The organism is Candidatus Pelagadaptatus aseana (assembly GCF_040362265.1).
Lineage (GTDB): Bacteria > Pseudomonadota > Gammaproteobacteria > Pseudomonadales > Cellvibrionaceae > Pelagadaptatus > Pelagadaptatus aseana.
Map to the genome: position 1 here is coordinate 57,672 of NZ_BAABNJ010000010.1, position 57,671 is coordinate 115,342.

Genomic DNA, 57,671 nt, shown 5'->3' on the forward strand with positions numbered 1-57,671 from the left:
CCTGCTGGCGACAACCACAAAGTTGATGGTTTGTCCGGTGCTACTCTGACTGCTCGTGGTGTTGATAACCTGGTCAAATTCTGGATGGGTGACAACGGCTACGCAGGCTTCCTGAGCAACCTTAAGAGTGGAGAGGCTTAATCATGAAAGCTAAAGAGTTACTGTTTAAGCCAATTCTGGATAACAATCCAATTGGCCTGCAAATTCTGGGTATCTGTTCTGCTCTGGCTGTAACCAGCTCCCTGAATGTGACCTTGGTAATGTGTATCGCTCTGACTTCGGTTGTAGCGTTCTCTAACCTGTTTGTATCTCTGGTTAGAAATCATATCCCCAATAACATCCGTATCATTGTGCAGATGACCATTATTGCCTCTCTGGTGATTGTGGTGGATCAGATCCTGAAAGCCGTAGCCTACGACATCAGTAAGCAGTTGTCGGTTTTTGTTGGCCTGATCATCACCAACTGCATCGTGATGGGTCGCGCTGAAGCCTTTGCCATGAAAAATGCGCCGGGGCCAAGCTTCCTGGATGGTATTGGTAATGGTCTGGGTTACAGCTTCTTCCTGATCATCATTGCCACATTCCGTGAGCTGTTTGGTGCCGGCAAGTTGTTTGGTATCGAGATTTTGCCTCTGGCCACCGAAGGCGGCTGGTATGTACCAAATGGCATCATGCTGTTGCCACCGAGTGCGTTCTTCATTATTGGTCTGATTATCTGGGCCATCCGTTCAGCCAAGCCTGAGCAAAAAGAAGAGCCAGAATTCAAAATTTGTCCGAATACGGTTAAGGAGGCTTAATCATGGAACATTATTTAAGTCTCTTTGTTCGTTCGATTTTCATCGAGAACATGGCGCTGAGCTTTTTCCTGGGAATGTGTACCTTTATCGCCATCTCCAAAAAGGTAGAAGCCGCTATTGGTCTGGGTGTCGCCGTAGTTGTGGTGTTGGCCATTGTTACTCCTGTTAACAATATCCTCTACAACTATGTACTGGCTCCAGACGCGCTGGTTGAAGGTGTTGATCTCAGCTTTCTGGGTCTGATTACCTACATCGGCGTTATCGCTGCGATGGTGCAGATTCTGGAAATGGTTCTGGATAAGTTTATGCCGGCGCTTTACAACGCTCTGGGTGTGTTTTTGCCTCTGATTACTGTGAACTGCGCCATCATGGGTGCCGTATTGTTTATGGTAGAGCGCGATTACAATCTGGCCGAGTCTGCCGTGTTCGGTATCGGTTCTGGTGTGGGTTGGGCTCTGGCCATCACTGCGTTGGCTGGTATCAACGAAAAACTGAAATACAGTGACGTCCCTGGAGGCCTTCAGGGTCTGGGTATGATCTTTATCACCGTTGGACTGATGTCTCTGGGCTTCATGTCTTTCGGTGGCATCGACCTGTAACCAGCGAGGTATAAAAACATGGATATGACAATTGTTTTAGGTGTGGGCATGTTCACCGCCATCGTACTAGCGTTGGTGTTTGTGATCCTGGGTGCTCGTGCCAAGTTGGTTAATTCCGGCGATGTTAATATTGAAATCAATGGTGAGAAGACTCTGACCGTTCCAGCCGGTGGTAAGCTGCTGCAAACTCTGGCTGCCAACGGTCTGTTCCTGCCTTCTGCTTGTGGTGGTGGCGGTAGCTGCGCCCAGTGTAAGTGTATTGTTGAATCGGGCGGTGGCTCCATGCTGCCAACCGAGGAAAGTGCGTTTACCAAGCGTGAAGCCAATGAGGGCTGGCGTCTGTCTTGTCAGGTTCCTGTTAAGCAGGACATGCAAATTGAAGTTGAAGACGATGTCTTTGGTGTGAAGCAGTGGGAATGTACCGTTGAGTCCAATCCTAATGTGGCCACCTTCATTAAAGAGCTGACTCTGAAGCTGCCTGAAGGTGAAAACGTAGACTTCCGCGCCGGTGGTTACGTTCAGCTGGAAGCGCCTGCCCACCATGTCAAATTCTCTGATTTTGATGTCGAGGATCAGTACCGTGGCGACTGGGAGCACTTCGGTTTCTTCAATCTGGAATCCAAGGTGGATGAGCCGATCATTCGCGCTTACTCCATGGCTAACTACCCGGAAGAGAAGGGTGTGGTTAAGTTCAATATCCGTATTGCAACGCCACCTCCGGGCTCTCAGGGTATCCCCCCCGGTCAGATGTCCTCTTTCGTATTCAGCCTTAAGCCAGGTGACAAGATCACTGTATTCGGACCGTTTGGTGAATTCTTCGCCAAGGATACCGATAACGAGATGGTCTTCGTTGGTGGTGGTGCGGGTATGGCGCCTATGCGCTCCCATATCTTTGATCAGCTGAAGCGTCTGAAGTCTGATCGCACCATGTCTTTCTGGTACGGTGCGCGCTCTCTGAAAGAGCTGTTCTATCAGGACGAATACGACATGCTGGCCAATGAGAACCCGAACTTTACATGGCATGTAGCCATGTCGGATCCTCAGCCTGAAGACAACTGGGAAGGCCTGACCGGCTTTATCCACAACGTTCTCTATGATGAGTATCTGAAGGACCACCCGGCGCCGGAAGATTGTGAGTACTACATGTGTGGGCCTCCAATGATGAACGCCGCCGTGATCAAGATGTTGAAAGATCTTGGCGTAGAAGACGAAAACATTCTGTTGGATGATTTCGGTGGTTAATCGTTATTCGAACGATGCAAAGAAGGGGTCAGCTAAGCTGGCCTCTTTTTTGTTGGGCGCATTATTCTTTTTGCTGTTGGGTTGCAGTGAGCAAGCTCGTGAGTTTTCCAGTTTGTCTGGCGCTACCATGGGAACCACCTACCACATTACGGTGGTGGCAAAATTGTCGACTCAAGAGCAAAGCGAGTTACAGGTCCAGATTGATGATCGCCTGAAGGGGATTAATCAATCCATGTCTACCTATATTGAGGATTCAGAACTTTCCATATTGAATCGATCAGCGATTCAGCAATGGCAACCCGTATCCGGGGAGTTGTTTGACGTACTGGAGATGAGTCAGCAACTGCATCAGTTATCTTCCGGAGCTTTTGATATTACGGTTGGCCCCTTGGTTAATCGCTGGGGCTTTGGGCCCGGATTTACCATTGCCAAGGTACCGGATCAGGCTGAGATAGAGCACATTTTGTCCATGATCGGTGCGCAATACCTGCAGTTGGATAGCAATGGCAGTCAGGCTTTGCGAGATATTCCCATTGAGCTTGATCTCAGTGCCATTGCGAAGGGCTATGGGGTCGACAAAGTGGCTGAGTTGCTTGTGGCAAAAGGGTACAATGACTTTTTGGTCGAGATCGGTGGGGAAATCCGGGTCTCCGGCCTAAATAAATTTGGCAATGCGTGGCGAATCGGGATAGAGCGACCCGTGGCCAGTATGGAAAAGCTGGTGCAAAAATCCATTGCCGTTTCGGATTATGCCATTGCCACTTCCGGTGACTACCGAAATTTTTATGAAGTTGCTGACAAGCGTTACAGTCATACCATTGATCCGAGAACCGGTTTTCCGGTTGAGCACAATCTGGTTTCCGTAACCGTTCTGGACCCGCTCTGTGCCAGAGCGGACGGCTTGGCAACCGCCTTCAATGTCATGGGACATGAGAAGGCTCTACTATTGGCTAATAGCGAGGGAATCGCTGCCTTTTTTATAATTCAGACAGAGTCGGGTTTTCAGGAATTCAGCTCGGATGCGTTTAAACGTATTGCCGATGCCGGATAACCACTCTGAGTGTTCGAGGTTGTTATGCAGACACTACTTTTTGCTTTTTTTGGTTTGTTGTTGATTATCGTGGCTATGTCCGTTGGCGTACTGATGGGGCGTAAGCCGATATCGGGTTCCTGCGGCGGTGTTGGTGCGGCTCTTGGGGAGAAAGATTACACCTGTGACATCTGTGGTGGTGATCCGAAGAAGTGTGATGAGCAGCAGGAACTGGAAAAGCAAGCCAACGATTTATCTTACGACGCCAGTAAAAAAGACTGAGGGCGTTATTCAAAAAGGGGGAATAGATGGGTAAGGCGGAGTATTCTTACGATCTGCTGGTTTTAGGTACCGGACCATCCGGTAACGGCGCTGCCATGGCAGCGGTAAAAAGTGGCCTCAATGTTGGTATGGTCGAGCGTCACGATATGTTGGGCGGCAACTGCGCTCACAAGGGCACTGTCCCATCCAAATCCCTTCGTCATGCGGTTAAACAGTTGATTCGCTACAACAGTCAGAAGCTGTTTCGCAGTATCAGTGAACCGCGCTGGTTATCCTACCCGGATATTCTCGAGGCCGCCTCTCAGGTGATCCCTAAACAAGTCGATATGTACACCCGGGTATATTCACGCAACCGAGTGACTGTCCACACCGGTGAGGCCTCGTTCGTTGACAATAACACGGTACGAGTGGAGCTTGATGACGGTGCCTTTGAATACATCAAGGCCAAGAATATTATTGTCGCCACGGGTTCCCGGCCTTACAGACCCGATGACGTGGACTTTAATCACCCCCGGGTTTACGACAGCGACACCATCTTGCAGATGAATCACACACCCAGAACCATGATTATTTATGGTGCGGGTGTGATCGGCAGTGAATATGCGTCTATCTTTTCAAGCCTTGATATCAAAGTGGATCTCATCAATGGCCGCGATCGTTTGTTGTCTTTCCTGGATGATGAGATATCCGATGCCCTGAGTTATCACTTGCGCAATAACGGCGTAACCGTCAGGCACTGTGAAGAATATGAATATGTGAACGTCAATGATGATGGTGTTCAGATGCACTTCAAATCCGGCAAGCACATTCGTGCCGATGTTTTACTGTGGTGTAATGGGCGGACGGGTAATACTGAAGCCTTGAACCTTGAATCCATCGGGTTGGAGGCAGATCACCGGGGTCAGCTGAGCGTCTCGGAACGCTATCAAACCAGCGCTGAAAACGTTTACGCGGTAGGTGATGTAATTGGCTGGCCCAGTCTTGCCAGTGCTTCGTCAGATCAGGGCAGGGCCTGTGCCCGAGGCATCTGTGGCCAGACGGTTCGCTTTGTCAGTGATGCGCCGACCGGCATCTATACCCTGCCTGAAATCAGCTCTATCGGAAAAACCGAGCGCGAGTTAACCGATGCCAAAGTCCCCTACGAAGTGGGCAGGGCGTTCTTTAAAAATACCGCTAGGGCACAGATCAGTGGTGAAGACGTCGGGATGCTGAAATTGTTGTTTCATGTCGACACGCTCGAAATTCTGGGTATCCATTGCTTTGGTGCCGAGGCTTCGGAAATTATTCACATTGGCCAGGCCATTATGAGTCAGGAAGGTGAAGCCAACAGCATCAAATTTTTTGTGAAAAATACATTCAATTACCCGACCATGGCAGAGGCCTATCGGATTGCGGCACTGGAGGGACTTAACCGCGCCAACCGTTTTTAATTTTTCCCTATACGACACCCCAAAAGCCAGAGACTTGTCTCTGGCTTTTTTATTTCAGTCCTGCGTTGCAAACGCCGCATCGGCTGCAGCCAGTGCGCTCAGATTCACGGTGCCACGGCTGCTGGCTGTGCGCGACAGGATATGCACCGGCTTGGCCATACCCAGCAGAATCGGACCCACGCTGACACCTCGGCCACTGACTTTAATGCCTTTAAACAGAATGTTGGCTGCATCCAGATTGGGTGCGATCAACAGGTTGGCTTCACCGTTGAGTTTGGAGTAGGGGAACATCTTGTCCCTGATGCTTTCCGATAGAGCGGCGTCAACGCGCATTTCCCCCTCTACTTCAAGTTGCGGGGCGCGCTGCTCCAATATGTCACGGGCTTGGCGCATCATAATGGCCGAAGGGTGATTGGAGCCGCCAAAATTCGAGTGAGACAACAGTGCGACTTTGGGTGTCAGACCGAAGCGACGAACTTGCTCCGATGCCATCATGGTGATTTCAACGATCTCATCAGCGGTTGGTTGGTAGTTGATGTAGGTATCCGCCACAAAATAGGTGCCGCTTTCCATAATGACCAGATTCATGGAAGCCGGGCATTTCACCCCTTGCTGCAACCCCACAATGGAGCGGATTTGTTTGAAATGCTCCTGAAAGTTACCGCGAGGGCCGGCAATCATGGCATCCGCATCGCCCCGCCGCAGTAGCATGGCAGCAAGGGCTGTGGCATTGTTGCGCAGTATGCCTTCGGCGTCGGCTGGCCAAACTCCGCTGCGGCCAAGCAGTTGGTGGTAGTCTTTGGCCAAATCCCCATAGCCTTCAAAGTTGGAGGGATCGATCAACTCAAAATCTCGGCCAACTCGCAGATCCAGTCCAACTTCACGTATGGTGTGTTCGACACTGGTTTTGTGACCGATTACCAGTGGGTAGGTGCAGTTGTCCTGCTGCAGGGTTTGCACGCTGCGTAACACCCGCTCGTCGGCGCCACCGGCAAAAATCAGACGCCTGGGGTTTTTGCGAATAACATTGAAAACCCCTTTCATGACTGAGCCAGAGCGAAACACGAAGCGGTTCAACTTGTCCCGATAGGCGTCCATATCTTCTATGCGGCGCATGGCCACACCACTGTCCATGGCCGCTTGCGCAACGGCGGGCGGAATGGCGGTCACCAATCTGGGATCAAAGGGCTTGGGTATGATGTAATCCGGTCCGAATTTCAGGGTTTCTCCCTGATAGGCATTGGCAACTACCTCGGAAACTTCGGCGTGAGCCAGCTCGGCGATGGCTTTAACGCAGGCTATTTTCATGGCCTCGTTGATGGTGGTGGCACCACAGTCCAGTGCGCCTCGGAAGATAAAAGGAAAACACAGGACATTGTTCAATTGATTCGGAAAGTCCGAGCGACCCGTGGCAATAATGGCATCAGGTCGGGCCGCCTTGGCTTCTTCCGGCATGATCTCGGGGGTAGGATTGGCCATGGCAAAAATCAGCGGCTTGTCTGCCATGCGTTTGACCATGTCGCCGGTCAGAACCCCCGGTGCGGAAAGGCCCAGAAAAATATCGGCACCATCGATGACATCGTCCAGTGTTCGAGCCTCGGTGTCGATGGCATAACGGCTGTTGTAGGGATTAATGTGCTCTTTACGGCCGCGATAAACCACGCCGGCAATATCGGTAACGGTGATATTTTCTTTGCGGACTCCCATGGTTACCAGTAAATCCATGCAGGCCAATGCCGCAGCTCCCGCGCCTGAGGTGACTACTTTGACAGTACTGATGTCTTTCTCGACCAGCTTCAGGCCGTTTAGAACACCGGCTGCTGCGGTAATCGCCGTGCCGTGTTGATCGTCGTGAAAGACCGGAATGTTCATGCGCTCGCGCAGCTTTTCTTCAACGATAAAGCATTCAGGCGCCTTGATGTCTTCAAGGTTGATGGCGCCAAAGGTGGGCTCAAGACCGGCAATGATCTCAACCAGCTTGTCCGGGTCGGCCTGATCAATTTCTATGTCAAACACATCGAGTCCGGCAAATTGCTTAAACAGTACGCCTTTACCTTCCATGACCGGTTTGGAGGCCAGAGCGCCAATATTGCCAAGGCCGAGGACGGCACTGCCATTGCTGATAACGCCGACGAGATTGGCTCGTGAGGTGTAGTTTGCGGCGGTGTTCGGATCGCTGACAATTTCTTCACAGGCAAAAGCAACGCCAGGGGAATAGGCCAGCGCCAGATCCCGTTGGTTGGCTAAGGGTTTGGTGGCGTAAGTGCCGAGTTTCCCCGGTGTCGGGTATTGATGATAGTGAAGTGCGCTTTCTCGTAAATCATCGCTCATGCGAAGTTGGTCCCCTGTATTGTGGCCTGTTTCTCTGGAATGACATCGTGTGTCATAAATTGCGGCAGGTATAATACAGGAAAATAACGAAAATAGATATTATGAATAGTGGTCTGCCCCGGTTGACAGTATTGGCAACCAGGGGCGGGTCATTAGATTGAATTTAGTAGGGCGTTATTCCATTTCTGCCCGAACAATCCCGGGGGTTTTGGCGCCACCTTTGACGCGATCGGGGTGATCCCGCTCGTTGAATCGTCTCAGGCCTTCATGCAGTTCAGCCCTGGAATCCGGGTTGCTGAACAGGCGGTTAAAGCACTCCGCTTCGATGCGTAAGCCTTCGCGTAAATCCTGACCAAAACCGCGTATGGTCGCTTCCTTGTCTGCTCGAATGGCCGGTTGGGGCAGGCTGGAGATAAATTCAGCCAGTTCAATGGCCCGCTTCAGAGAGGACCCCTGGGGCACCACTTCGTTGGCCAGGCCAATGCGATAGGCTTCTTCGGCATCGATGACCTTGCCGGTAATAATCAGCTCCAGAGCTCGACCCATCCCAACGATACGCGGCAGGCGTTGGGAGCCGCCATCGGCCAGACCAATATTCCAGCGGCGGCAGGTGATGCCAAAACTGGCGTGCTCTTCAACCACACGCATATCGGCGTAGCAGGCCCATTCAAAACCGCCGGCGTAGGCTATGCCGTTAACGGCTGCGATGATGGGTTTGTAGATGTCGGTCCACCGTGAAGGGCCCAGGATGCCCGGAGCCTCACCTCGGTCATGGCGGGCAATATCAGCGGGTTGGTTCGGGCATAAAACAGCTTGATCGGGATCTGGGTGGTCTGAAGGTTCAGTGGCGTTGAAATTACTCTTTAAGTCGCCTCCAGCGCAAAAAGCCGAATCACCGGCCCCGGTGATGACCGCCACCTTGGCTGCGTCATCGGTACGGAATCGATTGAAAGCATCGATCAATTCACGATGGGTGCGGGTGCCAATGCAGTTTTTAACTTCCGGGCGATTGAACGTAATAACGGTTACCGGCCCTTTCTGTTCATAGATGATGTGTTGATAGTCCATGGTCTCTCCTGAGGTTTATTGGATTGCAGTGGGCTCAGGATAGGAGAGCCGCAACCCCTTAAGAAGGTTATAAACTTGTTTTAAGGGTGTCCCTAGATTACATTTATGAAGATTTTTGGCTGTGATCGAAAGAGATGAAACAGGTACAACCCTTTGCGGATAAATTATTATTACCCACCATACCCGTGGGCTTTCTGGATGATGTGATTCAGGCGCCGAGGTATCGGGGCATTGATATAACCACCATTCTTTCTGAGCAGGGCCTCACCGAAGCGCTACTGAAAACGTCCGGTATGCGGGTTTCGGTTGAAAAATATTCTCATGTCCTGCGTGCCTTGAGAGATGCCACCGATGACGCTTTTTTGGGCTTTTTATCACGTCCCATACCCGCCGATGCCTTCCGGGTATTTTGCTATTCGTTACCGGGTTGTCGAACGGTAGAGGAGTTGATTGCCCAGTGTAATGACTTCTATGGGCTCTTCATCGACGAATTTCGTTGGACTCTGACCGATACAGAATCGGCTTTGACTATCCAGATAGACCTACAGGAAACCTATCCGATCGATTACCGCTTTATCATTACCAGCCTGATGCTAATGACCATTCGATTGTTTGGCTGGTTGCTGGGGGAAGATGTAGAGCCTGAGCTGGTAAAGTTTACGTTTACTGAAAACACCACGGACAAAAACCTTACTTACCTGTTTGGCCGAGGTATTGCCTATGGTGCGGAGCGAAATCTGATTGTGTTCAAGCGCCGTTACAGCAAAGCAAAGCTGTCCTGTACCAGAGACCAAATACGGGAAATGCTCAAGTCGACCCGTAACCTGTTTTTGATCAGTCGGCGCAAATATCCGCTGTCACAGGAAGTTCGCCGATTGCTTCTCAGCAGTAAGCACGATGAGTGGCTCGAGGTGGATGAAGTGGCTCAGTCGCTCGGCATCAATCCGCATCAGCTGTGGCGAAAGTTGAAGGCTGAGGGCAGCAGTTTTTTGGAAATACGTGATCAAATCAAACGGGATTGGGCTCTCGTCTTGCTGGAGGACCCATCCACTAGCGTTGAAATGGTCGCGAATCAATTGCGGTATTCCGAGGCAAGCGCCTTTCGCAAAGCGTTTAAAAAGTGGACTGGGTTGCAACCGTTACAATATCGAGAGCTCCTGAGTTAGTGTTGTTCCTGTTTTCGAATCACTGTGCCACACACTCCTTCCTGATTGGCCACACTGAGAAAAGCGTTTGAGTCCTGCGGGGAAATAATGGCGATCGACGCCACGCCCTGATCCAACAGAGCAACCGCTTCTTCAACTTTGGGAATCATTCCCCCCTGAATCACCCCGGCCTCAATCAATTGTTTGGCAGAGTCTGGTGTGATCTCACCTATGCGTGATTGTGGATTGTTAATGTCTTCAAACACGCCGCCAATCTGTGTGGTCAGGAGTAGCAACCGGGCTTTCATTTTGCTGGCTATCTGGGTAACCGTGGTGTCGGCATTAATATTGAAAATGCGACCATCTTCGGCCACTCCTAGGGTAGCGATTACCGGAACAACAGCCAAATCCAGTATGCCTTGTAACAGGTTTTGATTGATCCCGGTAACATCACCCACTTCGCCGAAATCGATGGGGTCCGATCCTGAACCTGAAACGATTCTGGGAGGCCGTTTAGTCGCCTGTATCAAGCGACCCGATGCGCCATGGCAACCAAAGGCAGGCACCCCGGATGCCAACAGTGCACTGGTCAATCGGACATTCACTTCTCCGGCAATGGCCTGTTTGACCACCCTCAGATCCTGTTTGCCGGTAATGCGACGCCCACCAATTTTATTAGGTGTTATGCCGATTTGCTGTTGCAACAGATTGGTCTGTGGCCCCCCACCATGGAGAACGATTACCTGCCAGCCGGTATTTAAAAGTGATTTGATGTTTTCTCCCAGTCCCTCCAGTTCAGATGGGTTCTGCAGGATATCCCCCCCCGACTTTAATAACCGCAAGAGGCGAGGGTGAATCGGTATTGCTATGCTTCATAACAGTATCCCTGTAGCTTGCCAATCAGGGCCACATGCCCGGTTGATCAAGACCATGATGCATGGGTTTGCCGGTCATCAGATTAAAACTCTGAATCGCTTGTCCTGCGCCTCCTTTGATCAGGTTGTCGATGGCGGAGGTGCAGCAGAGGGTTTTGGTTCCAGTAGCTTCGTCTTCCCGCACCGCGATACCGATTTCCACACGGGCTGAGCCGGCCACCGCAACCACTTCTGGAGAGGCGCCAATTGGCATTACGCGCACCAGCTTGTGGTCGGCGAAGTAGTTTTGGTAAATCCGTTGAATGCTCTCGGCCGAGTGTCCCTCAGGCAGGTCTAATTGAGAGACGGCCAGAATGCCTCGCACGAGAGGAGCCGATACCGGGACAAAATCCAGAGCAATATTGCCACCGCCAGCCTGAGTCAGGGTTTGAATAATTTCCGCTCGGTGCTGATGGTTCAGGGTTTTATAGGTTTTCAGATTGTTGACACGAATGGCATGGTGGGTGCCTGGCTGGGGTTTAACCCCAGAGCCGGATGATCCTGTCATGGAGACGTTGCGGACATTGACCGACTGCAACAAACCGGCATCCGCCAGCGGCAGTAAGCCCATGGCAATACCTGTGGCGAAACAACCGGGGCTGGCTACATGTCGGGCATTGCGGATCTGTGCTTCATTGAGCTCCGGCATACCATAGGTAAAAGTGCCCAGACGTTCGGGGCAGGGGTGTTCTGGTGCGTAGTCACGAATGTAGTCTTCGAGGTTGTTGAGTCTGAAGTCACCGGATAAATCGATAATCCGAACATTTTGATCGAACAATTCCATGGCCACCCGCGCCGTGATGATGTGTGGCATGGCAAGGAAAACTATATCAGCACCATGGGCGCATTCTTTTGGCGATATATCCTCAAGAATCAAGTCATCAAAACCGGTCAGTGCTCTATGTACCTGACTCACCGGCTGACCGACATAATCCTTACTGGAAATTCTGAGAATCTCGACATCATCGCGAATCATCAAATGCCGAAGAATTTCTGCGGCACCGTATCCGGCTCCGCCAATAATTGATACTTTGGTCTTGTTCATAAATGCCTCGTTGTGAATAACGGTTAGATGGTTGTTCTGGATACAATCAGCCCGGCGCGTTGGCCAACAGGAATGTTGTCATTGGGGAATACGATGGCATCGCCATCATTTTCTATGATGTGGCCTTGCGGGTGATCTTCGGTAATTTGGAAACCTTTCGGATAAGGAGTGAAATTCTTTTCTTGTTTTGAGATGTTTAACCTGAAACTTTCCGATTGTTTGATCAGCTCTCGGGTGACTTCAAAGATGCTGACTTTATTCAACAGGCTCTGTTGTTTATCTGCCGGCTGATCCAATGCTGGTACAGCTTGGTTACTGATCAATCGGATCAGATTGTTTTCCATGGCTGCGAAATCTTCGCACTTGTTTTCACCAAATGGCCTGACTTTCCCCAGTTCAACCGTGAATGCCTGTGCAGTTAATTTTGCACTGGAGAAATAACTGAATGTTGAGGAGGGCTGATGGCTCAATAAAATGGCGTCAATCCCGCTGTCGGCCATAAACGCGATCTGATTTTTATTCCAGTAGCGGCCATCCGGGTAGGGGTAAATGGCAAATTTGGGATGTAACGAACCACGGATCGCCGTATGCAAATCATAGTGAATTCGTTCGGCCTGACGCTTGGCATAAAAACTGGCAACGCATTTTTCCAGTTTCTTCGCACGCAGGGCCTCATGATGGGTTTTACCTCGATGCTTGCCATTAAATAATCGATTCATATTCTCTTCATCAAAACGCTTGCCAAGGTTCATTGCCACCGGGTTGCCGATGATCAACAAGGTACGATTTCTGACAGTAATAGCACCGGCAATAATTTTCGCTGCAATACGGTCGACGATTTCAATCGGAGCGGTTTCGTTACCGTGTATACCCGACGAGATAACGATATCCCGCATACCTGTAGATTGGTGTGGATGTGGTTCAACCAACAAGATTCCGGTGTCTATTAATTGCAGACTGCAATTATCGAGCTGGATTCGGTTTTGCAAACTGATTCCGCCGGGATGCTCGCGGGTAATGGCCAAAAAACCCTGCTCCAACAGTTGCTGATTCAGTGCTTGCGCTGTAATACGCCTATCTGTGTTGTTCATGGGTTAGCCGTTTGTGCGGTGATGGTTTTTTGCAACAGGTCATCAATGATGTCTGCGGGTAATATGTTTTGCTCCATCAACAGGCTTTTGATGGAACGTCCTTCGGTTATGGCTTGTTGCGCCAGAGCGGAAGTGGTTTCATAACCGAGAATCGGATTCAGAGCCGTAACAATGCCTACCGAGGATTGCAGCAGTTCATTGCACTTTTTGGGGTTGGCTGTGATGCCATCAATACAGCGGTTGCGCAAGATATCGGAGCCGCGTGTCAGCATGGCCAGAGACAGAAACAGGCAGTTGGCTATGACCGGTTCGAATGCATTCAGTTGCAGTTGACCACTCTCGGAGGCCATGGCAACTGTCACGTCTTTACCAATCACATCGTAAGCAATCTGGTTCATGACCTCGGGAATCACCGGATTGACTTTGCCCGGCATAATGGAAGAGCCGGGCTGCATCTTGGGAAGATTAATCTCACCCAAACCACACAGCGGGCCAGAAGATAACAGTCTCAGGTCATTGCAGATCTTGGAAATCTTGGTGGCAAAGCGCTTCAGTGTTCCAGATAACTGCACAAAATCTCCCGTGTCCCAAGTGGCTTCAACCAGATTTTCAGCCAGGCGCACGGGCAGTTGAGAGACTTCTGATAAGTGATGGATTGCTCTGTTGCAATAACCCGCTGGCGTATTGATTCCGGTACCAATGGCGGTTGCGCCCAGATTGATATCCAGAAGCAAATTGGCGGTATGATCCAGTTGATGTGCATCTTCAGCAATCGCTGTTGCAAAGGCGCCAAACTCCATTCCCAACGTCATGGGGACGGCATCCTGAAGCTGTGTGCGGCCGATCTTGTAGATGTCTTTGAATTCGTCTGATTTACGACTGAATGACTGTTTTAATTGGTTTATGGCAGCGATCAAAACCTTGGCTTTTTGGAATAACGCCAGTCTCAATGCCGTAGGGTATACGTCGTTGGTTGACTGCGAGCAATTGACGTCATTGTTGGGGTGCAAATAAACATATTCACCTTTTTTATGCCCCATGATTTCAAGTGCCCGGTTGGCAATTACCTCGTTGGCGTTCATATTCGCTGAAGTGCCTGCGCCGCCCTGAATAACATCAACGGCGAAATGTTCATGGTGTTTGCCGGCAATAATTTCATCACAGGCCTGGCCGATTGCTTCGGCTTTGGCTTCACTTAAACAATTCAAATCGCGATTGGTCAGAGCACAGGCTTTTTTCACCATGGCCAGTGAAATGACCATTTCGGGGTCGATGCTCAGCGGTATGTCTGTGATCGAAAAATTTTCTATGGCACGTTGGGTCTGAATACCGTAATACATGGATGCCGGTATTTTTTTTGAGCCCAGAGAGTCTTTTTCTGTACGAAAGCTTGTCATTACGTTTATATCCATTTCGGCTAGCGATGAATAGAATGATGAATGGATCAACGTTGAAAATCGTAAAAGTTGCCGATTCCCAATATTCCGGTGAGATCGTCCAGTGCGGTCCGACATTCCTCCATAAAATCAGGATCTTTCAGATCGTCCGGACTGAGTTCATCGCGGTAATGTTTGGAGACCCAGCTGTGTAATCGATCAATTGCGGCATGATTTAGAATGAAGGCGGGGTGTACGGCATCCAATTCCTGTTCCGTCAAAGTGACACGTAATCTCAGACAGGCCGGACCACCGCCATTGCTCATGCTTTGACGCACATCGACGAATTCAACATGGCGTATGGGTTGACTGACATCATTCACCAAAGCTTGTAAGAAATGGTTTACCGCAGGATTGTCACGGCATTCTGTTGGTGCAATCAGGCGCATGTTTGTCATGTCGCCATCCTTATTTGCCAGCAACTGGCTGTTAAACAGATAACTGCTGATGGCGTCCTTCAGACTGACTTTGTCGTTTGTGACGCATATTGGTTGAAACGCCAGCACCTGATTCAATTTTGCAAATGCATTATTTCTGGAAGATTCTTCGAAGGCTGCTTCGTGATAGAAAAGGACCGGTCCATTGCCTACCGCCACCACATCATTATGAAAAGCACCGGCATTGATGGCTTCGGAACTTTGTTGCAAAAAAATGGTGCTTGTATCATCAAGTTCGTGTTGCCGTGCTAAAGCGACACAGGACTGTAATGTTTGTCTGGCTGGAAATTTAAGTTCAGTGTTAGGTGATAAGTCATCACGGCCATAAACAAACAGCCCCACACCCGGTCGGTTGTAATCAGGGGTTAATCGGGTGTGATTCGCCGCACCTTCGTCGGCAAATTTCATTAATGAGGGTAGAGCATTATGGACTTTGAAAAAGCGCTCATCATTGAAGATGAGGCTCAGGGTTTTCTGGGTGCCATGATGTTCAATAGCTCTGTGATTGGTGGTTATCAAATTGGCCGGCGTAAAGTGGCAGCGGCCATCAGAACTGTCCATGGATGGCGTGACAGTAGCAGCATTAGCCGCCCACATGCTCGACGCCGAGTAAATCATGGGCAATAACTCCGGGCTTTTATTTGCAGCGCTGGTGATGACATCGCGGTCGCTGCCAGTGAAACCCAAGCGTCTCAGCAAACCGATGTCCGGTCGTTCCTGTGGCAGGATAAAGCCTTGTTTATAGCCCAGATTGAGTAAGGTACGCATTTTTTCAAGCCCCTGCAGCGCTGCTTGCTTGGGCTTCGATACGTTTTTGGCGTTGCGGAAAGAGGCGAGATTACCAAAGGCTAAACCGCTGTAATTGTGGTTGGGGCCGATTAAACCGTCAAAATTGACTTCAAACGCTTGCATGATGATGTCCTGAAATTGGCAGTTGCCGATAAATTAATGTTGGGTGAACCTGAGCAATGATCCGACGTTACAGTTCAGTGCTTCCAGAGCCTGTGAAGACAACTTGATGTCGCCATTCCCGTTTCGGGCTATAGGTGTATGCACCACCCGGAAATTTTTTAATTGGCTGGTGGCAACCAGTGTTGCTCTTGAGGCAATTTTGTCAGTGGCAATTTGGGCCAGACCCTGATCTATTCGTCGGACACTGCGTAGTTGATCTACGCGTCCCTTGAGCAGAGGCCCACCGTCAAAAATATCGATGACTTTTTCGTACTCAAAACCTTCATCAATCAATAGATCAAACGCGCGAACACCGGCTTGATTGGGTTTGCCCATAGCTTGTCTGGCAGACTCAGGCAGCAGTGAGGTATAAATTGGGTGTTTGGGCATCAGCTCGGTAATAAACTGATTGGAACCGATACCGCATAAGTGATCGGCCTGGTCAAAATCCATTTCAAAAAACTGTCGGCCTATGGCCTCCCAGAATGGGCTTTTACCATTTTTATCGACCCAGCCGCGCAATTCGGCAATGACGTAGGGAGCAAAACGCTCCTTAAATTGACCCATTAGCAGGTAGCGTGATTTGCCAAGCCAGTGGCCATTACCTCGATAATCAGGGTCTAGGAAAAAAGTCCCTACTTCAGAGCAGTCAGTGTAATCGTTGGTGAGGTGCAGCAGTTCGCTGCGCACTTCCTTACTGATGGAGTGAGAGTAGTGGGTCAAACTCATCAAACGATAGGCATAAAAAGCCTGACGATTACCTGTTTTGGCGTAAACACCAGCGGCACCAACGACTTTTTCGATGGTGGTGTCTTCCATAACCAGCAGGAAATAATCCGATCCATCCAGAATTTCGCCATTAAAGCTATTCATGGACAGTTCAATTTTTTTGCTCATGGATTCAGGGCAATCTGGAAGCGAAGTCATCCCATCGCCGGCTTTTCTCGACAAAACCAATAAATCTTCCAGATCCTTTTTCGCTACAGGTCTGATCACAAGCATTTTTCTGCTCCCTCTCAATATGAATCTTGCCGTGTTGTAATTCGGCTAACCAAAGTTGAGAGAAAGTTTGCCCGTTTTAATTCCGGAGTTGATTTTGAAGTTGAGTGTATTTGGCGAATATTATTCGTCGGCTGCGTTGGCCTACTAAAGATGTTGATTTTTAAATGATCTTCCGAGTAGCTCGCTGAACAATGTGGAAAACAATCTGCGGTTAGTGATGCTACATTCAGGATTTCATTTTGTGGTGCATGACTACAATGCCAATGAAACGGCAGGGCATTTCTACAGCGAGTTGCCCGAAGCAACTTTCAGGAGACACAATCATGCAACCCCACAACAGTTTTGACACCGATATAGAGTCTTTAATTCAGAGAGACGCAGAAGTGATTTTACATCCTGCTTCGTCAATCACTGCCTTATTGGAAAATGGTCCACAAATGATCGTCGATGCCAAAGGTAGTTATATTATTGATGCCAATGGCAATCGGTTACTCGACGCAGTAGGTGGACTCTGGTGTGTCAATGTGGGGTACGGGCGGGCTGAATTGGCAGAGGTGATGCAACAAACGGCAAAACAATTGGGCTATTACCACACGTTTGCTAACGCCTCGAATCCGTGGCAAGTACAACTGGCTGACAAATTATTAAAATATGCGCCCGACAATCTGGGTAAGGTGTTCTTTGGTAATGGCGGTAGTGATGCCAACGATACCTTGGTTAAAATTGCCTGGCATTACCATGCATTGCGCGGTCATCACAGCAAGACAAAAGTGATTGCCCGGCAGCAGGCTTATCACGGGACCTCAATCAGTACCGCCAGTTTGACTGGGTTGGGAGGCTTTCATAGGGAATTCCCTTTACCTCTCGACTTCGTGTTGCGAGTTGAATGTCCGCATTATTATACCCGTGGCCTAGCTGGCGAAACTGAATCCGAATTCTGTGACCGCTTGATTCAGGAAGTTGCAGATTTGATTGAGAGTGAAGGGGCGGACAATATCGCAGCATTCTTCGCAGAACCCATCCACGCAGCCGGAGGTATTATCGAACCGCCACAGGATTATTACCCCAAATTGAAAGCGCTTTTGTCGAGCCATGATATTTTACTTGTGGCCGATGAGGTCGTTTGTGGTTTCGGTAGAACCGGCAGTTGGTTTGGCTCTGAGCAGTTGGGTTTTGAACCCGATATGATGAGTACCGCCAAAGGGCTCACCAGTGGTTATTTCCCTATGTCCGCAGCCCTTATCAGTGATCAGATCTGGTCAGTTTTGAAGGAGGGGTCGGCCAAACTGGGTGCTTTCTCTCACGGTTATACTTACAGCGGGCATCCAATTGGTTGCGCGGTAGCTTTGGTTAACTTGCAGATTATGGAAAATGAAAAGTTGGTTGATCAGGCTCGCGATAACGGCGCCTATATGCATCGCCGTTTGACAGAAACCCTGGGCGATCACGCCCACGTTGGCGAAATTCGCGGCCGGGGCTTACTGGCCGGTGTGCAGTTGGTCCAGGATCGCGCGACAGGGCAGCTACCGGACATTACCTGGAAATGGCCATTGCAGGTAACCAATTATTGTCGCGATAAGGGGGTTATTGTGCGGCCCTTACCCAGCGTCGGTACCATCGCCATATCACCGCCGCTGACGATTTCACGCTCTGAAATTGACCAGTTGGTCGAGGCTTTAAGCGATGCGGTGAACACACTCAATATGTGAAAAACAGGCGAGAATGATAAAAACGACAGTTGACATTACTTAACCTTGGTTACATTATTGTGACCGATTCAAGCAAAACTTTCGCTTTTGTTTTGAATGGGGAAGCATAAACCGCAACCTTTTCGCTGCGGCTGTGTAGCAAAATCAATACATAAGATACCGAAAAACATGTATTACAACGCGCCACAACATTGCTCCGTCAATTATCTCCTGAGTGAGTGGTTCGACGAATAAGTTTCCAGTCCGGTGAGGATGCCGGATTGGTGAACTGTGTCTGACTGCCAGTTTTATCCCTTCATTCCCAGATTCACTGCCACAGGTGTAAGCCTGTTCTATGCTTTATTGCACCTGTGTCTCCCGTTAGCGGGATAGTTACGTCTGTTGTTTCGCTGATGGAAGCTTCGGTTCCTTATCTCAATCGATCTAAGGCGTCGACTCGTTGATGCCGTCTATAAAAAAAATCCTTTGAGGAGAACAAAACCATGAAAACACTGAAGCATCCGCTTTCGATGGCTGTTAAATCAGTTATTGTTGCCGCTTGTATGAGTCCAGTTGTGGCCAGTGCCAATGAGCCTGCCCCGCAACTGCCTGTTGAAGAAGTTATTGTAACCGGCACCCACATTAAAGGGCTGGATTTGGAGGGCGCTTTACAAGCCGTTACTTTGAACCGTGATGATATCGCCTCATCCGGTGCCGCTACGGTGTCAGATTTGCTGTCACAATTGAGTCAGACGGAAGGGGGTAATGCCTCATTCTCTGCAATCACCGGTGGTCCCGGATCGGACAATACGCCAACAGGTTCAGCCGCTATTGCCCTGCGTGGGTTGGGGGCCTCGTCGACACTGACACTGATTAATGGTCGTCGCATTGCCAGCAATGCTTTTGCCAATGGCGCCAAAGGTTCCTTTATCGATGTTAATTCCATTCCACTGTCAGCCATTGAGCGGGTTGAGATTATTCCAACCGGTTCGTCTGCGGCTTATGGTGCGGATGCGGTAGGTGGTGTTATCAACTATGTGCTGCGCGATGACTTTGAAGGTACCGAAGTTTCTATCAGTTACGGTAACTCTGCGGAAGATTCCGATGACAGTAAGTCCAGCATCAATGTGATCTGGGGTGGCAAGTTTGGTGATAGCGTTCGCGCCACACTGTTTGCCGATGTTTATGATCGCAATGCGTTGATGGATAAAGACCGTTCCTTGACCGAAAATCCCTTGCTTCCCGATTTGAGTAACTCCGGTACTTATCCGGCGCACAATGATTTGTTTTTGATGTTTGATGATCAGGTTCAGGATGACGCGAATGGCTGTAACAATGTTATTGCCGGTGACTTTGGTGATGTCTGTAGCTATAACGGTAATGCGTTTACTACCACCTACGATGAGCGTGAGGCTCTGAGTCTTGGCGGTCTGTTTGAGGTTGAACTGAGCGATACCATGTCTTGGTTTACCGAGGTAATGTATTCAAAAAACAAATCTCAGGGTACCAATACACCGTCTTCTTTCAGTCGTAACCCCATCGATCCGGAAAACCCCAATATTCCATTGGATCTGCAAACCGATATGATCAATGAGGCTATTGCCAATGGCAATGCCGGTACAGTCTTCCCAGATTTCTATGGCTTTCCAGTCTATATCTGGGGCCGTTTTTCCGAGCCGCGTCAGGTAGAAGTGGAGTCTGAATCTGCACGTTTACTGACCGGGCTTGAAGGTGAATTCGACAACGGCTGGTCTTGGGAAACCGCTGTCAGCTTCAGTGAGAATGAAAACACCCAGAAAGGTGTTTCGGGCTATTTTGTTACCGAAACACTCTATAACGCCATGGCCGGTAACTACTGTACTGATGGCAGTCTGGTTGACCGCTGGGATATCGATATCTCCAGACGTGATGCCAGCTTTAATGGCGATACCTGTGAAGGCATTGGCAAGACCACCTGGTGGCCAAACATCTGGGACGGTGACCCACTGGATGATCCTCTGATTGCCAGCGCATCTACTTCAGCAGAGCGTACCGCCAAATCTGAGCAATTCAGCTGGGATGCCAAAACTTCAGGCGCCCTGTTTGAATTACCTGCCGGCGACCTGATGGCTGCCTTCGGAGTAGAATACCGTGAAGAAAAAGTTGTGGATGAGCCTTCGGCGATTGCCACTTCAACACCAAGTAATCCTGACCCGGTACGTGGCTTTTCATCGACTGACGTAGATTATCAGCGTGATTCCTATGCCGCCTATGCCGAACTGTTTATTCCAGTAACCGATGAGTTTGAGGTTCAGTTACAGGGGCGCTACGACCACTTTGATGACTTTGGTGATACCTTCAATCCCAAAGTTGGCTTGCGCTATCAGCCAGCGGAAGAGTTGATCCTGCGTGGTTCCTGGTCAACTTCATTCCGTGCACCTTCTTTGTCACAAAGTGGTTTGGGCACGATTCTGTCTGATGGTTCCATTAATTGTGATGAAGCGGATCTGACCGGAACTGAACTGTGTCGCACCAATGATCCACGCCTGAATCTGACCGAAGATGTTGGTAATCCGAATCTGCAACCGGAAGAGGCGGAAACCTGGTCGGTTGGTTTTATCTTCAAGCCGTTTGAAAATACTGAAATCCAGATGGATTATTTTCACATTTTCCAGGAAGACGTAGTTGATATTGATAACGATGCTTTCTATCGCGATGTGCTGGCGGGTCTGCATCCTGTAATCGATATCGATACCGGAGAGTTGATCGATCCTAATACCGGTGCGGTTCTGGCGACAGCGGGTGATGCGGCCTTTGATTCAGTCACTTCTGTGGATCCTGCGACCGGTGATTATTATCTGACTCCTGGTGTTGCAGGTGTTGAAGTAGACGCCGATGGTATTTCTGATGCCCATTATCAGTTGACCAATCTGGGACATATTAAAGTCAGAGGCTTTGATTTTATGGCAACCCAGTGGCTGGATACGGATACCGCGGGTTCCTTCCGCTTTCGTTTAGAGGGTACCTACCTGCAAAGTTATGATGTGAAAACATCAGATTTTAATGAAGTGGAAACACTGGCTGGTGAGTTCTCTTATCCGAGATTGGTGGCTACGGCGAGTGTCCGCTGGCGTTATGAAAACTTCAGTACCGAACTGCGTGGCAAGTACAAATCCGGTTATGACGAAGACATCGATCGGGTTGATGATTCCGGTTATATCGCTGATTTGAATGCTGAAGGTTACGACACAACCAGCCTGAAGGTTGATTCAGAAACCATCTGGGATTTGAATATCTCCTATGATTTCTACAACAACAGCTACATCTCGTTCAGTGTTAAAAACCTGTTCGATGAAGAGCCACCGTTGTCCCTGAGTGATGATGACATTCCGTTTGATTCCGCTAATTACGACTCCATGGGTCGCTATTACACTCTGAACTACGTTCACAGTTTTTAATAGGGAAGCAACGGTAATGTGTGACCAGCTTCGGCTGGTTACACAAGTTTTCTAAAGGTGAGTAAATGGTAAACCAAGCAACTGACGCTAAATTGACCGCTACAGATCGAATGCCCGATACCTATCTGATATTGATAGCCGTAGCATTGCTGGCTTTTGCGTTAACTTATCTGGTGACGCCCGGTTCTTTCTCGACCATTGAGCAGGTTCAACCCGATGGCGAAGTAAAGGCGGTTCTTGATCCTGACAGTTATCGGGCGTTTGCTGATGGCCCACAAGGCGCAGCGGTATTTGCCTCCGGTGGCAATATGGGCCTTCTGAATCTGCCTTTTGAAGGTATGGTTTCTGGCAGCAAATGGGGTGCCTCCATTGGTGTCTTTGCGTTTATTCTGATTACCGGGGGTGCTTTTGGCATCATTATGGCAACCGGTGCGATTCACCGCGGCTTAATGCGTCTTATTGCCAGAAGTCGATCGCTGGAGTTGTTGGCGGTACCGATTCTGTTTCTTGCTTTTTCATTGGGTGGCGCTGTGTTTGGTATGGGGGAGGAGGTTATTCCTTTTGTGCTGATCGTGGCGCCCATCTTTGTGGCTATGGGTTTTGATTCCATCGTAGTGTTGTTGGTGACCTATGTGGCTACGCAGATCGGATTTGCCTGTTCCTGGATGAATCCATTTTCACTCAGTATTGCTCAGGGAATCGCCGGAGTACCGTTACTTTCCGGAGCCGACTTTCGTATCGCGGTTTGGGCCTTCTTTACATTATTTGGTATTGGCCTGACGCTCTGGTATGCGATCTGGGTGCGAGACAATCCCAAATTGTCGTTGGCATATGAAAGTGATCAATGGTTTCGCGATCAGCAGTCACAAATCGATGACGACAGTTGCGATGCCTTATCTCTGGGGGATGTACTGATCTTTTTGGTGTTGTCCGGTGGCATTGTCTGGATGATTTGGGGTGTCACCAGCCAAGGGTATTATCTACCGGAAATCGCTACTCAATTCTTTACCATGGGTGTGCTGGCGGCCGTTGTAGGGGTTGTATTCAGACTCGATGGCATGACCGCTAATGACTCGGTGGAAGCCTTCAGACAGGGGGCCATGCAACTCTTGCCTGCGGCATTGGTTGTGGCATTCGCCAAAGGTATCGTACTGCTTCTGGGGGGCGATGGCCCCGAGCAAGTCAGTGTTCTGAATACGGTATTGCATCATGCGGGTAATTTGTTATCGGGGTTGCCGGAAATGGTGGCAGCCGCCTGCATGTTTTTGTTTCAGAGCGTATTTAATTTTTTTGTCACATCCGGATCGGGTCAAGCCGCTTTGACCATGCCGATCATGGCACCATTATCGGATCTGGTTGGAGTCAGCCGTCAGGTAGCCGTATTGGCTTTTCAACTGGGTGATGGACTCACCAATATTCTGGTTCCGACATCTGCCGCTTTGATGGGTTGCCTGGGCGCCGCCAGGGTGTCCTGGGGTCAATGGATACGTTTTATTTACAAGCCCGCCTTACTGCTGTTCGCGCTGGCTGTAATCACGATGATGGTTGCCGTGCTCACTGATTTCAGTTGAGTCGGAATCATCTGCTATTGGATTCTTAAATGATCAGACTAATAAAAAATGCCCAGGTGTTTGCACCAAGAAATCTGGGTAAGACAGATGTATTAATTTCAGGAAGTCGAATCCTTAAAATTGATTCGAATATTTCTCTGGAAACCATCGGTGCGCAGGAGTGTGTCGAAGTGGTTGATGCCTCTGGGAAAATTATGGTGCCGGGTTATGTCGATACTCTTGTTCATATAACCGGTGGCGGCGGCGAGGGTGGTTTCCAGACGAGAACACCCGAAATAGAATTCGACAATATTGTTCGCGCCGGTGTTACCTCTTTGATTGGAGCCTTAGGCACAGATGCGACCACTCGTGGATTGGCTGACGTTTATGGTAAAGCCATGTCCCTCAGTCAAAGTGGTCTTAACTGTTTTATGTACACAGGTTCCTATGAAGTCCCTGTTAAAACCATTACCGGCTCGATCAAGAGCGATATGATTTTTATTGAACCGGTTATAGGTGTAGGTGAAATTGCCATATCAGATAAGCGCAGCTCGCAACCCACGCCCCATGAATTAGCTCGGATTGCATCCGATGCCAAAGTGGCCGGCATGATTGCCGGTAAAACCGGTATTGTCATGATTCATCTGGGCGACGAAGAGACCTGTCTGGAATCGCTGCATCAGGCTGCTGATCAATTTGCTGTCGCGCTCTCCCAGTTTTATCCAACCCATATCAATCGCAACAGAACATTATTTGAAGCGGGTATTGAATTTGCGAAGCAGGGTGGAACCATCGACTTCACCACCTCTACCAATGATTCCATTCTCAAGAGCGGAGAAATAAGGGCAAGTCAGGCTTTGGCTAAGGCTCTTCAGGCAGGGGTGCCATCAGATCGATTAACCATGTCGTCTGATGCTCAGGGGTCCCTGCCTAATTTTGATGAAGATGGCATTTTGGAAAGCCTGGATGTTGGAGCCATTGACTCATTGCACAATGAAATGCTCCGTGCAGTGAAATCCGAGGGTGTGGAGTTCTCTCTGGCTTTGTCAGCCATCACCAGTAACCCGGCTCGAGTAACAGGTCTACACCGCAAGGGGCAGCTCAAACAAGGCTCTGATGCCGATCTGAATTTGCTCGATTCAGAGTCTCTGGCAATCAGCTCGGTAATGAGTCGTGGTCATTGGCTGTTACAGAATGATGAGATGGTTGCGCAGACGCCTTTTGCTTCTGCTGCAACGTAAATAATTTAAACGCCAGAGTTTTAATTAGGCAGGATTCGATTATGAAGATACAAATCAATCGCACATTGCTTGTTTGGCTTCTCACATCATGGGTTCTCATGGTGGGCTTAATGAGCAATGCTCAAGCGGAAAATAATGGCAAACTCCTGATTGTGGGTGGGGCTTTGCGCAGTGAAAATCAGGAAATTTACAAGGCTTTTATTGATGCTATCCCGCAGGGTAAGCATATTGCTGTTGTGCCTTTGGCCTCTGGCAGCCCCAGTAAAAGTGCCGCGGCTTTTAAAAATGATCTGATTAGCTATGGTTTCGATGCAGATAAGATTCATATCGTTCCATTGGCTGTTAAGGACGATCGCAGCACCGATGATATTGATGAAAGTCAGTGGGTGGCGAATGCCAATAAAGCCGAATTGGTTATGGCCTTAGAATCACAGGTTGGCGGTTACTGGTTTACCGGTGGTGATCAGATGCGGATTCTGGATGCGTTATTGCCACAGCCGGATAAGCCGACGGTATTTCTGCAGCATTTGAGATCTGCACTGCAGCAAGGTGTTGTGATAGGCGGGACCAGCGCCGGTGCTGCAATGATGAGTAATCCGATGATTGCTGCAGGTGACAGTTTCAATGCGGTCACAAAGAAATCAACCGGTCAGTATTATGGTACCGAGACTCAGGAAATTGGCCAGTTATATATACATCATGGTTTGGGTTTCTTTCCCTATGGTTTGGTAGATCAACACTTCGACCGCAAAGCCCGTCTTGGGCGTCTGGTTCGGGCAATGGCTGCCACTGGTGTTAATCAGGGGTATGCGGTTGATGAAGACACGGGTATGTTGATTGACCTTGCAGCGCACACGCTGAAAGCTGTGGGTGTGGGCTCCGTAACCGTTCTAAATTCTCAAAAAGCCGAGTTTACGCCTTTCCCGTTCAGTGCCAAAGATGTTCTGTTGTCTTCTCTGATTAGCGGCGATGTGATGGACCTTTCCACTGGCATGGTGGTGGATCCAATCGGCGCTCCGACTCGTGGCAAGGAATACTTTGATCATCAGGCCTTGCAAGGGGCTGGTATGGCGTTGGGCAATAACCGGGTTAATCGTCTGTTGGGCTATGAGTTATTGGATAACCGTGGTGCCAGTGAAGTCAAACGCTACAACTTTCTCGACAGTGGTGAAGGTTTTATTTATCGCTTTACGCAAACCAGAAAGAGCAAAGGTTACTGGCGCGTGGCCAGTGGTTCGGTAGATGGTTACACCGTCGAAAACGTCATGCTGGATATCGAACCAATTGAAGTCACCATTACACCAAGAAAAGCGTCTGACTGATTGTTGAGGTTATTATGTCCAGTTCGCTTGATCGGATTGATTTGAAAATACTGCAGACTCTGCAGGATCAGGGGCGTATCACCAACAAGGAGTTGGCGGAAAAAGTGAATTTGTCGCCCAGTGCGTGCCACCAGCGTTTGCAAAAGTTGATTGACGACGAATGGCTCACCAGCTTTCATGGAGTGATCAATATCGATCGCCTTTGTGCACCCGTGCAATGCATTGCCACCATTGCACTGGGTAACCATTCGCCAGATGCTTTTCGGTTTCTGGAAAAAAGGGTTGAGTCCATGCCCGAAGCCTTAGAGGCTTACACCGTCAGTGGCAGTTGTGACTTTATCGTCCGGTTTGCCTGCGCGCATATGACCCGGTATATGACGTTGACCAATTCACTGATTCAGGAGTGTCCGGAAATTGACACTATCAGCACTCACGTGATCATGAAACAGAGCAAACGGTTTTCGCGATATCCGCTGGACGATTTAATGGACTTTAACGCTTATCGATAGCGGGAAGCGTTAAAGGATCAGATTTCAAATCGTAGAGCCTCGCTGGGTTCGGTACGTGACGCCAACCAAGCGGGGTAGATGGTTGCGGTAAGACCCAGTAACAGTGACGCGATACCAACGGTAATAAAATCACTCAGCCAAATTTCTGATGGAATGTAATTAATGGGGTAAATTGCTGAATCGAGAAAGGTAATTCCCAATGCGCTTTCAAGAAACTGCACGAGCGACTGGGCCGACAGCGAACCCAAAAAACCCAATACCAAACCGATTACCGTTCCGATCACGCCAATCATGCTGCCCTGGACCATAAACACCGCCAGGATGTCACTGCGGCTGGCGCCCAGCGTTTTCAGGATGGCAATATCTGCGCGCTTATCGACAACCACCATAACCAGCGTGGACACCACATTGAACGCGGCAATGGCTACAATCAAAAACAGCAGTAAACCCACCAGGTTTTTGGACATTTGAATGGCGTGATACAGATTGCCGTGGGTTCTTGTCCAGTCTGAAAAATAGTAGCCGTAGGGCAGCTCTCTGGATAGTTGATAGAGCGTCTCTGGGGCGCTGAATAAATCCATGGATTTTACCCGCAGTCCGCTGACTCTGCCCGGAAAAGCGGAGAGAGCCGATGCCGCTTCAAGATGCAATAGCGCAAGAGAATGATCCAGCTCGGTATTGCTCTGTATCAGACCAGCCAGTGTCACCGCTTTGAATTTTGGCGCGGCACGATGATCGGATTGGGATGGTATGATCAGTTGGATCCTGTCACCCACTTCAAGGCTCAATGAATTGGCGATTCCCCGACCCAGCAAAATGCTTTCCGGGTTTTCAGCAAACTGTTTTTGCTGGGTGGATGAAATGTATTGGGAAAGATCAGAAACCTGGCTTTCCTGCTGCACATCAATGCCAAATATGGCTGTGGGTACGACTTTTTTACCTTTGCTCAGCATCCCTTGCAGCTCGACAAAAGGGGCGCTGGCGATCAGATTCGGGTGCCGATTGATATCGGTTTGCAGAGAGTGCCAGTCTTCGATGCCGTAGCGATGATAGAGGGCGCCATGAGGTAAAACCCCCAGGATTTTTTGTTCCAGCTCGCGCTCAAAGCCATTCATAACCGACAAAACTGTCAGCAGCAGTCCTACACCCAGACCGAGTCCGGCAATGGATATAGCAGAAATAAACGATACCAGTTGGCTGCTGCTTTTAGAGCCCGTATACCGGAGCCCGATAAAGCGGGTGAAGGCCTTCATGATTTCAGTAAACCATTTTCCAGTGTCAGTACCCGATCCATGGCGTTGGCAATTTGCTCATCGTGGGTCACGACAATAAAAGCGATGTTGGCATCACGGCTGAGAGTCAGTAACAGTTCCTGAATGGTGTTGGCGGTGTCCCTGTCCAAATTGCCGGTTGGTTCATCCATCAACACACAGGCGGGATTGTTGGCCAGCGCTCTGGCAATGGCAACACGCTGGCGTTCACCACCTGATAGTTCAGACGGTTTGTGTTGTTGGCGATGTTCCAAGCCAACCTGTTGCAAAAAGTGACTGGCTTCAAGCAGAGCTTGTTTTTTCGAATGGCCGGCAATCATTTTGGGGATGGCAATGTTTTCCTGGGCGCTGAATTCTCCCAGCAGATGGTGGAATTGATACACAAACCCCAGGCTTTGATTGCGCAATTTGGCTCGCTCGTTATCACTCCCAGTGGAGAAGGCCTGGCCATTAAGGAGAACGTCACCCGCGGACGGCTGATCAAGACCGCCTAACATATTGAGCAGGGTGCTCTTGCCTGAACCAGAGGCCCCAACAATAGCCAGCCGCTCACCCGGGTGCAGTTCAAAATCGATACCTTTTAACACCTCGACGGTGTTTGGTCCCTGACGGTAATGTTTGACGATGTTGCGACACTGTAATACGGCTTGAGACACGGATTGTTCCTGATAGGTTTGGCGCTTATTCATAGCGGAGCGCTTCAGCGGGTTCAATTTTGGCAGCCTGATAAGCTGGGTACAAGGTGGCCAGCAGGCTCAACAGACAGCCACAGCTGACCACCAGAATCAGGTCGTCAATTTTCAATTCGGATGGCAAGCGGCTGATGAAATACACGTTCGGGTCGAATATTTGAAAGCCAAACAGGGTTTCAATGGCTTGTACAATGCTGTCGATATGGCTCGCTATCAGTGATCCCAGTGCGGTACCGAACAGCACACCGAAAATGCCCAGGGCACCGCCCTGAACAACAAAGACACCCATCACCTGGGCGCGGGTTAATCCCAGGGTTCTCAAGACCGCAATATCGGAACGCTTGTCCGCTACCATCAGAACCAAGCTGGAAATAATATTGAATGCCGCAATGGCAATCACCACCAGAAGTAAAACGCTCACCACGGTCTTCTCCATTTTTACAGCAGAGAACAGACTGCCCTGAGATTGGCTCCAGTCCTGAAAAACAATCCCGGCATCAGCTGGGTAGCTTGCTGCGATTCGTTGAATCACCGCAGGAGCTTGATAAATATCCTCGGTTAATAATTCCAGACCTGAGACTCTCTGACTCAGGCGCATCAACTTTTGGGCATCTGCCAAATTGGTGATGATCAGGTTTTGATCAATTTTGGCTCCGACTTCAAATACGCCAACCACAGTAAATCGTTTGACTCGGGGAAAGGCGCCGAGCGGCGTTATGGTCAGTTGGGGCAGGGTGACGGTAAGCTTGTCGCCAATATTAATGCCCAGATAGCGCGCCAGCAGGCGGCCTATGATAACGCCATATGGCTGCTGCTTAAGTCTGTCCAATTGGCCGGCAATCATCCGATCTTCAATGTTGGTCAACTGCTTCAGGTCAGCGGTTGCCAGCCCTCTCATCTGAACGCCATATAACCCTCTTTCATAACTGACCATGGCATTGGCGCCGATAAAGGGGGCGGCATGAATCACGCCGGGCTGATGTTGCAGTTCTGCCTGCAGGTCGGACCATGAAATATCAGGTGAATCGAATGTCACGGTGCCATGAGGAATGACTTGCAGTAGCCGTTCTTTTATCTCTCTGTCAAAGCCGTTCATAACCGATAAAACGGTCACCAGAGCGAGACTCCCCAAGAGCATGCCAAGAAAAGAGAAACTGCTGACAAAAGAGATAAAGCGATTGCGTCGCTTGGAGCGGATGTAGCGCAGGCCTATTATTATGGGAAGCATAAGATTCATGGGCACATTAAACCCAATGGCTTGCTGCATCACAAGAAATAAAAGCCTCTGGCTTTATGTCCGGATTTTCTGGTGAAAGTACGGGTCATGGTGCGGGCGACAGTCCGGCTTTGTGCTGTTATTCTTTAAACAGTAACAGTGGGAGTGAAAGAGACGATGTCTGATGCTGAAAGGCGAAGCTTTTTTAGAATAAATAACGAACTGACCCTGAGCTACAAACCGGTAGATGTCCATACGGTAGAGCACAACAAAGCCGAAGATCATTTTCAGGAAGATGGTCAGTCAGTGCATGTGTTCGATGAAATGGAGCGGTTGAATCATGAGGCCTCGGGGTTGCTGGCAGGGCTGGGTGAAAGCAATCGCCAGCTGGCCGATTACCTCACCATTCAAAGCAAGAAAATTGATTTGCTGGCAAACCTGCTGTCAACCCAGAATCAAAGTGGTGATGTCAAACCCACCCATGTCAATTTAAGCGAAGGCGGGCTGGCCTTTAAAACCACCAAACCCTTATATAAAGGCAGTTATCTGGCAATACGGATGATGTTCATGGGGAGCTTTTCCGTGGTGATTTGCTATGCGAGGGTGATCCGCTGTGACGAGAAAAGCCCGGATGAATATCAGGTTGCTGTCAAATTTCTCAAATTGACTGAAATACAGCAACAGGCGTTGAGCAAGAACATTCTCAAAGCGCAAATGCGTGAACGCAAGCGAAAGATTCAAAACTGAGTTGGATGGAGTTAAGGACGTACTATGAAGTTGAGGTTATTGACGTTATTGGGCGTGACCGCCATGGGCGGCGTGGCGATGCCGTTACACGCAGAGGTGATCAAGATCCCGGTTGGTCAGCAGACAACGGATCAAACGATCAGCAAGCCGGTGCTGGGCATGAGCATGGATTCTGTACTGGCCGATTATGGTGAACCATTGCAGCGTTTTGATGCGGTTGGTGAGCCGCCGATCAGTCGCTGGTTGTATGAGCAATTTACCGTCTATTTTGAGCACGATACGGTGATGCACAGTGTGATTAAGCACACGCCCAAAACTGAGTTGCAGGGGGATATAACAGATTCTACCGGGCAGTAATCCGGATCTTACGAATATGGTCAGGCCTGAGGGTCGGAATCCTGCTCAAGGGCCTGACGCAGTCTTTTCTGTTTGCGCTTTTCCCAATTGCGTACGACATGCCAGCGCCAGAATAACTGGATGCTGAAATACCCCATCAAAGAAAATACACAGGCGCAGATCAAGGAGCCAACCAACAGCGGTTTCCAAAGGCCGAGAAAGGTGCCAGTGAACCATTCCCAGGATAACTCGATGGAAAATTCACTGGGTGGCGTATCGAGTACCCAGCTGCCGAATTCATAGGTTGCGTAGAAGATGGGCGGGATGGTTACCGGGTTGCTGATCCAGACCAGGGCTACCGCGATGGGCAGGTTGGCCCTGAGGCAAAAGGCTATTAAGGCGGCGGTGGGCATTTGTCCGAGTATGGGCAGAAAGGCCACAAACAAGCCTATGGCAAAAGCCACCGATACCGAGTGCCGGTTCATATGGAACAGGTTGGGGTCGTGTAGCAGGCTGCCCAGAAACTGCAGTCCAGGGCGACTTTTTATGTCCGCCGGATCTGGAAACCAGTTCTTGAATAGTTTTTTTGCCATTGACGCCTGCCAGCCGTTACAAAACGCGCGCTATTATGCCTTCTCTGTGAACTCAAAACTATAGTCCAAAGGTAACGCTAAGGGTTATTTCCGAAAGGGGTGAATCTACCCCGACTGAGTACGCCCGGAGCGACGAGTTAAGACTGATTTAATGGTGATCAGTTCCCCTGAAAATTGACCAGTTTGGGGCCTATAACAGATCAACTATCTGCCTGGCTGCGCTGTAGGGGGTCACCTTGTTGCGAATCACCTGATCAAACAGGCTGGGCATCTTCTGTTGAACGTCCGGATTCTGATGCAGCCGCATTTCCAGCAGTTCATGAATCAGCTTTTGTAGCCATTGACTGTTCTGTTGGGAGCGCTTTTCATCAAAGGCCTGATTTTTAATGGCCAGTTCCCGGTATTCGGAAATCATATTCCAGACATCGTCGATACCACTTTTTTCCATAGCCGAGCAGGTCAGTACTCGCGGATTCCAGAAGCCACCGCCCTTGATCAGGTGGAAAGCGTTCTGATAGTGCTGGCGGGTGCGCTGGGCCAGATTGATGCTTTCACCATCGGCCTTATTGATGACCAGTGAATCGGCCAGTTCCATAATGCCCCGTTTGATGCCCTGCAGTTCGTCACCGGCGTTGGGAATCATCAACACCAAAAAGAAGTCAACCATGGCCGCCACTTCGTATTCGGACTGACCAACACCCACGGTTTCGACAATGATGACATCGTAGCCGGCGGCTTCGCACAACAGCATGGTTTCGCGAGTCTTCTGGGCGACACCGCCCATGGTGCCTTCCGAGGGAGAGGGACGGATAAAGGCGTTTTCCTGCCGGGACAATTCCTCCATACGGGTTTTATCGCCCAGAATACTGCCGCCGCGAATGGGGGAACTGGGGTCCACTGCCAGTACCGCTACTTTTTTACCCTGTTCGATCAGGTGCAAACCGAAGGATTCAATAAACGTGGATTTCCCAACCCCGGGAATACCGGTTATACCGATACGGATGCTGTTACCGGTGTGGGGCAGAATACTCTCCAGTACCTGCTGGGCTTCCATACGGTGTGAGTCCAGCTTGCTTTCCACCAGCGTGATGGCTTTGGCCAGAGCGCGGCGATTGCCTTGTTTTAGTCTATCTAAGTCAATGGATGGCATGTGTCTGAATATTTTATGAGTGTAAATGTAATAAGAGCCCCGGCGGGGCTCTTATTTGGACAGGTCAATATTAACTGTTGGCTTTATTGATCTCATCCACCACTTTACGGGCTGATACCGGAATCTTGGTGCCGGGACCAAAGATGCCCACCACACCGGCCTCATACAGGTGATCGTAATCCTGTTTTGGAATCACGCCGCCGGCAACCACCAGAATGTCATCGGCACCTTGTTTCTTCAACTCGTCAATCAGGGCTGGAACCAGAGTCTTGTGGCCGGCGGCCTGAGAGGAGACGCCTACCACGTGCACGTCGTTCTCAATGGCTTGGCGCGCCACTTCTTCCGGCGTGGAGAACATGGGCGACAGATCGATATCGAAACCGACATCGGCAAAGGCGGTAGCAATCACCTTGGCGCCACGGTCGTGACCATCCTGACCCATCTTGCACACCAGCATGCGCGGGCGTCGGCCGTGCTTGGCTTCGAAGTCGTTGATGTCGGATTGAATGGCTTGCCAGTCGGCGTCGTCCTGATAGGGGGCGCCGTAAACACCGGAAATGGTGCGAGCCTGAGCGTTAAAACGGCCGTAGATGGCTTCCAGAGCGTCGGAGATCTCACCAACGGTGGCGCGTAGACGAGCGGCTTTAACAGACAGATCAAGCAGGTTGCCGTTGCCGGTTTCGGCGGCATCGGTCAGAGCTTTCAGAGCGGCTTCAACCGCGGCGCTGTCGCGAGAACCTTTGATCTCGTCAAGACGCTTGATCTGGGATTCGCGCACGGCCAGGTTATCAACTTCGAGGATTTCCAGATCGTCTTCTTTTTCCAGGGTGTACTTGTTCACACCAACAATGACGTCTTCGCCTCGGTCAATGCGCGCTTGCTTTTTAGCGGCGGATTCTTCAATACGCAGCTTCGGCAGGCCGGCTTCGATGGCCTTGGCCATGCCGCCGTTTTCTTCGATCTCTTCAATCAATTCCCAGGCTTTGTCAGCGATGTCCTGAGTCAGAGATTCCATCATGTAGGAACCACCCCAGGGATCAACCACTTTGGTGATGCCGGTTTCTTCCTGAATGATGATCTGGGTATTACGGGCAATACGGGCAGAGAATTCAGTCGGCAGGGCAACGGCTTCGTCCAGTGCGTTGGTGTGCAGCGATTGGGTGCCACCGAATACGGACGCCATGGCCTCAATGGTGGTACGGATCACATTGTTGTACGGATCCTGTTCGGTCAGAGACCAGCCAGAGGTCTGGGAGTGGGTACGCAGCATCGAGGATTTCGGGTTCGTTGGCTTGAACTCGTCCATAATGCGGGACCACAACAGGCGGCCAGCGCGCAGCTTGGCGATTTCCATGTAGAAGTTCATGGAAATACCCCAGAAGAAGGACAGACGTGGTGCAAAGGCATCAACGTCCAAACCGGCATCCAGAGCGGTACGTACGTATTCGCGGCCGTCCGACAGGGTGTAAGCCAGTTCCAGTGCGGCATCGGCACCGGCTTCCTGAATGTGGTAACCGGAGATGGAGATGGAGTTGAACTTCGGCATATTCTCGGAGGTGTAACCGATAATATCGCCAATGATCTTCATGGATGGCGTGGGCGGGTAGATGTAGGTGTTGCGCACCATAAACTCTTTCAGAATATCGTTCTGAATGGTACCGGCCAGCTTGTCCTGGGATACGCCTTGCTCTTCAGCGGCAACGATGTAGTTGGCCAGAATCGGCAGTACGGCGCCGTTCATGGTCATGGATACGGAAACCTTGTCCAGCGGGATGCCGTCGAACAGGATTTTCATATCTTCAACAGAGTCGATGGCTACACCGGCTTTACCAACGTCACCAGTCACACGAGGGTGATCGGAGTCGTAACCACGGTGGGTCGCCAGATCGAAGGCGACGGAAACACCCTGAGCACCTGCGGCCAGGTTTTTACGGTAGAAGGCATTGGATTCTTCGGCGGTAGAGAAGCCAGCGTACTGACGAATGGTCCAGGGTCGACCGGCGTACATGGTGGCTTGCGGGCCGCGAACGTAAGGAGCCATGCCCGGCAGGGTGTCGGCGAACTCCAGATTTTCGGTATCGGCCTTGGTGTACAGCGGCTTGATATCGATACCTTCCGGCGTGTTCCAGGTCAGTTCGCTCGGGTTTTTACCTTTCAGCTGTTTGGTGGCCAGGGCTTCCCAGTCAGCGATGGTTGGTTTTTGGTCTGACATTGAGGGTCTCTCCGTCAATCGTTCTAAAATTTGGTGTTAATCCATCATCTAATCATATTGGCAAGTCTTATTGGATAAAGAGTCTTGCTGAAATGATGGACTTTATTGCGGTTTGGTCTTCGCTTTTAAGAAGATTCTTCGATGGGCTCAGAATGACACAATTGATCATCCTGAGCCCAGCGAAGGATCCAGTTGGGTGATGTATCAGTGATCACCCATCGGCTGATTCAGCTCAATCAATACACCATCACAGCTTTTCGGGTGAATAAAAATCACCTTGCTGTTGTGGGCTCCCATGGACGGCGCATCGGACAGAAACTGGTAGCCTTTTTCTCGCAGGCGAGCCACGTCGGCTTCAATGTCGTCACTGCGAAAACACAGGTGGTGCAAACCGCCGCCTTTTTTCTCCAGGTAGCCGGCAATCGGGCCTTCACCGTTGAGCGGGTGAACCAGTTCGATACTGGTTTCGGGAAGCGGGAAGAACGCGGTGCTAGTCTTGGCGCTCTCAACGTCTTCGCTGCCTTTGTAGTTCAGACCGAAGTCGTCCATAAAACGTTTGATGGCCTTTTCCAGATCGGGGACGGCGATGGCGATATGATCCAGTGCTACGATCATGTTTTTCTCCAAAGAATGTATCTCTAAAAAGTATCTCTAATAAAAATAGCGGCTCTTACTGATACCAGCAGAGCCGCAACATCAGATTAAATGGCTGTCAGAAGCTTATCAGTGGCCGCCTGACGACGCGCTGCTATTTCTTCCGGTGTTTCCACAATGATCTTCTCGTCCGGGGTGATCTTGTAGAGTGGCTGACCCTGCTTGATGATGGTGCCGTCACCTTCGATCAGAATCTTGTCAATGGTGCCGGAGAAGGGCGCATTGATCTTGTTGAACATCTTCATAACTTCGATGATGAACAAAGGCTGGCCGGCTTCGAAGTGGGTGCCTTCTTCTACAAAGGGCGGCATGCCCGGAGCCTCACAGGAGTAGAACATGCCACCGGTTGGCGCCAGAATCTCATCGGACTTGGCCACCGGAGGTGGTACCAGAACCTTGGCCATGGCGGTTTGCAGATCTTCATCGGTCAGACTGTCCGGAATGTGGATGCTGAGATCTTCATTTACTTTCAAGTCGAAGAACTGGGTGGCTTCCGCGATAAAGGGCAGTACTCCGATGATTTCGCTACCAGCCTGATAACCGGCATGGGCAGCCTGAGCCTGAATCCATTGCTCAGAATCAATGCCCGCAGGCGCTGCACCGGCCAGAGCGGCTTCAACTTCGGCATAGGTCTCAATGCCCAGCTTGGCTTTCAGTGCGTCATAGAAGGCGATGGCCTGGGTCATGATCTCATTGTCGTGATCCCAGATCATTTCGGCTGCTGGTTTGCTGTCGCAGTAGTCCATGTTCAGGAAATGATAGGTGTCGGCCAGGATGCGGATCGGATTGGCTTTCCAGTTTACCTTGCCATTTTCAATGCTGAACTTGTCCTGATACAGAGACAGCCAGCCGGCCAGCATGTGTGGTTCATCCAGCAGCATCTGCAGTGGTCGGGTCAGCAGGATGTGCTTGCGTTCGAGCACTGCTTGCAGGGCTGATTTGGCATCTTTGTCATCTACCGCGCCCAGCGCTTTCTGGCTGACTTGCTGGTAGGCATAGTTCAGATCCAGATTGTTGGCTTCCTGTTTCAGCAGACCTACAGCGGTCAGGTAAGGCACGATAAAGCGGGTGGTTGGACGGGCATTGATATTATTGCCCAGGAACCAGTTAACCAGACCGTAGTGGAACTCCAGATTGGTGGCCAAATCACTACCACGCAGATCGGTCACACGCAGCACTTCTGCCATGTGCTCGTATGTTTTGGTGCGGTCGTCACCAATACTGAGCAGCAGGGCGATATTGGAATCGTAGGCCCCGGCCAGATGGTACTTCATGAATACATCAGTATCCGGGTTGTGCATGCTGATGCCCTGATCGTCACGGATTTCACCGTCGATCGGGTCGGACCAGTTTTCAATCACGCCACCAGCGTGCGGTTGCAGCGCCTGATTGGTGGCGTTCATCCGGGCTTCAACAGAAGCCTTGCTGCGCAGGAAGCGGGAAGGCTTGGGCAGACGCTTGCCGTGAGCGGCGATCAAAACCATGGTTTCAACCAGAGATTCCACACTGAAACTGTCGTTGGCGTTTTCCGGGTTGGTGAAAGTCAGGCCGTAGCACAGCTCGGTGACACGGTGTTCTACCTGAATACGGGTGTTCATTTCCATGAAGTAGTGGGCTTCACCGTCAACGATACACTCGAAGGTACCTAGAGAATCCAGTTTTACCGCTTCACCGAAGACGGCACCTTCGTGCTCCATCTTCAGCAGGATATCCAGATCCTTCTTCAGCTGGTCCACTTCAGCAGGCTTGCCGGCTTTTTCAGCCACTGCGATGGCTTCTTCCAGTTCTTCTTTGGTGACGGAGACTTCCAGCAGTTTTTGTTCGTGCATTTGCAGGGAGCAGTCACGACCGCCCATGGTCATGCACCATTCACCGTTACCCACAACCTGAATTTCCTGGTGACGGGTGGTGTCGATGTTCATTTCGATCAGAACGTTTTTGTTGTCGCCCACACCATTGGTTTTCAGCTCGATCAGACACTCCAGTACCAGTGAAGGTACGTTTTCAGCGGCTTTCTCGACTTTTTCTTCCAGAGTTGCGCCCTCGTAGGAGTTGGCGGACTGCAGAATACGTTGACCTTTACCACCACCACCGGCGATGGCTTTCAGGCGGAAGCGGTTGTTGGGTTTCTCCGCCAGCATGCGCTTGGCTTCTACCTGCAGAGCGGCACCGATGTCGGCAGCGTCGATAATGTCGATGCCGGCTTCATAGGAGGCTGCCAGCAGGGCCAGAGCTTTTTCTTCGTCGTCTTTGCAGGCGCCAAAATCAACGCTCAGGCTGTTGTCGGCGGCACATTTTTCCAGACCGTCTTTGCCGTAGCGGGCAAACAGGGCCAGGCTGGTGGCGTTGTTCACGCCCGGGGTAACGGATACGCCGGTTTCCAGAGCGGTGCGTTTGGCCTGATCTTTCATGCCCGCCGCCTTCTGGGTGAAAGAACAGGGGCCGATAAAGTTCAGGCCGGCTTTTTCCATGGCCTCAACCATCTCGGCATCTTCTGACATAAAGCCATAGCCGGCATAAATGGAGTTATAGCCATTGCTCTTGGCAATGTTAATGATCTGCTGAATGCGTACGGCACGCTCGGCCTTGTCGGCACCGGTGTAGTCGGGTACACGGTGTACGCGAGACGGGTCGGTCAGCTTGCGCAGTTCGGGCGACAGGGCGTTTTGATAGGTGATGCTGTCTTTTTCAGACAGGAGGATGCCGTAACCGTTGATGCCCATTTCATCGAAAACGTCCATGGCTTCCTTGCGGATTGGGCCACGGCAGATGATCAGCGGGCGCATATGGGTGCAGTCAAAGCTCTTAACCCAGTTGCTGTTGGCATTGCCCAGGCGGCGGTCCTGATGGATCAGGGGGTTATTCAGGTAGTTGTCTTTAGTACTATTCATTTCAATTCTTTCCGTTGTTCCTGAAGCTTCAGAATCTTCAGGTCAATTAATGTGTTGTGGTCTGTGCTGATTAATGGAACTCACGCTGAGGACCATTGAATGGCTCTGGTGTGTAGTGACTCAGGTGGAAGTCCATTTGTTTGCACAGCACTTCACGCAAATCGGAAGGCATAACAATTTGAGAGATGGAGCCCAGGCTCAAGGCTTCATCGGGATTCATCAGTTCTTTTTCGTAACGCAGTTTCAGGGCAGCTTCCTGCTCGGCTTGCCAAGCCATAACTTCAGCTTCGGGGTCACCGGCTTTAAGGCGTGCCTTAACGGTGCCGCGAATTTCTTTCAGCTCTTTTTTGTACACGAATTCAACACCGGCCGGGCCCATAACGGCTGCGCGGGTGGACGGCAGGGCACAGACAAAGTCGGCACCGGTAGGGTAGTTATTGTAGGAGGCGTAGGCGCCGCCAAAGGCGTTACGCACAATCAACAGGAAGCGCGGAGTACGCAAGTCGATAATGGCATCGAGCATGGCACGACCGGCCTGAACGATACCGCCGTGTTCCTGATCGGTACCCGGGCGGAAACCGGTGGTATCTTCCATAAAAATGATGGGGATGTTGTACAGGTTACAGAAGCGGATAAAACGGGCGTTCTTATAGGCGGCATCGATATCGATCTGACCGGAATCCACCGCGGAGTTGTTGGCCACAAAGCCGATCACGTTACCGTTCATACGGCCCAGGGCACAGATGGTGTTGCGGGCGCGGTCTGGCTGAATTTCCAGGAAGTCACCGTGGTCACACAGTTGCTGGATCATGATGCTGATATCCAGCGGGGTGTTGAAGCCGCTTGGTGAGTTAAAGGCTTTCTTCAACAGAATGTCGATGTCCCAGGTCTTGCGATCGGCGGGATCGGAAGAGGGCTGGTGTGGGGCCAGTTCTGCGTTGTTGCTCGGCAGGTAGTTGAGCAGCTCTTTAACTTTGCGCAGAGCAGCCACTTCGTCAGGCACAACAAAATCGGTTACACCGGTAGCACTGTGTACGCCCGGGCCACCCAGTTCATCGGCGGTAACGTCTTCACCCAGTACGGATTTCACAACGCCAGGGCCGGTCAGGCCAAAGAAGGTGTCGTTAGGCTGAATCAGGAAGGAGCCCTGGCGAGGCAGGTAGGAACCACCACCGGCGTTAAAGCCGAACATGCACATAATCGATGGCACCACACCTGAAATCTTGCGTAGGGCGGTAAAGGCTTCAGCGTAGCCGTCCAGACCACCGACACCGGCAGGTACATAGGCACCGGCCGAATCGTTCATGCCTACCAGCGGAATCTTGCGCTTACCGGCCAATTCAAACAGGCGGGCCAATTTGCCGCCGTTGGTGGCGTCCATGGAGCCAGCGCGAACGGTGAAGTCATGACCGTATACCGCAACATCGCGGCCGTTGATTTTAACAATGGCGGTTACCAGTGAGGCACCGTCGAGGTTTTTACCCCAGTTTTGGTACAAAACCTGTGGATCTTCGTCGGTCAGAACGCTCAGACGCTCCCAGATGGTCATACGCTTTTTGGCGTGCTGACGCTCGATGTTTTTAACCCCTGCGGCGTTAAAAGGTTTTTGCGTCAATTCATAACCGTGCTTGAGGTTTTCTTCATACAGGCCGGGCTGATAGGAGGCCTGGCCGGGAATGCTGAATTCCATCTCTTTGGCGTCATCAAACGGGTTGACCAAGGAGGCTTTGGGTTTGTTTGAATTTGTCATGCTTCTGAGTGTTCCAACTGTTGAGTTGATGTAAAGGATCTGGCCGATTATAAAAAGTGTCTGGTCGGTCAGGTCTTCGAAAGTGGCGCCATCTTATAAGTGAATGTCTATGTTGTGAACACGACATAAGTATAATATAAAACTTGAGCTATTGTTTTTAAGTTATTGATAAGTATGGTTTTTGTGTATTTATTTTGTGTCAAAAGTTCACAAAAAATATTATTTGTATATCACAAATCCGCTCATGCATTGTCTATTTGATACAGTCGAGTTGGCAAAAAAATCCGCGAAAAGGTCAATCAAGGATAGTTTCTTCTGCGAAAAACAAGGAATTAATCGAGCATTAATTGATCTGGATGGAATAATTAACGATGGAGGCAATCGGTCGATTGAGCGAGGCGGTTAGCGATAGGATTTAATCTGCTTTTGCGCTCTGAAATCTTTGGGTGTGTAGCCCGTCCATTGTTTGAAGGCGCGGGTAAAGACCCGCGGTTCACTGAAGTCCAGACGGTTGGCCACTTCGGCAATGCTCAGGTTGCGGTTGGCGAGCAACTTGACTGCCAGATCACTGCGCAGGTTGTTTTTGATCTGTTGGTAGCTGGTGCCTTCCTCGGACAGGCGACGTCTTAAGGTTTGTTCGCTGATTTCCAGCTCTTTGGCCAGTTCGGCCGAATTGGGGAAACTCAGCCGGGCGCTGCCTTTATCCCCCAGTAGTTGGTTGATTTTTGCAGATAAACTGGTGTCTTCCCCCGGGATTGTCAACAGATCAATCGGGGCGCGCCGCAAGAATACTTCCAGTTCCTGTTTGCTCTTGATCAGCGGTTGTTCCAGATAGCTGCGATGGAATACCAACCGATTTACTTTGCTTTTGGTGTGGGTCGGACAGCGGTATAACAGCAGGAATTCTTCACTGTCGAGAGGGGTGTAGTTGATATAGGCGGCCAGTAATTTGATAGGCTTGCCAATGTACCAGCTGGCAAATCGGTGCCAGATAACGTGCCAGTACTCGATAAAAAAGTGCTCAAAGTCCAGCTCCTGACGGCGAAAGTGACTGGTGAGATAGACGTGATCGCCCTCGTACTCAAGTGACATCTGGATTTCATCGGTGACCTGATTGTAGAAACGAATCCCGCGGGTCAGCAGATCTTCCAGTGTCTCGCCGTAGGAGACCCACTCGGCCATAAGATTGAAGGTGCCAACTTTGCAGGGGCGCTCGGTAAACCCCATAAATTCGTCATTGAGTTCCTTGGCAATCAGGTCATAGAGCTTGGCCACCAAGGGGACGGCGATGCGTGCCTTGGGGTCGTTCAGGGGTTTTTCCGGGATCCGGCATTGGCGAATCAGATCGCGGGGGACCAGCCCTCTGGCTTTGGCGCCGCCAAGCGCTGTATGGATATAGTGGGTGCCAATGGTTGCCATAGAAGATCTGTTGCTATAAAAAGGCGGGCCGAGAAGTACGGCAGAGCCAGATTAACCTTAATTGTGGCCATGATACGTGAATTTTTGCCCCATAAGTAAATTGCGGGGTAATGAATCACCTGAACCCGCCGTTATCTTGGTAATTGACTGAATAAAGTGTCAGTCGATGCATTATTGTCTAACCTGAAATGGTCGTTTCATTTTTGAGGGTATGTTCTTGGCGACAGAAGAAAAACGTATACAGCCAAAACCTTTTATCGTTGTACAGGTATTAGCTGCCGGAGCTGCCGCCATCTTTTTTATTGCTGATTCAGAAATTGGCGCCATGATGGCTCTGCTGGTTTCTCTGTGTGCTTTGACGCTCAGAGAGTATCTGGATGACGGTGGTGAAGTGACTGCCTCAATTTCATCGGAGGTTGCGGCCGAGGTCGCTACAATCCGCTCCGATCTGGAGTATATGAGCGATGTCTTCGGAGTCACCTACGTTCAGATAAATGAAACTCTGGAAGATATCCATCACGTTAAAAGTGTGGTCAGTAACGCCAGTAGCAAGCTCAATGGCAGTTTGACTGGCTTGCGCGATGCCTCATCCGTCCAGAAAGAGCAGCTCAATGAGCTGGTGGCAAATCTGGTGCAGCTGGCACACCCGGAGAGTTCTGCTGAAGAGGGCGGGCAGACCTATTCGGAAATGTCCGATGAGGTGATCCACTCAATGATCAGCGCTCTCGAAGAAATTTACACGGCAGGGCGCACTTCCAGCGAACGTTTTGAATCAATGCTCAATGAAGTTGCGGTAGTCGAAGGTCTGCTTACCGATATCGTCAACATCAATGCCCAAACCAATCTTCTGGCCCTTAACGCTGCGATTGAAGCTGCCCGGGCTGGCGAGGCCGGTCGTGGGTTTGCGGTTGTGGCCGATGAGGTCAGAAATTTATCCCGTCGCACAGAAGAGTTCAGTGAGCAGATTCGCACGTCTATTGTCACTCTGTCGGGTGACATTGAGGCGGTTAAGGACAATATTGATACTGTTACCAATTTTGATGTGTCTGCACAGGCCGATTCGCAGAAACAGATCACGGATATGTGGAAGAATGTTGAAGCGCTGGCAGAGGACGCCAGTCAACGGTCTGAGCTGGTTTCTGCTGCCGCTGCTCAGATTGACAGCATGGTGGGAGACAGCATTGTACAGTTGCAGTTTGAAGACATTTCCATCCAGCAACTTCAGCAGCTGGTGGATCGTTTCGATGTCATCCGCTCGCTGATGTCCGAGTCGGTAGCCTTTTGTTCTTCTGAGGAACTCAATCAAGCCAAGTTTGAAGAGCTTCTCGATGTTTTGCGTCACTTCAAACATATTTCCGTTTCGAAACAGCAGGAATCGATGCAGGACGGCGATATCGACCTGTTTTGATTTGCAGTGACCGATTCAGGGTCTGCTGCTGAATATCACTGCTACACTCAATCCATTAACAGACTGGGGTCGGGTGGTGCATGGATATAGACTTTTTGATTCGCTCTGCAGTGTCGCTGCTGGTTATTACCTCCCCATACGATGCCGTCAAGGTGCTGTTTTTCAATAACGCCATCGCTGGCACAGGTCAGGGCACCAAGTCTGCTGCTGTAAAGGTCTGTTTCTATATTCTCTTGGTGCTGGGTGGCACGGCCATATTTGGTCGGCAATTACTGGAACTGCTTGGTGTCGATATGAACGCCTTTCGTATCACCGGTGGTTTACTCATTGTGATTATGGGTGGCGAGATGTTATTTGGTGGCGGGGGTTCACACGCTCAGGGTGAAAATGTGCGCAAAGATGGACCTGAAGAGAATGACGCGCTGTTTATTCCATTGACCCTGCCATTGATTGCTGGCCCGGGGGCCATCGCTACCACCATTTCCATTGTGGCTCACCCGGAGGCGGTCCAGCCGGTCCTCAGTGCATTGATTGCTGTGGGTATTGTGGCCTTGGTGGCTTTTCTTTCGTTTACTTGGGGCAGTCGCGCCATTCAAAAAATCAAGCCTTCCATTATGGCCAGCATCTCCAGAATCGGAGGCTTGCTGTTGGTAACCATTGGTATTCAGATGGGGTTGGTAGGGCTCAAGCAGTTTTTTGCCGGCTAAACTCAATCCCGAGTTCTGAATTCAGAACCGTTTCAAATAATCCCTGCATCCAGACTGGCTGCCATGGATAACCCCAGCTCCTGACACTGTTCCAGAAATTCCGGTTGGAAATCACCGCGACAAATCAGAGGCTTCTGTACCGTTTTCCAGCGCAGGCCAGTGGTGATGGTGTCTATTGCTCTGCGTGTGCCAGTACCGTCATGACCTGCTCGAATAAAGTAAGCGAAGGGCAGTCCCTGGGTTTGTTCAAGGCAGGGGTAGTAGCAACGGTCAAACATATCCTTAAGCGCGCCACTCATATAGCCCAGATTTTCTGTGGTGCCGAGGATAACGGCCTGAGCTGAAAGAAGATCTTCCGGTTGGGTCTCAAGTGGAGGGAGGTGCTGGATTTCGACGCATTCAGACTCATAACTGTTTGCCCCTGATACGACGGCATTCACCATGTTTCGGGTGTTATCAGAAGGCGCGTGGGCGATAAGCAACAGCTTTTTCATGGGGCGGTCGGCCTGTTGATGAAGGATTAATACCTGCTGTCCATACCCGGTCGCTTCGACCCGGACTATGGTTGCCTGAATTTTTCAGGTGTCGGTCATGTTACTGATTATTGTGGTGGTTTGCGGTGCTTTTGTCATGGGTATCTTGCCCCGGTTGCCCGATCTGCATCTGTTAGTGGTTGTGTGGATATTGTGGCTGGTTGGCGGAGCCCTTTGGTTCTTACGGGCCGCACCGATGCACACTCGCTTGAAGCAAGTCTGGTTTTGGGGGTTGGCGTTTGGCGGCTCTGCTTTATGGTGTTGCTATTGGGGGCAATCGGGTATCGATGATCGGTTGGCTGCCGAGCTGGAAAAACGGCCTGTACTTCTGGTGGGTCGAGTTGTTGGATTGCCGTCGCCGTTTGTTTTTGATTCAGCGCGCCGGGGTTACCGGTTAGTCATCGCGGTTGAATACGGTTGTATTAAGGTGCAGCCAGATTGTTCAGATGGACGGGTAGAGCTGCCCGATCAGGTCAGGGTTAACTGGTACGGAGATCGTGCTCCTGCCAGTGGTGAGCGCTGGCAGCTGCTGGTAAAGCTCAAGCGGCCCCATGGTTATCAGAATCCCGGCGGCTTTGATTATGAACGTTGGCTTTTGAGTCGGGGGATTGGGGCCACGGGTTATGTGCGGGATTCTGAGCACAATCGTCGACTTGCTTCGGCCAATATCGGGTCAATCGACTCACTTCGCGATGACGTAAGAACTGCTTTGGTATTGGCTGCCGATATTTCAGGAGAGACTGACGGGCTGGGTTTGTTGTTGGCGCTGTTGTTGGGTGACAAAAGTCATCTGACCGAAACCCAGCGCCAACCCATGCAGTCTCTTGGTCTGGCTCACCTGTTGGCCATTTCCGGATTGCATATTGGGCTGGCTGCCGGGGTAGGCGGGTTTATTGGTGTATTGATCGGCCGCAGCCTCAATGTCTGTTGTCATGGGTTGGTGATTGCGCCGGTAGCGATGTTGATCTGTGGCTGGCTGCTGGCCTGTCTGTATGCCGCCATGGCGGGTTTTTCTTTGCCGACTCAACGGGCGCTGATCATGCTGACAGTCTGGGGGTTATTGATGTTGTCCGGTGTCAGCGTCAGTGCCTGGCTGTCCTGGTGGCTGGCTATGGCGGTGGTGTTATTGGTGCAACCGCTGAGCTTTTATGATGTCGGGTTCTGGTTGTCCTTTGGTGCTGTTGCGGTTTTGATTGCCAGTTTTCGAGGTGGGTATCAACAGTCCGGGTCGTTTTGGCTGGGCTTATTGCAGGCACAGTGGGTGCTGTTGTTGGGGGTTGGCCTGTTGCAATGGTTTGCCGGGTTACCGGTCACTTTGCTGGCGCCCTTTGCCAATATTGTGGCAGTACCACTTGTGAGTTTTTTGGTGACTCCCTTGCTGTTTCTGATGTTGTTTGGCTACTTTGTGGATGATGGATTGTTTCTGTTTTTGGCCGAGTTGTCTCTGACGTTACTGGGTCAATTTTCGGTGGCTGTGGTACAAATTGCTGACGCTGCAGCCGTGTTTGAACGCTGGTGGCTGTTTGAGCCAGTAGCGATATCAGGTGATGTTGCCCGTATCAGTGCCCTTGCTGGTTTGGTGCTGTGGTTGTTGCCGCTGCCTGTTTTATTCAGGTGTTTGTCGGCTCTGGCAGTGGGGCTGGGTTTTTTGGGGGATGTTGATAGAGAGGGTACCAGAGACGTTGACGGTCTGGTGGTGCGGGTTCTCGATGTTGGTCAAGGGCTGGCCGTCATGATTCATCATCGGGATCGGCACTGGCTGGTTGATACAGGGCGAGATTTTCATTTTTCATTCGTGTTGGAACCCTATTTACGCAGTCAAAATATCCAGCAACTAACCGGCCTGTTTGTCAGTCACGGCGACAGCGATCATGCGGGATCTCTGAGTCATGTTCTTGAAGGTTACCCTGTCGATTTCCTTTATATGGGGCAGGATGATGTATTAATGGCAACTCAGGTTGGATTCCATCCCTGTAATGTCGATCGTCAATGGTCGATTGATGGCGTTGGCTTCGAAACGTTGGGTTGGCAAAGCCAGCAATCAATGGCAGGGGTAGAGGACAGCAATAATCACTCCTGTGTGCTGTTGATCAGTTATGCTGGCGTCAGAATTCTGTTGCCCGGCGATATAGAGATTGAGCGAGAACGGGATCTTTTGGGGCACAGGGCGTTGCAGGCTGACGTGGATGTTGTGCTGGTGCCACATCATGGTAGTAGAACGTCTTCGAGTCCGTCCTTTATTGATGGGTTGAAACCGGATTGGGCGCTGGTCAGCGCCGGTTACCTTAATCAATATGGGCACCCGGCCACATCGGTGGTGGATCGCTATCGTGCCAATGGTGCCCGGGTGCTGCTCACCGCAGAAGAGGGAGCCATTACCGTGGTTATTGCCTCCAATGGCAAATACGAGGTTCGCGGTTTCAGGTCGGAACAGCAACGGTATTGGCGTTAGCATTTCGCCATTCCCAAGCCCGTTGAATATGGTAAAGTCTTTGGATTCGCTGATGGGGGAAGCGATTGCGGCAGAGTTGGTCTAATTCTGTGCCAATTGGTGCTCAAGCGTTCACCTCGATCAATGTGTTGTTTGCTTTTTTAAGGCTTATCCATATAAGCCATCAGATAAGAATTAATGATTAAGGGATTCTCGCGTGCTTGAGATAGTTTCTGCCGGTGGTTGGCTAATGCTGCCGATTATTCTGTGTTCTGTTGCTGTAATTGCCATCTCCGTTGAACGCTATTGGACATTAAACCCCGACAAAATTGCGCCAAGACCCCTGCTGGCACAGGTGTGGGGTTGGTTGCGCAATAACCAGATGGATGCCGGTAAGCTGAAAGAGCTTAAACAGTCTTCTGAGTTGGGCAAAATACTGGCCGCAGGGTTGAGTAATTCCCGTCATGGTCGCGAGGTGATGAAAGACAGTATTCAGGAGGCGGCCAACCAGGTTGTGCACGATCTTGAACGTTATCTGGGGGCGCTGGGTACCATTGCCGCGATTGCCCCTTTGCTTGGTTTGCTGGGTACCGTGCTCGGCATGATCAAGGTGTTTACTGCGATTATGATGCAGGGCACGGGCAATGCCGGGGTTCTGGCTGGCGGTATTTCCGAGGCCCTGATTACTACCGCAGCCGGTCTGTGCGTTGCTATTCCTGCGATGATCCTGCATCGCTATTTCTGTCGTAAAGTCGACGGTTTGATGGTTGTGATGGAACAGGATGCCGTCAAACTGGTGGATGCGCTCCACTCTGAGCGTCGAGTTGATGTCAAAGAAAACGGGCAGGGCTGAAGCGTGAAGTTCAAACGCCAGACCAAAGAAGAAGAGAGTATCAACCTGACACCCTTGATTGATGTGGTGTTTCTGCTGCTGATCTTCTTTATGGTGTCGACTACCTTTACCAAGGAAACACACCTTAAAGTGGATCTGCCGGAAGCCGTTGGTGAACCTGGTATCAAACAGAGTGAACCACTGGAAATTCTGATCAGCGCTCAGGGGGATTATTCGGTCAACGGCAAGGCTCTGGTCAATAACCAGATGAAGACCCTGAAGAAGGCTTTACTGGAGGTGTCGCAAGGGCAGCTGGATCAGCCATTGATCATTACTGCAGATGCTAAAACCCCACATCAAGCGGTTGTAACCGCCATGGACGCCGCTGGCCAGGCAGGCTTTGTTCACCTGAGTATGACCACTCGCAAGCCCGCTGAAGAAGAGTAACGCTGCATGGCCGATGAGCAACGAGTGTTGTCCGCCTGGTATCAAGGGCGTTGGTGGCTTTACTTGCTGTTGCCGCTTGCCTGGTTGTTGCAATTATTGGCCTGTTTGCGGCGTTGGTGGTTGCAATCAAGAGCACAACCATTAGCGGCATCGGTGATTGTGGTGGGCAATATTGCCATAGGTGGCACCGGCAAAACGCCTTTGATCATAGTGCTTGCCCGACATCTTGTGGCTCAAGGTTATAAACCCGGCGTAATCAGTCGCGGTTATGGTGGGCGTGCTCCCCATTATCCCTTTGATGTTACGTCGTTATCTGATCCGGCCCACAGTGGCGATGAGCCCTTGCTGATCGCCATGGAGACCCAGTGCCCGGTGGTGGTTGGTTCGGATCGTATAAAATCAGCCGAGCGACTGATACAAAAGTTTGGCTGTGATGTCATTCTGAGCGATGACGGCCTGCAGCATTATCGATTAGCCCGACAATTTGAAATCTGCGTAGTAGATGGCCGTCGTCAGATGGGTAACGGCTTTTGCATGCCGGCCGGCCCTTTACGTGAATCTCCCGAAAGACTTCTGAGTGTCGACTGTGTGGTTGTCAACGGCGAGGAACCTTTGCAGACCAAATCGGTTGATGCCGTTGCGCACATGATCCTCAAGCCAACCGCCTGGAAGCGAGTGGGCAGCGACTATGACGGTGTCTGTCAGGCCGCTGTCGGCGATCAACCTTGGAATACTGAAGATGCTGCTGTCATCTCTGCCATTACGGGTATTGGCAATCCCCAGCGATTCTTCGATACCCTCGCAACATTGGGGTTGAAGGTTGATGGCAGGGCATTTGCGGACCACCACGCTTTTTCGCCAGCGGATCTCGCATTTGTTGGTGACTCGCCATTGGTGATGACGGCCAAGGATGCCGTTAAGTGTCGTAATTTTGCACGACCGGACTGGTGGTATCTGGCCGTAGAAGCGCAAATCGATAAAGTCTTTTGGGAAACGCTGGATAATTTTTTGGAGAACAACAATGAGTGATTCGATGGACGTTAAATTTACCGTGGTAATTCCAGCCCGATACGACTCCAGTCGCCTTCCCGGAAAGCCGTTGGAGCTGATTGCCGGCAAGCCAATGATTCAGCATGTCTATGAGCAGGCAATGAAAAGCAGTGCCTCACGTGTGATTGTTGCAACGGATGACCAACGGATTATCAACGCCGTACAGGGGTTTGGCGGTGAATGCTTTCTGACCTGTATTGATCACGAATCAGGAACTGATCGGATTCAGGAGGTTGTGGCCTCCCTGAAGTTCGATGAAGACGACATTGTGGTCAATGTTCAAGGCGATGAGCCCATGATTCCACCGAGTGTGATCGATCAGGTGGCCAAAAACCTGGCGAGTAACCCTGAAGCCAGTGCTGCGACACTGTCCGATCCCATTGCCAGTATTGAAGAATTTACTGATCCCAATGCGGTGAAAGTGGTTACCGATAAAAACGGGTTTGCACTCTACTTCAGTCGTGCATCGATTCCCTGGCCACGCAATACCTTTGCAGCAACCAAGAGTATCCTGCCTGTGCAACCCGGTTTTTTTCGTCACATAGGCATTTATGCCTACCGGGTGAAGTTGCTGCACGAGTTCCAGTTGTGGCCCGTGACTCTGATTGAAGAACTTGAGTGTCTAGAGCAGCTCAGAATCATGTGGAATGGCCACAGAATTCATGTGGGGCATGCTTGCGAACTGGTGCCAGGCGGCGTGGATACGCCCGAGGATCTGGCGCGGGTACGCGGCATATTCGAAGAAGACGGTTTGTTGTAATCAAGGGATCTGTGGTGAGCGTAAACGTATTATTTGTGTGTCTGGGAAATATCTGTCGTTCACCGACTGCCCATGGCGTGTTTGAAATGCTGGTTCAGCGAGCCGGTCTATCGGATGCCATCACCACGGATTCCGCAGGTACAGCAGCCTGGCATACGGGCAAATCCCCGGATCCCCGTTCTGCGGCTGCGGCGGCCGCAAGAGGTTATGACTTAACCCACCTTCGAGCCCGTCAGGTGCAACCTTCGGATTTTGATGAATTTGATTATGTGTTGGCCATGGATTCGCAAAATTTTGCCGAACTGAAGGCGATCCAGCCTGAAGGCTATAAAGGTTGTCTGGCGCTGTTTTTGAATTTTGCAGACGCTGATGAGTCCGAGGTGCCCGACCCCTACTATGGCGGGACGCAGGGATTCGAACAGGTTCTGGATCTGGTTGAGGATGCAGCACAAGGGTTGCTGGAAGATATCCGGGTTCGCCACGGGGTGGGTTCACAGTGATTGTTCATGGCGCAGATCTTCAACCATTCAATACCTTGAATGTGGCCGCTCAGGCGGATTATTTCGTCGAAGTAAAATCCCTTGATGATCTCAGTCGAGCTCTGCAGTGGCGCAAGCAGCAAAGTATCAACGCCGAGCGGGATATCCCCATTATGGTACTCGGTGGTGGCAGCAATTTGGTGTTGGCTGATGATTTCCATGGTCTGGTGATCAAAATGGCCATCACGGATAAAGACGTGGTCAAGGAAGACGATCAGCATGTTTGGCTACGAGCCGGCGCGGGTGAAAACTGGCACGAATTAATTAAGTACTGCATGGGGTTCCACTACTGGGGCTTGGAAAATATGGCTCTGATTCCGGGCAGTGTCGGTGCTGCACCGATTCAGAATATTGGGGCTTACGGTACCGAATTGTGTGATGTTTTCGCCGAGTTGAGTGCGGTGGAGATCAGCAGTGGCGTGAGCGTCAATTTTGATCGCGATGCCTGTCGTTTCGGCTATCGTGACAGTATTTTCAAACAGAGATTCAAAGATCGCTACATCATTACATCGGTCACCCTGAAGTTGCCGCTGGAGTCATCCCCTGCGATTCGATATCCGGCATTGCAGCAGTATTTTGATGAACGCAATATTGTCGATCCAACGCACTTTCAGGTGTTTGATGCCGTGTGCGATATCCGTCGCAGTAAATTACCGGATCCAGAGACGTTACCAAACGTCGGTAGTTTTTTTAAAAACCCGATGGTTGTTGAGTCCGTATATACCAGTCTGAAACAGGCGCACCCGGACATTGTGGCCTACCCGGACGACAAGGGCATGTTCAAGCTGGCGGCCGGCTGGTTGATTGATCAGGCGGGCTGGCGTGGCTATCGTGACGGTGACGTTGCCGTGCATGAGCGTCAGGCTCTGGTGATCGTCAATCCGGGGCAGGGCAATGGCCGTGATGTGTTGTCGCTGGCGTCCAGGATTCAGGATGATATAGCTCAGCGCTTTGGCGTTGATCTCGAAATTGAGCCTCGGGTTTACGCCTGAGTTAAACTTTGTTGTGCCCTATGTCTGATCAAATTGATTTATTTGCCGATGGCAGTGGATCTGAAATTTCTTTACCCGATGCAAAGCTGGATTTCTTTCCCGGTTTTATCGGAACGGATTTGGCGGATCGCTGGTTAACCGAGCTACAGCAGTCGTTAAATTGGGAACAGTCGACCATCACCATGTATGGCAAGCCGGTGCTTATTCCCCGTATGAATGCCTGGTACGGAGACGACGATTGTGACTATCGTTACTCGGGTTTGACGATGACTCGCAACGACTGGTCGCCGCTGCTGTTGACTATCCGTCAGCTGATCCAGGATAAAACCGGGTACGATTTTAATTCGGTTCTGGCCAACTGGTACCGAGATGGCAACGACAGTGTTGGCTGGCACAGTGATGATGAGCCAGAGCTGGGCAAGAACCCGGTTATTGCCTCGATCAGTCTCGGGACAACCCGGCGATTTGTTATGAAGCACCGTCGGCGTAAGGATTTGGCGCCATTTGAGTTGTCTTTAAGCCATGGTTCACTGCTGGTGATGTCGGGGTCAACCCAGCATTTCTGGTATCATACGATTCCCAAGCAACGGGGTGTCACAGATGCGCGCATCAATTTGACCTTCCGCCAAATTTGTAATTGAACTCTGCCTTGAGACGGTCTGTACACTGATTTTATGTCCAATTCATCTTCCAGCGATCAGTTCGATGCCTCGGCTTTTCTAAAGCAGGTGACCACTCAGGCGGGTGTGTATCAGATGTACGACGGAGAAGGTACCATCCTCTACGTCGGCAAGGCCAAAAATCTTAAAAACCGGTTGAGCAGCTATTTCCGTAGCTCAGGACTGGCAGTTAAAACCCGCGCTCTGGTCAGTAAAATTCAGCACATTGAGGTCACGATTACCTCTACGGAAATGGAGGCTTTGCTGCTGGAGCAAAATCTGATCAAGCAGCAGCGTCCGCCCTATAATATTTTGCTGCGAGACGATAAATCCTATCCCTATATCCGGCTCACTCAGCAAGATGAATTTCCACGCCTGTCCATGCATCGTGGTGCCAAACGCAAGTCGGATCGCTATTTTGGCCCATTCCCAAATGTCGGAGCAGTCAAATCGAGCTTGGCTTTTTTACAAAAAACCTTTCGCACTCGCCAGTGTGAAGACAGTGTATTTGGCAATCGCAGCAGGCCCTGTTTGCAATATCAGATCAATCGTTGCACGGCACCTTGTGTCGGACTGATCAGTGCCGAAGACTACGCTCAGGATATGCGCCATGTCGAAATGTTCCTCAGTGGCAAAAGTCAGGAGCTGATCTCTGAGTTGGTGGCGGACATGGAGCGGGCATCAGAAAATCTCGAGTTTGAAAAAGCTGCGGTCGCTCGCGATCAGATTGCGGCGATGCAAAAGGTCCAGGCGCAACAAGTGATTGAAGGCGGCATAGGCAATCTGGATGTTGTGGCTTATGTGCAAAAAAATGGTGTCGTGTGTGTGCAGGTGCTCTATGTACGTGAAGGCAGAATTCTTGGCAGTAAAAGCCATTTCCCCAAGGTTCAGCTGCTGGAAAGTGATGAGGAAGTTTTCAAGTCCTTTCTGGAGCAGTATTACCTGCAGGGCACTGAGCGCGATTACCCGAGAGAAGTCTTGTTAAGTCAGCCATTAACCGGGCTTGAGCCTCTGGCAGACGCTTTACGACAACAATTGGGTTACACCATAGTGTTTCAGAATCAGTGTCGAGGACAGCGCAACAAGTGGCTGCAACTGGGTAAAAATGCTGCAGCAGAAAATTTGCAGGCGCGTCTGGTCAGCAAACAGAATGTTCAGCAGCGGTTTGAGGCGCTGCAGCAGGTGCTGGGTCTGGAGCAGATGCCAGAACGACTGGAGTGTTTCGATATCAGTCACAGTCATGGCGAGCTGACGACCGCTTCCTGTGTTGTGTTTGATGGCAACGGTCCTTTGAAAAGTGACTACCGGCGTTTCAATATCGAGGGTATTACCGCCGGTGATGATTATGCGGCCATGGCCCAGGCTCTGGAACGTCGCTATACCCGGCTACAGAAAGGAGAGGGTGTATTCCCCGACATTTTGCTGGTCGATGGGGGCAAGGGCCAGATGACTCAGGCCAGAGAGGTGTTTGCCGAGTTGGGCGTATCCGATGTGCTGTTAATTGGTGTGGCCAAAGGCAGCACCCGAAAAGCCGGATTTGAAACCCTGTTGCTGGGTGATAGCGGTCGTGAGCTCAGTCTGGATTCAGATAATCCGGCGCTGCATCTGATTCAGCATATACGCGATGAGGCGCATCGTTTTGCCATCACTGGCCATAAGCAACGGCGTGATAAAAAGCGCCGCACATCACGGCTTGAAGACATTCCCGGTATTGGTGCCAAGCGACGCAAAGCCCTGCTGCATCATTTTGGTGGCATGCAAGGTGTAGAAAAAGCCAGCATTGATGATCTGGCCCGTGTACCATTGATCAGTAAAAAAATTGCCGAAGAGATCTACGGCGCTTTACACTCTCATTAATTGAAATCACAGACGTTACGTATGACCCTAGCTAACCAATTGACTCTGACCCGCCTGATTCTGATCCCTGTTTTCGTGGTGGTTTATTATTTACCTTTCCAGTGGAGTCACTTTGGCGCTGCAGCGGTATTTACCCTAGCGGCCATTACCGATTGGCTGGATGGCTATGTGGCCCGTAAATACGATCAAAGCACGCCACTTGGTGCTTTTATGGACCCGGTTGCAGATAAACTGATGGTGGCCGTTGCTGTGGTCATGCTGGTGGAGTACCACTCCCAGCCATTATTCACGATCGCTGCGGTAATCATTATTGGTCGTGAAATTGTGATCTCGGCGTTGCGTGAGTGGATGGCCGAGCTGGGTAAGCGCGCCAGTGTCGCGGTTTCCTATGTTGGCAAGATAAAAACCACGGTGCAGATGCTTTCGATCGGTTTGTTGCTGGCCTTCAGTCCGGATTGGTACGGTTGGTTGTACCACACCGGGTATGTCCTCTTTTATCTTGCTGCGGCTTTAACCCTGTGGTCTATGGTGATCTATCTGCGGGCGGCATGGCCGGACTTGATGGCTGATGAATGATCGATATGAGTCGCAGGTAACTAATTGATTTTAAAGCGCTCAAGCCAATCTGTGAGTTTTAAAATTTATCAGTTTTTTTACTTTTCGGCCTAGGAATCTCAATCGCTTTCCGTTAGAATCCTGCGCTTCTCAGGTGATGCGACATTCGCTCGTTAAACTTGCTGAAAAGGCGCGGTGGCAGAGTGGTCATGCAGCGGACTGCAACTCCGTGTACGCCGGTTCGATTCCGACCCGCGCCTCCACTTCTCTCTTCTCTGTTTCAAACTTTCTAGAGCAGGGCACCTGCCTCGGTGGTGGAATTGGTAGACGATGTGCAGGATGCACAAGTATCGCGATAGGCAGGAGCCGATAGCGACCACAGGTTTCAGCCCGGCGGGCTGATAAAAGTAGGGACCAAACCTACTATAAAAAAACATCCCGAATGCCTCGGTGGTGGAATTGGTAGACACAGGAGACTTAAAATCTCCCGAACGCAAGTTCGTGCCGGTTCAAGTCCGGCCCGAGGCACCATTGTTTGATTCCTTTAGTTTCCCTTTATAACAGATCTTTCATGGCGACAGTTTCGTCGGCCAATTGCTGTACATTCACGTCTTTGCCCTCGGTAATCAGGCGCTTGCTGAACATAAATTCCTGCGGTCGATTGACGCAATCGGCACTGATCAATTTGCCCTCTTTGAGATAAAACGCCGCAAAGCTGCGACCCTTGTCTTTATCGCCCCTCAGAATGACCTGGTCATAGCCCTGACTGAGCCCCGCTATTTGTAGTTTCAGATCAAATTGATCGGACCAGAACCAGGGTAGGGAACTATAGAGTTTCTCTTTGCCGCAGAGACTGGCAGCAGCACTTTTGGCCTGGTCAGTAGCATTTGGGACAGATTCAAGTCGCAAGCGAATATTGTAGATGGCATTAGGGTGGTTGGTAACATCGCCAGCTGCAACTATATCCGGGTCGTTGGTTCGGGCGTATTCATCTACCACAATACCATTGTTGACTTGCAGTCCTGCGGCTTCGGCGAGTTCTACGTTGGGAACGATGCCGACACCGATCACAACCAGATCTGCCGCAAAACTGCTGCCATCGGCACAGACTACTTTTTCTACCTGTTGGTTGCCTTCAAAGGCAGATACAGCGATGCCGGTTTTTATATTGACGCCTTCCTCGCTGTGGATGCGGGTATAAAATTCCGACAGTTCCGGGGCAGTTACTCGGGCCAATACTCTGGGCGCCATTTCCAGTACGGTGACGTCCATGCCTTGTTTTTTTAGGGATGCAGCCGTTTCCAAACCAATATACCCGCCACCGACAATGACGGCTTTTTTACCGGGGACAAGATGCTGCTGAATGGCTTCGATATCCTGCACGTTGCGCAGGTAGTGGATGCCTTTCAGTTCAACCCCGGGCAACGACACTGTGCGTACCCTGGAGCCGGTACAAAGCGCCAGTTTGTCATATACCAGAACTTCACCGTTGCTGAGCGTAACGGTTTTGTGGGCGCGATCAATGGACTCTACCCGTTGATTCAATTTGAAATGAATGTCGTTTTTCTCGTAGATGGGCGCCTTGCGAATCAGCAATTCATCGGCTTGCTTGTTGCCCGACAGAAAGTCTTTCGACAGTGGGGGGCGATGGTAGGGCAGGTAGGGCTCGTCTCCGATTACCTTAATGTCACCTTGCCAGCCTTCCTGGCGCAGAGAGGTAACCAGTTGTGCAGCTGCGTGACTGGCGCCGATAACGATGCATGTGTTGGTCATGGTTTGCTCGCAGTTTGTTTGTGTGAGGAAATTGGATGCTAGATTACGTAACTTTGAAAATAGTTGCGTAGTATTTTGGGCCAAATTTGTATCATTATCGTCCAGTCTGGACTATCATTTTCGTCCAGTTGTTTGAAAGTGGGAACCACAATGCAGCCTGATCAACTTGTTGCCAGTCAGCGTCAACACGCCATTGGTCATCAACTTAGAACTATTGAGATCAAACAGTTACAGCGCCTTGAGCAAGTTTTGGTCGAGGAGTTTTCATATATCGATCGCCAAGCGCTGGGGCATTACTGTGGTCTGGATAAGGCATGGTGGCTTCCCGAGTCCGGGTATGGTTTTGAAGAATATCTGCGACTCTTGAAACAGTTGCAGGTAAATGAAGTCCCCAATATTGCATTACGTCTGGCCCGGCGATTCAGAATTGACGATGCCGGTATTACCGGTTATGCGATGTTATCGAGTGCAACTCTGGAGCAGGGCCTGGAACTGAGTACCAAGATGTCGAGGCAAGTCTTTCGATACCTGAGCTTCGGCATGCGTACCCAGGATGATCTGGTCTTGATTGAATGCCATGTAGACCCTCTCGGCCTCGAGTTTTCACGGGCGTTACAGGAACTCTGGGTTGTGTATATGTGGAAAAATATCCAGGCACTCTTGCCAGATGGTGTGGCCGCTTGCCCCAGTTACGCCGTATTAAACTTCGACGCGCCAACTTATCAGTGGCAATACCAGCAAATACTGGGGTGCCGCGTTGAATTCAATAAAGAGCGCACGTTGCTCGCCATTCCGAGGCAGTGGCTGTTTATTGGCGTTAAAGGCAACAAGCTGGAAGCCCAAGGGGTTTACGATAGCCAGTCCCGTCGCCTGCTGAAAGATCATATTAATCACCAGGACATAGTGTCACGCCTGAAACGAGTGTTGATTGAGCATCCAGTCGAAAGCGGCTTTAGTCTGGAAAAAACAGCGCCTTTAATGTCGTTGTCGAGCAGGACACTTAGGCGTTATCTGAGTGATGCGGGTTCGACCTTTCGCCAGGTGGTTTTGCAGGTTCGTATGGAATTGGCCAAAGATTATTTGTTAAACACCGGACTCAGTATCCAGGAGATCGCCTATCAGTTGGGTTATGCCCAGCCGAATAATTTTCATCGGGCATTTAAGGCGTTTTATGGTTTGCCTCCTGAGGGTTTTCGCCTATCCCATGATGTGAATGCCACATTGAAGGTGCAATAAATTTGTAATTGTTACAGCAGGTATTGAGATGCCCAAGGGTGTAAAAAAACACAATCTTCCAGAGAAAACCTGTGTGGTCTGTAAAAGGCCATTCGCATGGCGAAAAAAATGGGAAAACGTATGGGAGGAAGTCAAATATTGCTCGGAAAAATGCAGAAAGAAGCGGTGATGAACAGAATTGATACCCTCATCGATTATGGTGCTGAGGGCATTATCGTTGGTGATGATTTCAGTGCATGGATGCGTTCCAATCACGCAGGTGAAACCGGCGCAGTGTGGATTTATTTTGGTGCAGGCTTGGCATTTTGGTCTGCAGAAATCAGGGCAATGGCTTTGCAGCACGGGGCAACTGAACGCCAGCATCTTTTGGTGATGGAACATTTGGTCCCAACAAGCCAGCGTAGTCATTTAATC

Annotated in this window: 51 protein-coding genes and 2 tRNA genes (2 of these 53 cut by a window edge); 33 read left to right on the forward strand and 20 right to left on the reverse strand. The window is 50.5% G+C overall.

Annotation, left to right across the window (positions count from 1 at the left end):
- The 7 genes in view from ACPXV9_RS14445 to sthA are tightly spaced (at most 49 nt apart) and all read left to right on the forward strand, a layout consistent with a single transcriptional unit that may run on beyond the window.
- Positions 1–141: the final stretch of a Na(+)-translocating NADH-quinone reductase subunit C gene (locus tag ACPXV9_RS14445; RefSeq protein ID WP_423898474.1), read on the forward strand. It extends 621 nt beyond the left edge of the window; 141 of the gene's 762 nt are visible here — the last part of the coding sequence; the start codon falls outside the window, past its left edge; its stop codon occupies positions 139–141.
- A gap of 2 nt (positions 142–143) precedes the next feature.
- The gene (locus ACPXV9_RS14450) at positions 144–797 is read left to right on the forward strand and encodes an NADH:ubiquinone reductase (Na(+)-transporting) subunit D (protein ID WP_423898477.1); all 654 of its coding nucleotides are present in this window, start codon (positions 144–146) and stop codon (positions 795–797) included.
- Between the two features lie 2 nt (positions 798–799).
- Positions 800–1,396 carry an NADH:ubiquinone reductase (Na(+)-transporting) subunit E gene (gene nqrE / locus ACPXV9_RS14455; RefSeq protein ID WP_423898479.1) on the forward strand — a complete coding sequence of 199 codons (597 nt, stop codon included), beginning with the start codon at positions 800–802 and terminating at the stop codon, positions 1,394–1,396.
- 18 nt (positions 1,397–1,414) lie between these two features.
- A complete protein-coding gene (gene nqrF / locus ACPXV9_RS14460) occupies positions 1,415–2,638 on the forward strand; it encodes an NADH:ubiquinone reductase (Na(+)-transporting) subunit F (RefSeq protein WP_423898481.1) in 1,224 nt (407 codons plus the stop codon).
- Positions 2,639–2,687: 49 nt separating this feature from the next.
- Positions 2,688–3,689, forward strand: a complete 1,002-nt coding sequence (locus tag ACPXV9_RS14465) for an FAD:protein FMN transferase (protein WP_423898483.1) — start codon at positions 2,688–2,690, stop codon at positions 3,687–3,689.
- Positions 3,690–3,713: 24 nt separating this feature from the next.
- The gene (nqrM, locus tag ACPXV9_RS14470) at positions 3,714–3,950 is read left to right on the forward strand and encodes a (Na+)-NQR maturation NqrM (protein WP_423898484.1); all 237 of its coding nucleotides are present in this window, start codon (positions 3,714–3,716) and stop codon (positions 3,948–3,950) included.
- 26 nt (positions 3,951–3,976) lie between these two features.
- Entirely contained in the window at positions 3,977–5,380 is a 1,404-nt protein-coding gene (gene sthA, locus ACPXV9_RS14475) for a Si-specific NAD(P)(+) transhydrogenase (protein WP_423898486.1), read from the forward strand.
- 54 nt (positions 5,381–5,434) lie between these two features.
- On the opposite strand, the gene ACPXV9_RS14480 is transcribed toward sthA, so the two are convergent.
- Both ACPXV9_RS14480 and ACPXV9_RS14485 read right to left on the reverse strand, forming a co-directional pair.
- Positions 5,435–7,711, reverse strand: coding sequence for an NADP-dependent malic enzyme (locus ACPXV9_RS14480; RefSeq protein ID WP_423898489.1), 2,277 nt, complete (start codon positions 7,709–7,711; stop codon positions 5,435–5,437).
- Between the two features lie 174 nt (positions 7,712–7,885).
- Positions 7,886–8,779: an enoyl-CoA hydratase/isomerase family protein gene (locus tag ACPXV9_RS14485; RefSeq protein ID WP_423898492.1), complete on the reverse strand. Its 894-nt coding sequence runs from the start codon at positions 8,777–8,779 to the stop codon at positions 7,886–7,888.
- A gap of 134 nt (positions 8,780–8,913) precedes the next feature.
- Here ACPXV9_RS14485 and ACPXV9_RS14490 point away from each other — a divergent pair, with 134 nt between their 5' ends.
- Positions 8,914–9,945 (forward strand): AraC family transcriptional regulator ligand-binding domain-containing protein, encoded by a 1,032-nt coding sequence (locus ACPXV9_RS14490; protein ID WP_423898495.1) that lies wholly within the window; start codon positions 8,914–8,916, stop codon positions 9,943–9,945.
- Here the strand turns inward: ACPXV9_RS14490 and argB are convergent.
- Genes argB through ACPXV9_RS14520 form a run of 6 tightly spaced genes read right to left on the reverse strand, consistent with a single transcriptional unit; the run spans position 9,942 to position 16,800 of the window.
- Positions 9,942–10,766 carry an acetylglutamate kinase gene (gene argB / locus ACPXV9_RS14495; protein WP_423898497.1) on the reverse strand — a complete coding sequence of 275 codons (825 nt, stop codon included), beginning with the start codon at positions 10,764–10,766 and terminating at the stop codon, positions 9,942–9,944. The two genes, ACPXV9_RS14490 and argB, sit on opposite strands and share 4 nt — an antisense overlap.
- A gap of 58 nt (positions 10,767–10,824) precedes the next feature.
- Positions 10,825–11,883 (reverse strand): N-acetyl-gamma-glutamyl-phosphate reductase, encoded by a 1,059-nt coding sequence (gene argC / locus ACPXV9_RS14500; protein ID WP_423898499.1) that lies wholly within the window; start codon positions 11,881–11,883, stop codon positions 10,825–10,827.
- 23 nt (positions 11,884–11,906) lie between these two features.
- Complete coding sequence (gene astE / locus ACPXV9_RS14505) at positions 11,907–12,974, reverse strand: succinylglutamate desuccinylase (protein ID WP_423898501.1); 1,068 nt, start codon at positions 12,972–12,974, stop codon at positions 11,907–11,909.
- Positions 12,971–14,380 (reverse strand): aspartate ammonia-lyase, encoded by a 1,410-nt coding sequence (locus tag ACPXV9_RS14510; RefSeq protein WP_423898653.1) that lies wholly within the window; start codon positions 14,378–14,380, stop codon positions 12,971–12,973. Before ACPXV9_RS14510 ends, astE begins: the two co-directional genes overlap by 4 nt.
- Before the next feature lie 38 nt (positions 14,381–14,418).
- The gene (gene astB / locus ACPXV9_RS14515) at positions 14,419–15,759 is read right to left on the reverse strand and encodes an N-succinylarginine dihydrolase (RefSeq protein ID WP_423898503.1); all 1,341 of its coding nucleotides are present in this window, start codon (positions 15,757–15,759) and stop codon (positions 14,419–14,421) included.
- A 33-nt stretch (positions 15,760–15,792) separates the two neighbouring features.
- Positions 15,793–16,800, reverse strand: coding sequence for an arginine N-succinyltransferase (locus tag ACPXV9_RS14520; protein ID WP_423898505.1), 1,008 nt, complete (start codon positions 16,798–16,800; stop codon positions 15,793–15,795).
- A gap of 323 nt (positions 16,801–17,123) precedes the next feature.
- On the opposite strand from ACPXV9_RS14520, the gene ACPXV9_RS14525 reads away from it, so the two are divergent.
- The 6 genes from ACPXV9_RS14525 (at position 17,124) to ACPXV9_RS14550 (ending at position 26,547) form a co-directional block, all read left to right on the forward strand.
- Entirely contained in the window at positions 17,124–18,509 is a 1,386-nt protein-coding gene (locus tag ACPXV9_RS14525; protein ID WP_423898508.1) for an aspartate aminotransferase family protein, read from the forward strand.
- A gap of 482 nt (positions 18,510–18,991) precedes the next feature.
- On the forward strand, positions 18,992–21,925 hold the full coding sequence (locus tag ACPXV9_RS14530; protein WP_423898511.1) for a TonB-dependent receptor domain-containing protein: 2,934 nt from the start codon (positions 18,992–18,994) through the stop codon (positions 21,923–21,925).
- 65 nt (positions 21,926–21,990) lie between these two features.
- Positions 21,991–23,496: a putative basic amino acid antiporter YfcC gene (yfcC, locus tag ACPXV9_RS14535; protein WP_423898514.1), complete on the forward strand. Its 1,506-nt coding sequence runs from the start codon at positions 21,991–21,993 to the stop codon at positions 23,494–23,496.
- Between the two features lie 29 nt (positions 23,497–23,525).
- Positions 23,526–24,716 (forward strand): beta-aspartyl-peptidase, encoded by a 1,191-nt coding sequence (gene iadA / locus ACPXV9_RS14540; protein ID WP_423898516.1) that lies wholly within the window; start codon positions 23,526–23,528, stop codon positions 24,714–24,716.
- Between the two features lie 110 nt (positions 24,717–24,826).
- Positions 24,827–26,038 (forward strand): cyanophycinase, encoded by a 1,212-nt coding sequence (locus ACPXV9_RS14545; RefSeq protein WP_423898518.1) that lies wholly within the window; start codon positions 24,827–24,829, stop codon positions 26,036–26,038.
- Between the two features lie 14 nt (positions 26,039–26,052).
- Positions 26,053–26,547, forward strand: a complete 495-nt coding sequence (locus tag ACPXV9_RS14550) for an Lrp/AsnC family transcriptional regulator (RefSeq protein ID WP_423898520.1) — start codon at positions 26,053–26,055, stop codon at positions 26,545–26,547.
- Positions 26,548–26,564: 17 nt separating this feature from the next.
- Here ACPXV9_RS14550 and ACPXV9_RS14555 read toward each other — a convergent pair whose 3' ends face one another.
- Genes ACPXV9_RS14555 through ACPXV9_RS14565 form a run of 3 tightly spaced genes read right to left on the reverse strand, consistent with a single transcriptional unit; the run spans position 26,565 to position 29,738 of the window.
- Positions 26,565–27,800: a lipoprotein-releasing ABC transporter permease subunit gene (locus tag ACPXV9_RS14555; RefSeq protein ID WP_423898522.1), complete on the reverse strand. Its 1,236-nt coding sequence runs from the start codon at positions 27,798–27,800 to the stop codon at positions 26,565–26,567.
- Positions 27,797–28,507, reverse strand: a complete 711-nt coding sequence (gene lolD, locus ACPXV9_RS14560; RefSeq protein WP_423898524.1) for a lipoprotein-releasing ABC transporter ATP-binding protein LolD — start codon at positions 28,505–28,507, stop codon at positions 27,797–27,799. Before lolD ends, ACPXV9_RS14555 begins: the two co-directional genes overlap by 4 nt.
- The gene (locus tag ACPXV9_RS14565; protein ID WP_423898527.1) at positions 28,500–29,738 is read right to left on the reverse strand and encodes a lipoprotein-releasing ABC transporter permease subunit; all 1,239 of its coding nucleotides are present in this window, start codon (positions 29,736–29,738) and stop codon (positions 28,500–28,502) included. The genes lolD and ACPXV9_RS14565 overlap by 8 nt, the downstream gene beginning before the upstream one ends.
- A gap of 165 nt (positions 29,739–29,903) precedes the next feature.
- Here ACPXV9_RS14565 and ACPXV9_RS14570 point away from each other — a divergent pair, with 165 nt between their 5' ends.
- Together ACPXV9_RS14570 and ACPXV9_RS14575 are read left to right on the forward strand one after the other, a co-directional pair.
- Positions 29,904–30,473, forward strand: coding sequence for a PilZ domain-containing protein (locus ACPXV9_RS14570; protein ID WP_423898530.1), 570 nt, complete (start codon positions 29,904–29,906; stop codon positions 30,471–30,473).
- A 24-nt stretch (positions 30,474–30,497) separates the two neighbouring features.
- The gene (locus ACPXV9_RS14575) at positions 30,498–30,830 is read left to right on the forward strand and encodes a hypothetical protein (RefSeq protein ID WP_423898533.1); all 333 of its coding nucleotides are present in this window, start codon (positions 30,498–30,500) and stop codon (positions 30,828–30,830) included.
- 20 nt (positions 30,831–30,850) lie between these two features.
- Here the strand turns inward: ACPXV9_RS14575 and ACPXV9_RS14580 are convergent, their stop codons facing one another.
- From ACPXV9_RS14580 to ACPXV9_RS14610, 7 genes are all read right to left on the reverse strand, one after another.
- The gene (locus ACPXV9_RS14580; protein WP_423898534.1) at positions 30,851–31,402 is read right to left on the reverse strand and encodes a DUF2062 domain-containing protein; all 552 of its coding nucleotides are present in this window, start codon (positions 31,400–31,402) and stop codon (positions 30,851–30,853) included.
- Between the two features lie 190 nt (positions 31,403–31,592).
- Positions 31,593–32,552: a methylmalonyl Co-A mutase-associated GTPase MeaB gene (gene meaB / locus ACPXV9_RS14585; RefSeq protein WP_423898537.1), complete on the reverse strand. Its 960-nt coding sequence runs from the start codon at positions 32,550–32,552 to the stop codon at positions 31,593–31,595.
- A gap of 70 nt (positions 32,553–32,622) precedes the next feature.
- Positions 32,623–34,764 (reverse strand): methylmalonyl-CoA mutase, encoded by a 2,142-nt coding sequence (scpA, locus tag ACPXV9_RS14590; protein ID WP_423898538.1) that lies wholly within the window; start codon positions 34,762–34,764, stop codon positions 32,623–32,625.
- Between the two features lie 204 nt (positions 34,765–34,968).
- The gene (mce, locus tag ACPXV9_RS14595; RefSeq protein WP_423898541.1) at positions 34,969–35,379 is read right to left on the reverse strand and encodes a methylmalonyl-CoA epimerase; all 411 of its coding nucleotides are present in this window, start codon (positions 35,377–35,379) and stop codon (positions 34,969–34,971) included.
- 86 nt (positions 35,380–35,465) lie between these two features.
- Entirely contained in the window at positions 35,466–38,309 is a 2,844-nt protein-coding gene (locus ACPXV9_RS14600) for a biotin/lipoyl-containing protein (protein ID WP_423898544.1), read from the reverse strand.
- 70 nt (positions 38,310–38,379) lie between these two features.
- Positions 38,380–40,059 carry an acyl-CoA carboxylase subunit beta gene (locus ACPXV9_RS14605; protein WP_423898547.1) on the reverse strand — a complete coding sequence of 560 codons (1,680 nt, stop codon included), beginning with the start codon at positions 40,057–40,059 and terminating at the stop codon, positions 38,380–38,382.
- Positions 40,060–40,461: 402 nt separating this feature from the next.
- Complete coding sequence (locus tag ACPXV9_RS14610; RefSeq protein ID WP_423898550.1) at positions 40,462–41,478, reverse strand: AraC family transcriptional regulator ligand-binding domain-containing protein; 1,017 nt, start codon at positions 41,476–41,478, stop codon at positions 40,462–40,464.
- A gap of 217 nt (positions 41,479–41,695) precedes the next feature.
- Between ACPXV9_RS14610 and ACPXV9_RS14615 the strand changes: the two genes are divergently transcribed.
- Entirely contained in the window at positions 41,696–42,886 is a 1,191-nt protein-coding gene (locus tag ACPXV9_RS14615; RefSeq protein WP_423898552.1) for a methyl-accepting chemotaxis protein, read from the forward strand.
- An 80-nt stretch (positions 42,887–42,966) separates the two neighbouring features.
- Positions 42,967–43,593: a MarC family protein gene (locus tag ACPXV9_RS14620; RefSeq protein ID WP_423898555.1), complete on the forward strand. Its 627-nt coding sequence runs from the start codon at positions 42,967–42,969 to the stop codon at positions 43,591–43,593.
- Between the two features lie 32 nt (positions 43,594–43,625).
- Here ACPXV9_RS14620 and ACPXV9_RS14625 read toward each other — a convergent pair whose 3' ends face one another.
- The gene (locus ACPXV9_RS14625) at positions 43,626–44,087 is read right to left on the reverse strand and encodes a flavodoxin family protein (protein WP_423898557.1); all 462 of its coding nucleotides are present in this window, start codon (positions 44,085–44,087) and stop codon (positions 43,626–43,628) included.
- Between the two features lie 97 nt (positions 44,088–44,184).
- Here ACPXV9_RS14625 and ACPXV9_RS14630 point away from each other — a divergent pair, with 97 nt between their 5' ends.
- The 12 genes from ACPXV9_RS14630 to ACPXV9_RS14685 all read left to right on the forward strand — a co-directional run bounded on the left by ACPXV9_RS14630 (position 44,185) and on the right by ACPXV9_RS14685 (position 54,779).
- A complete protein-coding gene (locus ACPXV9_RS14630; RefSeq protein ID WP_423898560.1) occupies positions 44,185–46,578 on the forward strand; it encodes a DNA internalization-related competence protein ComEC/Rec2 in 2,394 nt (797 codons plus the stop codon).
- 196 nt (positions 46,579–46,774) lie between these two features.
- Complete coding sequence (locus ACPXV9_RS14635; RefSeq protein ID WP_423898563.1) at positions 46,775–47,410, forward strand: MotA/TolQ/ExbB proton channel family protein; 636 nt, start codon at positions 46,775–46,777, stop codon at positions 47,408–47,410.
- Positions 47,411–47,413: 3 nt separating this feature from the next.
- The gene (locus ACPXV9_RS14640; RefSeq protein ID WP_423898566.1) at positions 47,414–47,836 is read left to right on the forward strand and encodes an ExbD/TolR family protein; all 423 of its coding nucleotides are present in this window, start codon (positions 47,414–47,416) and stop codon (positions 47,834–47,836) included.
- 6 nt (positions 47,837–47,842) lie between these two features.
- Complete coding sequence (gene lpxK, locus ACPXV9_RS14645) at positions 47,843–48,865, forward strand: tetraacyldisaccharide 4'-kinase (protein WP_423898568.1); 1,023 nt, start codon at positions 47,843–47,845, stop codon at positions 48,863–48,865.
- Positions 48,858–49,646, forward strand: coding sequence for a 3-deoxy-manno-octulosonate cytidylyltransferase (kdsB, locus tag ACPXV9_RS14650; RefSeq protein WP_423898571.1), 789 nt, complete (start codon positions 48,858–48,860; stop codon positions 49,644–49,646). Before lpxK ends, kdsB begins: the two co-directional genes overlap by 8 nt.
- An 11-nt stretch (positions 49,647–49,657) precedes the next feature.
- A complete protein-coding gene (locus ACPXV9_RS14655; protein ID WP_423898573.1) occupies positions 49,658–50,146 on the forward strand; it encodes a low molecular weight protein-tyrosine-phosphatase in 489 nt (162 codons plus the stop codon).
- On the forward strand, positions 50,143–51,177 hold the full coding sequence (gene murB / locus ACPXV9_RS14660; RefSeq protein ID WP_423898575.1) for a UDP-N-acetylmuramate dehydrogenase: 1,035 nt from the start codon (positions 50,143–50,145) through the stop codon (positions 51,175–51,177). The genes ACPXV9_RS14655 and murB overlap by 4 nt, the downstream gene beginning before the upstream one ends.
- 20 nt (positions 51,178–51,197) lie before the next feature.
- Positions 51,198–51,818 carry an alpha-ketoglutarate-dependent dioxygenase AlkB family protein gene (locus ACPXV9_RS14665; protein ID WP_423898578.1) on the forward strand — a complete coding sequence of 207 codons (621 nt, stop codon included), beginning with the start codon at positions 51,198–51,200 and terminating at the stop codon, positions 51,816–51,818.
- Positions 51,819–51,851: 33 nt separating this feature from the next.
- Positions 51,852–53,693 (forward strand): excinuclease ABC subunit UvrC, encoded by a 1,842-nt coding sequence (uvrC, locus tag ACPXV9_RS14670; protein ID WP_423898581.1) that lies wholly within the window; start codon positions 51,852–51,854, stop codon positions 53,691–53,693.
- A gap of 21 nt (positions 53,694–53,714) precedes the next feature.
- Entirely contained in the window at positions 53,715–54,269 is a 555-nt protein-coding gene (gene pgsA / locus ACPXV9_RS14675) for a CDP-diacylglycerol--glycerol-3-phosphate 3-phosphatidyltransferase (RefSeq protein WP_423898584.1), read from the forward strand.
- A 168-nt stretch (positions 54,270–54,437) separates the two neighbouring features.
- A tRNA-Cys gene (locus ACPXV9_RS14680) sits at positions 54,438–54,511 on the forward strand.
- A gap of 181 nt (positions 54,512–54,692) precedes the next feature.
- Positions 54,693–54,779 (forward strand) — tRNA-Leu (locus ACPXV9_RS14685).
- A gap of 24 nt (positions 54,780–54,803) precedes the next feature.
- Here the strand turns inward: ACPXV9_RS14685 and ACPXV9_RS14690 are convergent.
- On the reverse strand, positions 54,804–56,021 hold the full coding sequence (locus tag ACPXV9_RS14690; RefSeq protein WP_423898587.1) for an NAD(P)/FAD-dependent oxidoreductase: 1,218 nt from the start codon (positions 56,019–56,021) through the stop codon (positions 54,804–54,806).
- A gap of 150 nt (positions 56,022–56,171) precedes the next feature.
- Here ACPXV9_RS14690 and ACPXV9_RS14695 point away from each other — a divergent pair, with 150 nt between their 5' ends.
- From ACPXV9_RS14695 to ACPXV9_RS14705, 3 genes are all read left to right on the forward strand, one after another.
- Entirely contained in the window at positions 56,172–57,257 is a 1,086-nt protein-coding gene (locus ACPXV9_RS14695) for a helix-turn-helix domain-containing protein (RefSeq protein ID WP_423898589.1), read from the forward strand.
- Positions 57,258–57,285: 28 nt separating this feature from the next.
- On the forward strand, positions 57,286–57,426 hold the full coding sequence (locus ACPXV9_RS14700) for a DUF2256 domain-containing protein (RefSeq protein ID WP_423898591.1): 141 nt from the start codon (positions 57,286–57,288) through the stop codon (positions 57,424–57,426).
- A 71-nt stretch (positions 57,427–57,497) separates the two neighbouring features.
- A protein-coding gene (locus ACPXV9_RS14705; RefSeq protein WP_423898656.1) for a demethoxyubiquinone hydroxylase family protein crosses the window boundary here: on the forward strand, positions 57,498–57,671 show its beginning. 318 nt of this gene lie beyond the right edge of the window; 174 of the gene's 492 nt are visible here — the first part of the coding sequence; the start codon lies at positions 57,498–57,500; its stop codon lies beyond the right edge, outside the window.

Excerpts from the sequence above, each read along its gene's own strand:
- ACPXV9_RS14450 (WP_423898477.1), top strand. The coding sequence starts at position 144 with ATGAAAGCTAAAGAGTTACTGTTTAAGCCAATTCTGGATAACAATCCA.
- nqrE (WP_423898479.1), top strand. The coding sequence starts at position 800 with ATGGAACATTATTTAAGTCTCTTTGTTCGTTCGATTTTCATCGAGAAC.
- nqrF (WP_423898481.1), top strand. The coding sequence starts at position 1,415 with ATGGATATGACAATTGTTTTAGGTGTGGGCATGTTCACCGCCATCGTA.
- nqrM (WP_423898484.1), top strand. The coding sequence starts at position 3,714 with ATGCAGACACTACTTTTTGCTTTTTTTGGTTTGTTGTTGATTATCGTG.
- sthA (WP_423898486.1), top strand. The coding sequence starts at position 3,977 with ATGGGTAAGGCGGAGTATTCTTACGATCTGCTGGTTTTAGGTACCGGA.
- ACPXV9_RS14480 (WP_423898489.1), bottom strand. The coding sequence starts at position 7,711 with ATGAGCGATGATTTACGAGAAAGCGCACTTCACTATCATCAATACCCG.
- ACPXV9_RS14485 (WP_423898492.1), bottom strand. The coding sequence starts at position 8,779 with ATGGACTATCAACACATCATCTATGAACAGAAAGGGCCGGTAACCGTT.
- ACPXV9_RS14490 (WP_423898495.1), top strand. The coding sequence starts at position 8,914 with ATGAAACAGGTACAACCCTTTGCGGATAAATTATTATTACCCACCATA.
- argC (WP_423898499.1), bottom strand. The coding sequence starts at position 11,883 with ATGAACAAGACCAAAGTATCAATTATTGGCGGAGCCGGATACGGTGCC.
- astE (WP_423898501.1), bottom strand. The coding sequence starts at position 12,974 with ATGAACAACACAGATAGGCGTATTACAGCGCAAGCACTGAATCAGCAA.
- astB (WP_423898503.1), bottom strand. The coding sequence starts at position 15,759 with ATGCAAGCGTTTGAAGTCAATTTTGACGGTTTAATCGGCCCCAACCAC.
- ACPXV9_RS14520 (WP_423898505.1), bottom strand. The coding sequence starts at position 16,800 with ATGCTTGTGATCAGACCTGTAGCGAAAAAGGATCTGGAAGATTTATTG.
- ACPXV9_RS14525 (WP_423898508.1), top strand. The coding sequence starts at position 17,124 with ATGCAACCCCACAACAGTTTTGACACCGATATAGAGTCTTTAATTCAG.
- ACPXV9_RS14530 (WP_423898511.1), top strand. The coding sequence starts at position 18,992 with ATGAAAACACTGAAGCATCCGCTTTCGATGGCTGTTAAATCAGTTATT.
- yfcC (WP_423898514.1), top strand. The coding sequence starts at position 21,991 with ATGGTAAACCAAGCAACTGACGCTAAATTGACCGCTACAGATCGAATG.
- iadA (WP_423898516.1), top strand. The coding sequence starts at position 23,526 with ATGATCAGACTAATAAAAAATGCCCAGGTGTTTGCACCAAGAAATCTG.
- ACPXV9_RS14545 (WP_423898518.1), top strand. The coding sequence starts at position 24,827 with ATGAGCAATGCTCAAGCGGAAAATAATGGCAAACTCCTGATTGTGGGT.
- ACPXV9_RS14550 (WP_423898520.1), top strand. The coding sequence starts at position 26,053 with ATGTCCAGTTCGCTTGATCGGATTGATTTGAAAATACTGCAGACTCTG.
- ACPXV9_RS14555 (WP_423898522.1), bottom strand. The coding sequence starts at position 27,800 with ATGAAGGCCTTCACCCGCTTTATCGGGCTCCGGTATACGGGCTCTAAA.
- lolD (WP_423898524.1), bottom strand. The coding sequence starts at position 28,507 with ATGAATAAGCGCCAAACCTATCAGGAACAATCCGTGTCTCAAGCCGTA.
- ACPXV9_RS14565 (WP_423898527.1), bottom strand. The coding sequence starts at position 29,738 with ATGCTTCCCATAATAATAGGCCTGCGCTACATCCGCTCCAAGCGACGC.
- ACPXV9_RS14570 (WP_423898530.1), top strand. The coding sequence starts at position 29,904 with ATGTCTGATGCTGAAAGGCGAAGCTTTTTTAGAATAAATAACGAACTG.
- ACPXV9_RS14575 (WP_423898533.1), top strand. The coding sequence starts at position 30,498 with ATGAAGTTGAGGTTATTGACGTTATTGGGCGTGACCGCCATGGGCGGC.
- ACPXV9_RS14580 (WP_423898534.1), bottom strand. The coding sequence starts at position 31,402 with ATGGCAAAAAAACTATTCAAGAACTGGTTTCCAGATCCGGCGGACATA.
- meaB (WP_423898537.1), bottom strand. The coding sequence starts at position 32,552 with ATGCCATCCATTGACTTAGATAGACTAAAACAAGGCAATCGCCGCGCT.
- scpA (WP_423898538.1), bottom strand. The coding sequence starts at position 34,764 with ATGTCAGACCAAAAACCAACCATCGCTGACTGGGAAGCCCTGGCCACC.
- mce (WP_423898541.1), bottom strand. The coding sequence starts at position 35,379 with ATGATCGTAGCACTGGATCATATCGCCATCGCCGTCCCCGATCTGGAA.
- ACPXV9_RS14600 (WP_423898544.1), bottom strand. The coding sequence starts at position 38,309 with ATGAATAGTACTAAAGACAACTACCTGAATAACCCCCTGATCCATCAG.
- ACPXV9_RS14605 (WP_423898547.1), bottom strand. The coding sequence starts at position 40,059 with ATGACAAATTCAAACAAACCCAAAGCCTCCTTGGTCAACCCGTTTGAT.
- ACPXV9_RS14610 (WP_423898550.1), bottom strand. The coding sequence starts at position 41,478 with ATGGCAACCATTGGCACCCACTATATCCATACAGCGCTTGGCGGCGCC.
- ACPXV9_RS14620 (WP_423898555.1), top strand. The coding sequence starts at position 42,967 with ATGGATATAGACTTTTTGATTCGCTCTGCAGTGTCGCTGCTGGTTATT.
- ACPXV9_RS14625 (WP_423898557.1), bottom strand. The coding sequence starts at position 44,087 with ATGAAAAAGCTGTTGCTTATCGCCCACGCGCCTTCTGATAACACCCGA.
- ACPXV9_RS14630 (WP_423898560.1), top strand. The coding sequence starts at position 44,185 with ATGTTACTGATTATTGTGGTGGTTTGCGGTGCTTTTGTCATGGGTATC.
- lpxK (WP_423898568.1), top strand. The coding sequence starts at position 47,843 with ATGGCCGATGAGCAACGAGTGTTGTCCGCCTGGTATCAAGGGCGTTGG.
- kdsB (WP_423898571.1), top strand. The coding sequence starts at position 48,858 with ATGAGTGATTCGATGGACGTTAAATTTACCGTGGTAATTCCAGCCCGA.
- ACPXV9_RS14665 (WP_423898578.1), top strand. The coding sequence starts at position 51,198 with ATGTCTGATCAAATTGATTTATTTGCCGATGGCAGTGGATCTGAAATT.
- uvrC (WP_423898581.1), top strand. The coding sequence starts at position 51,852 with ATGTCCAATTCATCTTCCAGCGATCAGTTCGATGCCTCGGCTTTTCTA.
- pgsA (WP_423898584.1), top strand. The coding sequence starts at position 53,715 with ATGACCCTAGCTAACCAATTGACTCTGACCCGCCTGATTCTGATCCCT.
- ACPXV9_RS14690 (WP_423898587.1), bottom strand. The coding sequence starts at position 56,021 with ATGACCAACACATGCATCGTTATCGGCGCCAGTCACGCAGCTGCACAA.
- ACPXV9_RS14695 (WP_423898589.1), top strand. The coding sequence starts at position 56,172 with ATGCAGCCTGATCAACTTGTTGCCAGTCAGCGTCAACACGCCATTGGT.
- ACPXV9_RS14700 (WP_423898591.1), top strand. The coding sequence starts at position 57,286 with ATGCCCAAGGGTGTAAAAAAACACAATCTTCCAGAGAAAACCTGTGTG.